The 57,671-nt window shown below is 39.8% G+C and carries 56 protein-coding genes, 2 tRNA genes and 2 pseudogenes (2 of these 60 cut by a window edge); 57 read left to right on the forward strand and 3 right to left on the reverse strand.

Translation table 11 applies throughout. The features are described from left to right. The 10 genes from DXB77_RS03325 to DXB77_RS13415 all read left to right on the forward strand — a co-directional run. Positions 1 to 401: the 3' end of a M50 family metallopeptidase gene (locus DXB77_RS03325; RefSeq protein WP_021943257.1), read on the forward strand. Its footprint begins 697 nt before the window's first position; 401 of the gene's 1,098 nt are visible here — the last part of the coding sequence; its start codon lies beyond the left edge, outside the window; it ends in the stop codon at positions 399 to 401. Between the two features lie 16 nt (positions 402 to 417). After that, a complete protein-coding gene (gene ispG, locus DXB77_RS03330) occupies positions 418 to 1,476 on the forward strand; it encodes a flavodoxin-dependent (E)-4-hydroxy-3-methylbut-2-enyl-diphosphate synthase (RefSeq protein WP_118614893.1) in 1,059 nt (352 codons plus the stop codon). A 3-nt stretch (positions 1,477 to 1,479) separates the two neighbouring features. Beyond that, on the forward strand, positions 1,480 to 6,024 hold the full coding sequence (locus tag DXB77_RS03335) for a PolC-type DNA polymerase III (RefSeq protein ID WP_117807702.1): 4,545 nt from the start codon (positions 1,480 to 1,482) through the stop codon (positions 6,022 to 6,024). A gap of 425 nt (positions 6,025 to 6,449) precedes the next feature. Continuing rightward, a tRNA-Glu gene (locus DXB77_RS03340) sits at positions 6,450 to 6,521 on the forward strand. 125 nt (positions 6,522 to 6,646) lie between these two features. Beyond that, positions 6,647 to 8,053: a cysteine--tRNA ligase gene (cysS, locus tag DXB77_RS03345; RefSeq protein ID WP_118662656.1), complete on the forward strand. Its 1,407-nt coding sequence runs from the start codon at positions 6,647 to 6,649 to the stop codon at positions 8,051 to 8,053. After that, positions 8,038 to 8,496 carry a ribonuclease III domain-containing protein gene (locus DXB77_RS03350; protein WP_008401608.1) on the forward strand — a complete coding sequence of 153 codons (459 nt, stop codon included), beginning with the start codon at positions 8,038 to 8,040 and terminating at the stop codon, positions 8,494 to 8,496. The genes cysS and DXB77_RS03350 overlap by 16 nt, the downstream gene beginning before the upstream one ends. Positions 8,497 to 8,511: 15 nt before the next feature. After that, a complete protein-coding gene (gene rlmB / locus DXB77_RS03355; protein WP_008401609.1) occupies positions 8,512 to 9,267 on the forward strand; it encodes a 23S rRNA (guanosine(2251)-2'-O)-methyltransferase RlmB in 756 nt (251 codons plus the stop codon). 15 nt (positions 9,268 to 9,282) lie between these two features. Continuing rightward, the gene (locus DXB77_RS03360; RefSeq protein ID WP_118662657.1) at positions 9,283 to 9,885 is read left to right on the forward strand and encodes a sigma-70 family RNA polymerase sigma factor; all 603 of its coding nucleotides are present in this window, start codon (positions 9,283 to 9,285) and stop codon (positions 9,883 to 9,885) included. A 25-nt stretch (positions 9,886 to 9,910) separates the two neighbouring features. Beyond that, complete coding sequence (locus DXB77_RS03365) at positions 9,911 to 11,209, forward strand: ComEC/Rec2 family competence protein (protein ID WP_118662658.1); 1,299 nt, start codon at positions 9,911 to 9,913, stop codon at positions 11,207 to 11,209. Positions 11,210 to 11,239: 30 nt separating this feature from the next. After that, positions 11,240 to 12,190 carry a cysteine-rich small domain-containing protein gene (locus tag DXB77_RS13415; RefSeq protein ID WP_117807697.1) on the forward strand — a complete coding sequence of 317 codons (951 nt, stop codon included), beginning with the start codon at positions 11,240 to 11,242 and terminating at the stop codon, positions 12,188 to 12,190. A 5-nt stretch (positions 12,191 to 12,195) separates the two neighbouring features. Here the strand turns inward: DXB77_RS13415 and DXB77_RS03375 are convergent. Continuing rightward, positions 12,196 to 12,268 (reverse strand) — tRNA-Thr (locus tag DXB77_RS03375). A gap of 171 nt (positions 12,269 to 12,439) precedes the next feature. Here DXB77_RS03375 and DXB77_RS03380 point away from each other — a divergent pair. Both DXB77_RS03380 and DXB77_RS03385 read left to right on the forward strand, forming a co-directional pair. Continuing rightward, positions 12,440 to 14,104, forward strand: a complete 1,665-nt coding sequence (locus DXB77_RS03380; RefSeq protein WP_243013777.1) for a glutamine--tRNA ligase/YqeY domain fusion protein — start codon at positions 12,440 to 12,442, stop codon at positions 14,102 to 14,104. A gap of 19 nt (positions 14,105 to 14,123) precedes the next feature. Continuing rightward, positions 14,124 to 14,738, forward strand: coding sequence for a hypothetical protein (locus DXB77_RS03385; protein WP_117822780.1), 615 nt, complete (start codon positions 14,124 to 14,126; stop codon positions 14,736 to 14,738). Between the two features lie 240 nt (positions 14,739 to 14,978). Here the strand turns inward: DXB77_RS03385 and DXB77_RS03390 are convergent, their stop codons facing one another. Continuing rightward, a complete protein-coding gene (locus DXB77_RS03390; RefSeq protein WP_118662659.1) occupies positions 14,979 to 15,698 on the reverse strand; it encodes a DUF6062 family protein in 720 nt (239 codons plus the stop codon). Between the two features lie 347 nt (positions 15,699 to 16,045). Here DXB77_RS03390 and DXB77_RS03395 point away from each other — a divergent pair, with 347 nt between their 5' ends. From DXB77_RS03395 to DXB77_RS03415, 5 genes are all read left to right on the forward strand, one after another. Beyond that, the gene (locus DXB77_RS03395; protein WP_021943267.1) at positions 16,046 to 16,333 is read left to right on the forward strand and encodes a co-chaperone GroES; all 288 of its coding nucleotides are present in this window, start codon (positions 16,046 to 16,048) and stop codon (positions 16,331 to 16,333) included. Positions 16,334 to 16,368: 35 nt separating this feature from the next. Then, positions 16,369 to 18,000 carry a chaperonin GroEL gene (groL, locus tag DXB77_RS03400; protein ID WP_117807695.1) on the forward strand — a complete coding sequence of 544 codons (1,632 nt, stop codon included), beginning with the start codon at positions 16,369 to 16,371 and terminating at the stop codon, positions 17,998 to 18,000. Between the two features lie 317 nt (positions 18,001 to 18,317). After that, positions 18,318 to 20,300: an InlB B-repeat-containing protein gene (locus DXB77_RS03405; protein ID WP_118662660.1), complete on the forward strand. Its 1,983-nt coding sequence runs from the start codon at positions 18,318 to 18,320 to the stop codon at positions 20,298 to 20,300. A 249-nt stretch (positions 20,301 to 20,549) separates the two neighbouring features. Beyond that, on the forward strand, positions 20,550 to 20,804 hold the full coding sequence (locus DXB77_RS03410) for a hypothetical protein (protein ID WP_117807693.1): 255 nt from the start codon (positions 20,550 to 20,552) through the stop codon (positions 20,802 to 20,804). A 40-nt stretch (positions 20,805 to 20,844) separates the two neighbouring features. Further along, positions 20,845 to 21,984: a leucine-rich repeat protein gene (locus DXB77_RS03415; RefSeq protein WP_118662661.1), complete on the forward strand. Its 1,140-nt coding sequence runs from the start codon at positions 20,845 to 20,847 to the stop codon at positions 21,982 to 21,984. A gap of 247 nt (positions 21,985 to 22,231) precedes the next feature. On the opposite strand, the gene DXB77_RS03420 is transcribed toward DXB77_RS03415, so the two are convergent. Continuing rightward, entirely contained in the window at positions 22,232 to 22,546 is a 315-nt protein-coding gene (locus DXB77_RS03420) for a hypothetical protein (protein WP_118614908.1), read from the reverse strand. A gap of 153 nt (positions 22,547 to 22,699) precedes the next feature. Here DXB77_RS03420 and DXB77_RS03425 point away from each other — a divergent pair, with 153 nt between their 5' ends. From DXB77_RS03425 to DXB77_RS03625, 40 genes and pseudogenes are all read left to right on the forward strand, one after another. Further along, the gene (locus tag DXB77_RS03425) at positions 22,700 to 22,885 is read left to right on the forward strand and encodes a hypothetical protein (protein ID WP_117807690.1); all 186 of its coding nucleotides are present in this window, start codon (positions 22,700 to 22,702) and stop codon (positions 22,883 to 22,885) included. Positions 22,886 to 23,071: 186 nt separating this feature from the next. Then, a complete protein-coding gene (locus DXB77_RS03430) occupies positions 23,072 to 23,431 on the forward strand; it encodes a hypothetical protein (RefSeq protein WP_243100136.1) in 360 nt (119 codons plus the stop codon). Positions 23,432 to 23,454: 23 nt separating this feature from the next. Further along, entirely contained in the window at positions 23,455 to 24,327 is an 873-nt protein-coding gene (locus DXB77_RS03435; RefSeq protein WP_118614911.1) for an acyl-CoA thioester hydrolase/BAAT C-terminal domain-containing protein, read from the forward strand. Positions 24,328 to 24,638: 311 nt separating this feature from the next. After that, on the forward strand, positions 24,639 to 25,640 hold the full coding sequence (locus tag DXB77_RS03440) for a calcium/sodium antiporter (RefSeq protein WP_008402794.1): 1,002 nt from the start codon (positions 24,639 to 24,641) through the stop codon (positions 25,638 to 25,640). A gap of 15 nt (positions 25,641 to 25,655) precedes the next feature. Then, complete coding sequence (locus tag DXB77_RS03445; RefSeq protein ID WP_117822766.1) at positions 25,656 to 26,348, forward strand: TMEM165/GDT1 family protein; 693 nt, start codon at positions 25,656 to 25,658, stop codon at positions 26,346 to 26,348. 197 nt (positions 26,349 to 26,545) lie between these two features. Beyond that, positions 26,546 to 27,865, forward strand: a complete 1,320-nt coding sequence (locus DXB77_RS03450; RefSeq protein ID WP_347559465.1) for an MATE family efflux transporter — start codon at positions 26,546 to 26,548, stop codon at positions 27,863 to 27,865. An 8-nt stretch (positions 27,866 to 27,873) separates the two neighbouring features. Then, positions 27,874 to 28,743, forward strand: coding sequence for an AraC family transcriptional regulator (locus tag DXB77_RS03455; RefSeq protein WP_118662663.1), 870 nt, complete (start codon positions 27,874 to 27,876; stop codon positions 28,741 to 28,743). Positions 28,744 to 28,749: 6 nt separating this feature from the next. Then, positions 28,750 to 30,150 carry an MATE family efflux transporter gene (locus tag DXB77_RS03460; RefSeq protein ID WP_347559471.1) on the forward strand — a complete coding sequence of 467 codons (1,401 nt, stop codon included), beginning with the start codon at positions 28,750 to 28,752 and terminating at the stop codon, positions 30,148 to 30,150. Between the two features lie 137 nt (positions 30,151 to 30,287). Continuing rightward, positions 30,288 to 30,758 (forward strand): GNAT family N-acetyltransferase, encoded by a 471-nt coding sequence (locus DXB77_RS03465; RefSeq protein WP_118662665.1) that lies wholly within the window; start codon positions 30,288 to 30,290, stop codon positions 30,756 to 30,758. 11 nt (positions 30,759 to 30,769) lie between these two features. After that, positions 30,770 to 30,892: pseudogene (locus DXB77_RS13420) on the forward strand (GNAT family N-acetyltransferase); the annotation flags it as partial. 59 nt (positions 30,893 to 30,951) lie between these two features. Next, positions 30,952 to 31,368 carry a GNAT family N-acetyltransferase gene (locus tag DXB77_RS03475; RefSeq protein ID WP_118662666.1) on the forward strand — a complete coding sequence of 139 codons (417 nt, stop codon included), beginning with the start codon at positions 30,952 to 30,954 and terminating at the stop codon, positions 31,366 to 31,368. A 100-nt stretch (positions 31,369 to 31,468) separates the two neighbouring features. Then, complete coding sequence (locus tag DXB77_RS03485; protein ID WP_118662667.1) at positions 31,469 to 31,891, forward strand: PPC domain-containing DNA-binding protein; 423 nt, start codon at positions 31,469 to 31,471, stop codon at positions 31,889 to 31,891. 69 nt (positions 31,892 to 31,960) lie between these two features. Further along, on the forward strand, positions 31,961 to 32,200 hold the full coding sequence (locus DXB77_RS03490) for a hypothetical protein (RefSeq protein ID WP_242996032.1): 240 nt from the start codon (positions 31,961 to 31,963) through the stop codon (positions 32,198 to 32,200). Between the two features lie 83 nt (positions 32,201 to 32,283). Beyond that, positions 32,284 to 33,081: a PfkB family carbohydrate kinase gene (locus DXB77_RS03495; protein ID WP_118662668.1), complete on the forward strand. Its 798-nt coding sequence runs from the start codon at positions 32,284 to 32,286 to the stop codon at positions 33,079 to 33,081. 18 nt (positions 33,082 to 33,099) lie between these two features. Continuing rightward, positions 33,100 to 33,351 (forward strand): annotated as a pseudogene (locus DXB77_RS03500) (GNAT family N-acetyltransferase); the annotation flags it as partial. A 56-nt stretch (positions 33,352 to 33,407) separates the two neighbouring features. Further along, positions 33,408 to 33,845 (forward strand): GNAT family N-acetyltransferase, encoded by a 438-nt coding sequence (locus DXB77_RS03505; protein WP_118662669.1) that lies wholly within the window; start codon positions 33,408 to 33,410, stop codon positions 33,843 to 33,845. A gap of 80 nt (positions 33,846 to 33,925) precedes the next feature. After that, a complete protein-coding gene (locus DXB77_RS03510; RefSeq protein ID WP_118662670.1) occupies positions 33,926 to 34,435 on the forward strand; it encodes a hypothetical protein in 510 nt (169 codons plus the stop codon). Positions 34,436 to 34,509: 74 nt separating this feature from the next. After that, a complete protein-coding gene (locus DXB77_RS03515; protein WP_118662671.1) occupies positions 34,510 to 35,268 on the forward strand; it encodes an EFR1 family ferrodoxin in 759 nt (252 codons plus the stop codon). 71 nt (positions 35,269 to 35,339) lie between these two features. Continuing rightward, on the forward strand, positions 35,340 to 35,966 hold the full coding sequence (locus tag DXB77_RS03520; protein WP_118662672.1) for an alpha/beta hydrolase: 627 nt from the start codon (positions 35,340 to 35,342) through the stop codon (positions 35,964 to 35,966). A gap of 22 nt (positions 35,967 to 35,988) precedes the next feature. Then, the gene (locus tag DXB77_RS03525) at positions 35,989 to 36,645 is read left to right on the forward strand and encodes a hypothetical protein (RefSeq protein ID WP_118662673.1); all 657 of its coding nucleotides are present in this window, start codon (positions 35,989 to 35,991) and stop codon (positions 36,643 to 36,645) included. A 22-nt stretch (positions 36,646 to 36,667) separates the two neighbouring features. Further along, positions 36,668 to 36,940, forward strand: coding sequence for a hypothetical protein (locus DXB77_RS13425; protein WP_347559466.1), 273 nt, complete (start codon positions 36,668 to 36,670; stop codon positions 36,938 to 36,940). Further along, positions 36,925 to 37,173, forward strand: a complete 249-nt coding sequence (locus tag DXB77_RS13430) for a GNAT family protein (RefSeq protein WP_347559467.1) — start codon at positions 36,925 to 36,927, stop codon at positions 37,171 to 37,173. The genes DXB77_RS13425 and DXB77_RS13430 overlap by 16 nt, the downstream gene beginning before the upstream one ends. A 192-nt stretch (positions 37,174 to 37,365) precedes the next feature. Further along, on the forward strand, positions 37,366 to 38,316 hold the full coding sequence (locus DXB77_RS03535; protein ID WP_118662674.1) for an alpha/beta hydrolase: 951 nt from the start codon (positions 37,366 to 37,368) through the stop codon (positions 38,314 to 38,316). A 117-nt stretch (positions 38,317 to 38,433) separates the two neighbouring features. Then, the gene (locus tag DXB77_RS03545; protein ID WP_118662676.1) at positions 38,434 to 38,844 is read left to right on the forward strand and encodes a peptide deformylase; all 411 of its coding nucleotides are present in this window, start codon (positions 38,434 to 38,436) and stop codon (positions 38,842 to 38,844) included. Between the two features lie 75 nt (positions 38,845 to 38,919). Further along, complete coding sequence (locus DXB77_RS03550) at positions 38,920 to 40,143, forward strand: ATP-binding protein (RefSeq protein ID WP_173783587.1); 1,224 nt, start codon at positions 38,920 to 38,922, stop codon at positions 40,141 to 40,143. Positions 40,144 to 40,287: 144 nt separating this feature from the next. Further along, positions 40,288 to 41,019 carry a hypothetical protein gene (locus DXB77_RS03555; protein WP_118662677.1) on the forward strand — a complete coding sequence of 244 codons (732 nt, stop codon included), beginning with the start codon at positions 40,288 to 40,290 and terminating at the stop codon, positions 41,017 to 41,019. A 180-nt stretch (positions 41,020 to 41,199) separates the two neighbouring features. Continuing rightward, a complete protein-coding gene (locus DXB77_RS03560; RefSeq protein WP_117807665.1) occupies positions 41,200 to 41,949 on the forward strand; it encodes a helix-turn-helix transcriptional regulator in 750 nt (249 codons plus the stop codon). A gap of 157 nt (positions 41,950 to 42,106) precedes the next feature. Beyond that, the gene (locus DXB77_RS03565) at positions 42,107 to 42,454 is read left to right on the forward strand and encodes a P-II family nitrogen regulator (RefSeq protein WP_008402823.1); all 348 of its coding nucleotides are present in this window, start codon (positions 42,107 to 42,109) and stop codon (positions 42,452 to 42,454) included. A 27-nt stretch (positions 42,455 to 42,481) separates the two neighbouring features. Then, a complete protein-coding gene (locus DXB77_RS03570; RefSeq protein WP_117784925.1) occupies positions 42,482 to 43,618 on the forward strand; it encodes an ABC transporter ATP-binding protein in 1,137 nt (378 codons plus the stop codon). 13 nt (positions 43,619 to 43,631) lie between these two features. Continuing rightward, complete coding sequence (locus DXB77_RS03575) at positions 43,632 to 44,498, forward strand: ABC transporter permease (protein ID WP_118662678.1); 867 nt, start codon at positions 43,632 to 43,634, stop codon at positions 44,496 to 44,498. Positions 44,499 to 44,501: 3 nt separating this feature from the next. Next, complete coding sequence (locus DXB77_RS03580; RefSeq protein WP_008402826.1) at positions 44,502 to 45,302, forward strand: ABC transporter permease; 801 nt, start codon at positions 44,502 to 44,504, stop codon at positions 45,300 to 45,302. Positions 45,303 to 45,376: 74 nt separating this feature from the next. After that, positions 45,377 to 46,441, forward strand: a complete 1,065-nt coding sequence (locus tag DXB77_RS03585; RefSeq protein ID WP_118662679.1) for a spermidine/putrescine ABC transporter substrate-binding protein — start codon at positions 45,377 to 45,379, stop codon at positions 46,439 to 46,441. A gap of 51 nt (positions 46,442 to 46,492) precedes the next feature. After that, positions 46,493 to 47,971: an aldehyde dehydrogenase family protein gene (locus tag DXB77_RS03590; protein ID WP_118662680.1), complete on the forward strand. Its 1,479-nt coding sequence runs from the start codon at positions 46,493 to 46,495 to the stop codon at positions 47,969 to 47,971. Positions 47,972 to 48,405: 434 nt separating this feature from the next. Next, the gene (locus tag DXB77_RS03595) at positions 48,406 to 49,758 is read left to right on the forward strand and encodes a putrescine aminotransferase (protein WP_008402829.1); all 1,353 of its coding nucleotides are present in this window, start codon (positions 48,406 to 48,408) and stop codon (positions 49,756 to 49,758) included. Positions 49,759 to 50,052: 294 nt separating this feature from the next. Continuing rightward, positions 50,053 to 50,616 carry a rhomboid family intramembrane serine protease gene (locus tag DXB77_RS03600; RefSeq protein WP_117807660.1) on the forward strand — a complete coding sequence of 188 codons (564 nt, stop codon included), beginning with the start codon at positions 50,053 to 50,055 and terminating at the stop codon, positions 50,614 to 50,616. A gap of 33 nt (positions 50,617 to 50,649) precedes the next feature. Continuing rightward, entirely contained in the window at positions 50,650 to 51,915 is a 1,266-nt protein-coding gene (locus DXB77_RS03605; protein WP_279220248.1) for a glycerate kinase, read from the forward strand. Between the two features lie 107 nt (positions 51,916 to 52,022). Next, positions 52,023 to 52,727 carry a response regulator transcription factor gene (locus tag DXB77_RS03610; RefSeq protein WP_117807659.1) on the forward strand — a complete coding sequence of 235 codons (705 nt, stop codon included), beginning with the start codon at positions 52,023 to 52,025 and terminating at the stop codon, positions 52,725 to 52,727. Continuing rightward, the gene (locus tag DXB77_RS03615; protein WP_182439427.1) at positions 52,705 to 54,264 is read left to right on the forward strand and encodes a HAMP domain-containing sensor histidine kinase; all 1,560 of its coding nucleotides are present in this window, start codon (positions 52,705 to 52,707) and stop codon (positions 54,262 to 54,264) included. Before DXB77_RS03610 ends, DXB77_RS03615 begins: the two co-directional genes overlap by 23 nt. A gap of 340 nt (positions 54,265 to 54,604) precedes the next feature. Beyond that, positions 54,605 to 55,021: a cytidine deaminase gene (locus tag DXB77_RS03620; protein ID WP_118662682.1), complete on the forward strand. Its 417-nt coding sequence runs from the start codon at positions 54,605 to 54,607 to the stop codon at positions 55,019 to 55,021. Between the two features lie 13 nt (positions 55,022 to 55,034). Beyond that, positions 55,035 to 57,671 carry the 5' portion of an insulinase family protein gene (locus tag DXB77_RS03625; RefSeq protein ID WP_118662683.1) on the forward strand. Its footprint extends 294 nt past the window's final position, so the window shows 2,637 of its 2,931 coding nt (coding positions 1–2,637); it begins with the start codon at positions 55,035 to 55,037; the stop codon falls past the right edge of the window.

The following is a 57,671-nucleotide window of genomic DNA, read 5'->3' on the forward strand; positions in this document are numbered from 1 at the left end:
ATTCTGCTTATGAGACCAGATACTGGGTAAAAGCAACCTTCTTAAGCCTGAAGCTGATCGTTACCCGTCAGGTAAGTTCGGATGAAGTATCCGGTCCGGTCGGAGTAGCGAAGAACATGAACGATACCTTCAATGAGGCAGCAAAGAGCAGTGTGCTTGATCTGTTCTTAAACTGGATGAATTATATCGTACTGCTGTCGGCAAACCTTGGCGTTATGAACCTGCTGCCGATACCGGGCTTGGATGGAGGACGATTTATCTTCCTGTTAATTGAAGCAGTAACGAGAAAGAAGGTTCCGAAGGATAAGGAGAATATCGTGACGCTGATCGGATTTGTTCTGGTTATGCTGTTGATGGTTGTGATATTATTTAACGATATCAAGAATGTATTCTTTCATTAGATGAACAGGAGTTAATATGTACAGAGATCATACAAAAGTTATAAAGATAGGAGACCGGGTGATCGGTGGTGGAAATCCGATCCTGATCCAGTCGATGACAAATACAAAAACCAGTGATATAGATGCTACAGTTGCACAGATCTTAAAACTTGAAAAGGCAGGCTGTGACATCATCAGAAGCACCGTAAATGATGATGCGGCAGCGGCGGCAATCCCTGCGATCAAGAAACAGATCCATATTCCGCTGGTTGCAGACATTCATTTTGATTACCGTCTGGCGATCGCAGCGGCTGAGGCGGGAGCAGATAAGATCCGTATCAATCCGGGTAATATCGGTGGTAAGGATAAGCTGGCACAGGTAGTAGCGGTATGTAAGGAACGAAATATACCGATCCGTGTTGGTGTAAACGGCGGTTCCCTTGAAAAAGAATTAGTTGAAAAATACCATGGCGTGACAGCAGAAGGAATCGTTGAGAGTGCGTTGGATAAGGTTCATATGATCGAAGACTGCGGATATGACAATATGGTCATCAGCATTAAATCTTCCGATGTTATGATGTGTGTAAAAGCACATGAGCTGATTGCAGATCAGACGAATTATCCGCTGCATGTGGGTATCACGGAATCCGGTACGGTTATGAGCGGTAATATCAAATCCTCTGTAGGACTTGGTATTATCCTGCATGAGGGAATCGGAGATACGATCCGTGTATCTTTAACAGGGGATCCGGTCAATGAGATCATGACAGCAAAGATGATCTTAAAGACGCTTGGACTCCGTACAGGAGGAATTGAACTTGTGTCTTGTCCAACATGTGGAAGAACGGAGATTGATCTGATCGGACTGGCAGAACAGGTAGAAAAACTGGTTGCCGATTATGATCATCTGAATATCAAGGTTGCTGTTATGGGCTGTGTTGTAAACGGACCGGGCGAAGCCAAGGAAGCAGATCTTGGAATTGCGGGCGGAAAAGGCTGCGGTATCCTGATCAAAAAAGGCCAGATTATAAAGAAGATCGACGAGAAAGATATATTATCAACATTAAAGTACGAGTTAGATAACTGGAGTGAATAGAACGTGCCGGTAGAAGCAAAATTATTTTTTGAAGTATTTCCTGAACTGAATATGGATAAAGAGCTGTCTTCCCTGTTTGAGGATACGATGATCGAAAAGGTGGTAATGAAGCAGGCAGAACGCCAGCTTATTATCAGCCTGCTGTCGAAGCACCTGATCAGCCGTCCGAAGATTGTACAGGTGGAAGATATCATTTGCGGACATTTATTTCGTGGACGTGGTTATAAGGTCATCATTGATGACCGTTATGAGCTGTCTTCCCAGTACAATACCAGAACCTTAACAGAGGTATATAAGGACAGTATCTTGTATGATGTCGAGAAGATCAGTCATGTTGGATATCGTTTATTAAAGCGGGCAGAATGGTATTATGCAGATGATATTATCACGCTTGCGATGGAAGACAGTAAGCTTTCAAAGAGCCATTCGATCGGGATCAAAAAATATCTGGAGGAGACCTATAAGAAACGGTTCGGTATGGATATCAAGGTCGGTTTTGATTATACGGAATCTGATAAAGAGATGCTCCGCCGTGCAAATGAACAGAAGATGAAGCTTGAGATTGAGGCAATCTTAAGTAATGTACATGAGGATGCGGATCTGACCTTGGATGGTAAATCAGTAGATAAAAAGAAGCTGGTCGGAGAAGGCAAGAAGGATGTTCCGGCTGAAAAGAAAGCACCTGCACAGGACGAAAAGCCGAAGGAGACATTTGCCGCCAGAAGGAAGAAATATACCTCGAATGATCCGGATGTATTCTATGGCAGAGACTGCGAAGGGGAACTGGTAAAGATTTCTACATTAGTAGATGGTATCGGCGAAGTCTGTATTCATGGCCAGTTGATCAAGATGGAAGAAAAGGTTCTCCGAAACGGTAAGACTTTATTCATCTGCAATATTACGGATTTTGAAGATACGATCGCATTTAAGATATTTGCATCAGAGGATGATGCGCCGGTTTATAAGGATGAGTTAAAAGAAGGAAGCTTCTATCGGTTAAAGGGTGTGCCGTTATACGATACTTTTTCCAAGGAGTTAAATATTGCATCTGTGCGTGGTATCAAGCATATACCGGATTTCCGTGTGCCAAGAGTTGACACATCGCTTGAAAAACGTGTGGAATTACATATGCATACGGTTATGAGCGAGATGGACAGTGTTGTTGATATCGAGAAGATCGTGAAACGTGCAAATGACTGGGGACACCCGGCGATTGCAATCACGGATCACGGCGTTGCACAGGCATTCCCGATCGCAGCACATGCAAAGGGTATGAAGGATGGCTTTAAACTGATCTTTGGCTGTGAGGGATATTTTGTCGATGACCTGAAGAATCTGGTTATCAATCCCAAAGGACAGGATCTGAATACAGAATATATCGTATTTGATATCGAGACGACCGGTCTTAGTCAGAAGAAGAATAAGATCATAGAGATCGGAGCTGTAAAGGTAAAAGATGGAGAGGAGATCGATCGTTTCTCGGAATTTATTAATCCGGAAGAACCGATCCCTTATAGTATAGAGCAGTTGACTTCCATTACAGATGAGATGGTTATGCATGCACCGACCGTCGACGTGATCCTGCCGAAGTTTTTGGAATTCTGTGGTGATGATATCGTTGTTGCACATAATGCAGCATTTGATACCGGATTCATCAAGAAAAATGCCAAAGATCTTGGAATAAAATTCGATAATACGATCATGGATACCATGACACTCAGCCATGTGTTATTGCCGGAGCTTGGTAAGTTTACACTGGATCGTGTCTGTAAGGCGTTAAATGTAAAAAATGAACACCATCACCGTGCTGTTGATGATGCAAATGCAACCGCAAAAATTTTCGTAAAATTATATGAGATGTTAGTGGAACGTGGCGTAAAGACGGTGGAGGATGTAAATGAATTAGGTTCTGCATCGGATGATACGATCAAAAAAGGCAGAACATATCATGGCATCATTCTGGCAAAAAATGAGATCGGCCGTGTGAATCTGTATCGTCTGATTTCTGAAGCACATGTCAGATACTTCAACCGCAGACCGCGTATGCCTATGAGCATGATCAATAAATACAGAGAAGGACTGATCTTAGGTTCTGCCTGTGAAGCAGGTGAGCTGTTCCGTGCGGTCGTAGATGATGCACCGGATGAAGAAATAGCAAGACTTGTTAATTTCTTTGATTATCTGGAGATACAGCCGATCGGAAATAACGAGTTTATGACCAGAAAGAAGGAGAATCCTTGTACGATCGAGGACCTTCAGAATTATAATAAGCGTATCGTGGAGCTTGGACGATTATTTAATAAGCCGGTTGTTGCAACCTGTGATGTCCATTTCCTTGATCCGGAAGACAGTATCTATCGTGCGATCATCATGAAAAGTAAAGGTTTTGAGGATGCAGTTAATCAGCCTCCGCTTTATTTCAGAACGACGGAAGAAATGTTAGCGGAATTCGAATATCTGGGAAGTGAGAAAGCCAGAGAGGTTGTTATCACAAATACAAATCTGATCGCGGATATGGTGGAATATATGGACCCGGTTCGACCGGATAAAGCACCGCCTATCATCGAGAATTCAGATGAGACACTTACGAATATCTGTTATGAAAAGGCTCATAAGATCTATGGACCGGATCTGCCGGAGGTCGTTGTAGAACGACTGGAACGTGAGTTACATTCCATTATATCAAATGGATTTGCCGTTATGTATATCATTGCACAGAAGCTTGTGTGGGATTCCAACGATCATGGCTATCTGGTTGGTTCCAGAGGATCTGTAGGTTCTTCCTTCGTAGCAACGATGGCAGGTATCACAGAGGTAAATCCGTTGTCGGCACATTATATTTGTCCGGAGTGTCATTTTGTTGATTTTGATTCCGAGCTTGTAAAATCATATTCCGGTATGTCGGGATGTGATATGCCGGATCGTGACTGCCCTCGATGCGGTCATCCACTGATCAAAGAGGGACACGATATCCCATTTGAAACCTTCCTTGGATTCAAAGGAGATAAGGAGCCGGATATCGATCTGAACTTCTCCGGTGAATATCAGTCATGTGCACATGCTTACACAGAAGTATTATTCGGTAAGGGTAAGGCATTCCGTGCAGGAACTGTAACAACGGTAGCAGATAAGACAGCGTATGGTTATGTATATAATTACTTCAAAGATCTTGCAAAGGATGAAGCGAGAGCAGAGGCTACGGCAATGGGAGATCTGACCCAGAAGGAGATCGAGAAATATGTCGATGAAAAGGCTATCGTCACGAAACGAAGCTGTGAGATGGAACGTCTGGCAATCGGCTGTACCGGCGTTAAGCGTTCGACCGGACAGCATCCGGGTGGTATGATCGTTCTTCCAAGGCATGAGGAGATCTATTCCTTCACACCGATCCAGAAGCCGGCAAATGATATGACGACGGATGTCGTAACATCTCATTTCGAGTACCATTCGATCGATCATAACCTGTTGAAGCTTGATATTCTCGGTCATGATGATCCTACGATGATCCGAAGACTGGAGGATCTGACCGGTCTTGATGCAACCACGATCCGGTTAGATGATCCTGATGTTATGGCGTTGTTCCATGGAACAGAAAGTCTTCATATTACACCAGAGGATATCAATGGCATTCCGCTTGGCAGTCTGGGTGTGCCGGAGTTCGGTACGGATTTCGCCATGCAGATGTTAATTGATGCAAATCCACAGAACTTCTCGGATCTGGTGCGAATCGCAGGTCTGGCGCATGGTACGGATGTATGGCTTGGAAATGCACAGGAGCTGATCAAATCCGGTCAGTGTACGATCTCGACCGCAATCTGTTGTCGAGATGATATCATGGTATATCTGATCCATATGGGCCTGGAATCCGGTACAGCGTTCCAGATCATGGAGAATGTCCGAAAAGGTAACGTAGCTAAAGGCAAATGTGCAAAATGGGAAGAATGGAAAGAGGATATGAAGGCACATGGTGTACCGGACTGGTATATCTGGTCGTGCCAGAAGATCAAGTACATGTTCCCGAAAGCCCATGCGGCGGCTTACGTTATGATGGCGTGGAGAATTGCATATTTTAAGGTGAATTATCCGCTTCAGTATTATGCAGCGTTCTTCAGTATCCGTGCATCAGCCTTCAGTTATGAGATGATGTGCTTTGGAAAAGAAAAGGTACTGTATCATATCAATATGATACAGAGTATTGATAAGAATAAACGAACCGCAAAGGATGAAGATAAGTTAAAGGATCTGAAGCTGGTTCTTGAGATGTATGCGAGAGGTTTTGAGTTCATGCCGATCGATATCTATGTGGCGGATGATATCCGTTTTCAGGTAATAGACGGTAAGATCATGCCGTCACTGGCTTCCATTGAAGGAATGGGAGAGAAGGCTGCAAAGCAGTTGAAGGATGCAGCCGGCAAAGGCAAATTTATCTCAAAGGAAGATCTGCAGGCTCATTCTAAGATTGGAAAGAGTGCGATCGACAAGCTGTCAGAGCTTGGCATCTTAGACGGTATGCCGGATACCAACCAGCTTACCTTTGACTTTGTATAAACGGACGAAACAATACCTTTATTCTGTAAGCCCTGACACTGTATCCCTTTCATTACGCAAAACACTTGCGTTCTGTTTTTCACGTAGCGGTACTAAGCTCACTGCTTACAGCAGTTTGCCAAGTACCGACGTGAAAAAAGGTTTGCTGCATGAAAGAATACAGAATCAGGACTTGGCAGATAAAAGGTATTGTTTCTGTCTATGATAAAATTAATGCAAAAATATGCTAAGGTGTATTTAGGTATAAGGAAGATCTATGCAACAGCCCTGTATCCCTTTCATTACCAAAACACTTGCGTATTTGATTGACAATGCCCTTATTACAAGCTAAAATATGGTCAGTACAAAAAAATGTAAATTTACTGAAAAAAAAGCTTGCATTTTATCGTAGCTTCTGGTATATTAAACAAGTCGCTAAGATATATGGTTCATTGGTCAAGCGGTTAAGACGTCGCCCTCTCACGGCGAAAACAGGGGTTCGATTCCCCTATGAACTGCTATTTGATAACCTGGAAGTTTTTTCCAGGTTTTTTCTTTTTTATGCGTAATCTATAGTGCATGATAAAACCGCTTCGAATGAAAGACAGGCGAAAATAAAAACTATATTTATTGGAGGATTCCCATGAAGATTTTTAATACTCTTACAAGAACAAAAGAAGAATTTGTACCGATCAATGAAGGTAAAGTAGGAATCTATGTCTGCGGACCTACCGTATATGATTATATCCACATCGGAAACGCAAGACCAATGATCGTATTTGACACATTGAGACGGTATCTCACATATAAGGGATACGATGTAAATTACGTATCCAATTTTACAGATGTTGATGATAAGATCATCAAACGTGCAAATGAAGAAGGTGTTGATTCCAAGGTGATCTCTGAGCGCTTCATTGCAGAGACAAAGAAGGATATGGCAGCGATGAATGTACAGGAAGCTACGACACATCCAAAGGCTACCGAAGAGATCCCGGATATGATCGAGATGATCAAGACACTGATTGAAAAAGGACATGCATATGAAGTAAATGGCACGGTATATTTCCGTACCAGAAGCTTTGCAGATTATGGTAAATTATCTCATAAGAATATTGATGATCTGGAATCCGGACACAGAGCAGAGAATCATCAGCTTAAGGTTTCCGGTCAGGATGAGAAGGAAGATCCGTTGGATTTCGTTCTCTGGAAGCCAAAGAAAGAGGGAGAACCGTTCTGGGAGTCACCATGGGGTGAAGGAAGACCGGGCTGGCATCTGGAATGTTCTGTTATGTCTAAGAAATATATCGGTGATATCATTGATATCCATGCAGGTGGTGAGGATCTGATCTTCCCACACCACGAAAATGAGATTGCACAGAGTGAAGCAGCAAATGATAAGGAATTTGCAAGATACTGGATGCATAACGGTTTCTTAAAGATCAACAACGAGAAGATGTCCAAGTCACTTGGCAACTTCTTTACAGTAAGAGAGATCGCAGACAAATATCCACTTCAGGTTATCCGTTTCTTTATGCTGTCTGCTCACTACAGAAGTCCATTGAACTTCTCGGCTGATCTGGTAGAGGCATCCAAGAATGGTCTGGAACGTATCCTGACTGCTGTTGACAAGTTAAAGTCACTTGCACCGGCAGATGTGGAGGGTTCCGATGTTTCTGTCGAGGCAGAATTAGATAGATATACGAAACGATTTGAAGCAGCTATGGACGATGATCTGAATACAGCAGATGCGATCTCAGTTATCTTTGAATTAGTAAAATATACAAATATCAATATTTCAAATGATACACCAAAGAAAACAGTAGATCTGGCAATCCGGACGATTGAGAAGCTGTGTGATATTCTTGGTATCATTACAGAGCGGGAAGAAGAACTGTTAGATTCTGATATCGAGGCTTTGATCAATGAACGTCAGGAAGCAAGAAAAGCAAAGAATTTTGCAAGAGCAGATGAGATCCGTAACATGCTCAGTGATAAGGGCATTATTCTTGAGGATACAAGAGAAGGAGTAAAATGGAAAAGAGCTTAGATCAGTATTTTACTGCGATATTAGGTGTAGAAGATTCCAATCCGGCAGAATATTCCGGGCTGGCGCTTGCTTATATAGGGGACAGTGTATTTGACCTTTTAGTAAAGACCGTTCTGGTATCAAAGGATAACAAACAGGCATTCAAATATCATAAAGAAGCTATTCATATAGTAAATGCAGAGTCACAGGCAGGTTATATCGATCTGTTGGAAGAGAAACTGACCGAGCAGGAAATGGCGATATATAAGCGTGGAAGGAATACAAAGACACATTCCAAGGCAAAGAATGCGTCGGTAGGACAGTACAGGAAAGCTACCGGTTTTGAAGCGCTGATCGGCTATCTTTATCTGAATAAAGAATATGACCGTTTATTTGAGTTAACAAGAGACTGCCTGGAATCAAAACAATTGATTGAGCATTTACAATCTGATGATGTGGATTAGAAATGGAGCATAAGCATGGAAGAAAACAGAAATGAAAAGTTTGAGATAGAGGGTAGAAATGCAGTTATGGAAGCATTTCGTTCCGGTAAAACAGTTGACAAGTTATATCTGCAGGATGGCTGTCATGATGGCAGTATCAATTCAATCGTGCGTGAAGCAAAGAAGCAGGAGACGATTATTAATTATGTTTCGAAAGAGAAGCTGAACCAGATGTCTTCGACCGGGAAACATCAGGGTGTGATCGCTCATGTGGCGGCCTATGAATATTCAGCGATCGATGAGATCTTTGCAAAGGCTGAGGAAAAAGGACAGCCGCCATTTATCTTTATTTTGGATGAGATTGAAGATCCTCATAATCTTGGCGCAATCGTTCGTACAGCGAATCTGTGCGGTGCACATGGCGTTATTATTCCGAAACGAAGAGCAGTCGGAATCACAGCAACAGTTGTTAAGGCTTCTGCCGGTGCAATCGCATATACACCGGTGGTTAAGGTAACAAATCTGGCGAAGACGATTGATGAATTGAAAAAACGTGGTATGTGGTTTGCCTGTGCCGATATGGATGGAGAACTGATGTACCGCTGCAATCTGACCGGACCGATGGGACTTGTGATCGGAAATGAGGGTACAGGTGTCAGTCGTCTGGTAAAAGAAAAATGTGATTATGTTGTATCTATACCGATGAGTGGTGATATCGATTCATTAAATGCTTCGGTTGCGGCCGGAGTATTGGGATATGAGGTTGTCCGTCAGAGGATGGGTGTAAAATAGGGGAGTACCAACGCCGTGTGTGTGCATGAAACAAATACCGATGAAGAAAATATCCGGTTGATCCGAGAAGAAAATGATAATGCCGCTTTTGAGTATCTGATCAAAAAGTACATGGGGATTGTAAAGAAAGAGAGTCGTGCCCTGTATATTATCGGTGCAGAAAATGAGGACATCATTCAGGAAGGAATGATAGGGCTCATTAAAGCTATCCGAAGCTTTGACGGAAGCAAAGGGGCATCTTTTTCTACATTTGCAAATCTGTGTATCAAGCGACAGTTGATCACTGCGGTGAAGCTGTCGAACAGGAAGAAGCATTCTCCGCTTAATTATTATGTATCATTTTATACGGAAAATGACGATGATGTTGCGCTTGTGGATGAGCTGCAGGCAGATCAGGCATTTGAACCGGAGAATCAGATGCTTGGGCAGCTGGAATCCCAGAAGCTTGCGGAGACGATTGATAAAAAACTCAGCAAATTTGAAAGGCAGGTGTTAGAAGGATATCTTGCTGGAAAAAGCTATGATGAGCTAGCGGAAGCATTTGGAAAGCCGTATAAATCTATCGATAATGCGATCCAACGAATTCGAAAGAAATTACGGGATATAGAACAGGATTAAAGATATAATTCTGGGGGAGTAGCTTATGATAAATTCTATAAATAAAAAGAATGGCCTGAGGAAAGTGATGATCATTGTCGGCATGTGCTTTGTCCTTGGGCTTTTTTCAGGATGTCTGGATTTATCGGATGAAACGAACGAAAATCAGACAGGAAATACAACAGAGAATATAACAGAGAATATAACAGAGAATATAACAGAATCGATTGACAGTACGGAAGCTACGTCAGATGAGCAGATAACTTCGGAAGCGAATATCGGGGGTACAACAGACAATCTTGCCGGACTTACAGTTACTTTCTTAGATGTCGGTCAGGGGAATGCGGTGTTATTTTCCTGTGATGACCATTACATGATGATGGATGGAGGTCCGTCGTCAGCGTCTTCATTTGTCGTGGCATACCTGAAAAAACAGAATATAGAGTCACTTGATTACGTGATCGCGAGCCATTATGATTCCGACCATATAAATGGTCTGGTGGGTGTGTTGAATGTATTTGACACAGAGACTTTTATTGGCCCGGATTATGTTGCAGATACAAAGATCTATGATTCGTTGATTGATAAGCTTGCGGCGCAGAACCTGACTATTACATTTCCAAAGACAGGGGATTCTTATACCTTTGGTGATGCGGTATTTACAATAGTAGCACCGATTACTTATAGTGATGATAATGAAAATGATAATTCTGTCGGAATTCGTATGACATATGGGGATACTTCATTCCTGATCTATGGGGATGGAGAGGAAGCCGGTGAGCAGGCAATGATCGCATCCGGAGAAGAACTTTCCAGTGACGTTCTGATGGTCAGTCATCACGGCAGCAGAAATGCCACAACAAAAGAGATGTTAGAGGCTGTTAAGCCCGGTTATGCGGTAATCAGCGTTGGGGCAGATAATTCATATGGACATCCGGCCGAAGAAGTGCTTGATCGTTTGGCAAATGCAGGATGCACGGTGTATCGTACGGATCTGAATGGTACGATTCAGGCGTACAGTGATGGAAAAACAATTACTTTTATACCGGAACGGCAATCAGATATGTCAGGGGTGGGAGAAAATCAGAATCTGTCGGATGATACAACGAAGACAGATAATGTAACAAGAGAGAGTACGACAGAGAAAGTTCAGGCGGAAATAGAAGCAGGATCAGAAAAGGCAGCAGAGCATACTTATATTATTAATACAAATACAGGAAAGTTTCATGAGCTGTCCTGCCGTTCAGTAAAGCGCATGAATGACAGCAATAAGAAAGAATATATCGGAAGCCGGGATGATCTGATCACGCAGGGGTATGAGCCATGTAAGATCTGTAATCCATAGGGTATGTTAAGAATGGGAGGATAAACGGATATGAAAAACAATTACAAATTTTTTCAGAATCGGGATTGTGAATTTTTCCCATGCCATAAAATAGAAAATGAAGATTCCTTTAATTGTCTGTTCTGTTATTGCCCCTTGTATCTGAAGGAAAACTGCCTTGGAAGTCCTGATTATATCTTAAATGGGAAAGGACAGAAAATCCGGGATTGCAGTAACTGTACGATCGTACATCGCCCGGAGATGTATGAAACAGTGATTGCACAGTTTCAAAAGCAGGACTGTGTGGTATTCGTCAGTATTTGGGATCTGAAGGATGAAATCATGGCGCGGATCGCAGAGATTGCTTCATGGGAACAGATGGAGCCGGAGAGCAGAAAAGAGCATAAGGATGAAGCCGAGAAAACGGTTATGCGTTTTTTATCCAGATACAATAATCGAAACCGGTATCTGGTACCTGTACTTTTGCAACCATTTTCCAGAGACTGTATTAAGTCTGATGGATTTATGCTCGGCAAAAAGAATATTTCATGCCGGATACTGGAACGAATAGATCCGTCAAAGATTACACAGGGATATCTGTATGCATTTCATGCCCCGGAGATCCAAATCGAGGAGATGGATTCATTACTTGGAACTTATTATCTGGAAACCTTTCAGATTGCATGTATGGATATTGTAAGAAAATGGATAAGAAAATACCTGGAACGAAAGCACAGTGTAGAGTTGGTGCATTACTGTAGTCCTTCTTTTGGACCCGGTTATTATGGAATGCCATTGGAAGCTGCCGGAATTCTTTGCAGCCTGATGGATACGGAACAGGTTGGAATCAGTTGGCATAAAGAACGAATGGAGCCGATGATGAGTCTGGCAGGAATTTATCTGATCAGTGAAGAACCACTGATACAGAACTGGAATGATTGTGAGAACTGTATCGGACAGTCCGTTGGATGTGAATACTGTATAAATAAATCCGGACATTAAAAAAGAGCTACTAACGGGAGTCGGACCCGTGACCTCCACATTACCAATGTGGCGCTCTACCACCTGAGCTATAGTAGCAACAACATTAGTTAATATATAGTAAAATGATGTATTTGTCAATAAGAGATTTACTGAAAGTTATTGAAAATTACTGAGTTTTGCTGAGTTTTAGAATTTGCAGTTGAGGCTTTATGTAAAATGTGATAGACTTAAAAAAGTCATGCTAATTATATGAAGGAGGCATTAATGATGGCAGAAGAATCAATCGGGAAAAATTTTATTGAACAGATTATTGATAAAGATATAGCGGAGGGCAAGGTAACGAAGGTGGTCACAAGATTTCCTCCGGAACCGAATGGATATTTGCATATAGGACATGCCAAATCCATATTATTGAACTATGGTCTTGCACAGGAATATGGCGGACAGTTTAATCTGAGATTTGACGATACGAATCCAACAAAGGAAAAGACGGAATTTGTAGAATCCATATTAGATGATGTAAGATGGCTGGGTGCCGATTTCGGAGACAGAGTATTCTTTGCATCCAATTATTTTGACCAGATGTATGAAGCAGCAGTCAAATTGATCAAGAAAGGCAAGGCATTTGTATGTGATCTGACGGCAGATGAGATCCGTGAATACAGAGGAACGCTGACAGAGCCGGGTAAAAACAGCCCATACAGAGACAGAAGTATTGAAGAAAATCTTGCATTATTTGAAGCAATGAAGAACGGAGAGTTCCCGGATGGAAGCAAGGTGCTTCGCGCAAAGATCGATATGGCATCACCGAATATTAATATGCGCGATCCTGTTATCTATCGTGTTGCCCGTATGACACATCATAATACAGGGGATAAATGGTGTATTTATCCAATGTATGATTTCGCTCATCCGATTGAGGATGCGATTGAAGGTGTAACGCATTCTATCTGTACACTGGAATTTGAGGATCACAGACCTTTATATGACTGGGTAGTACGGGAACTGGAATATGAGAACCCACCAAAGCAGATCGAATTTGCAAAGTTATATCTGACAAATGTAGTTACAGGTAAGAGATATATTAAGAAGCTGGTAGAGGATGGTATCGTAGATGGCTGGGATGATCCAAGACTTGTATCGATCGCAGCACTCAGAAGACGAGGATTTACTGCTTCTTCTATTAAGAAGTTTATGGAGTTGGTTGGTATCTCAAAGAGCCAGAGCTCTGTTGATTATGCGATGCTTGAGTATTGTCTGCGTGATGATCTGAAGCTTACAGCAAACCGTTATATGGCAGTCCTGAATCCAATCAAGCTGGTGATCGATAATTATCCGGAGAATCAGGTAGAATATCTGCCGGTTGAGAATAATCAGGAAAATGAGGAAGCAGGCTCCAGAGAAGTTGCATTCAGCAAATATCTCTATATTGAAAGAGATGATTTCATGGAAGAACCGCCTAAGAAATATTTCCGTCTGTTCCCTGGCAATGAGGTACGTCTGAAGAATGCATATTTTGTAACCTGTACAGGATATGAGAAGGATGAAGATGGAAATGTAACAGTTGTTCACTGTACTTATGATCCTGCGACCAAGAGTGGTTCAGGATTCGAAGGAAGAAAGGTAAAAGGAACGATACACTGGGTATCAGCAGAAAGCGCAATTGATGCTGAAGTTCGTTTATATGAGAATATCGTGGATGAAGAAAAAGGTAAGCTGAATGAGGATGGTACTTTGAATCTGAATCCGAATTCATTGACCGTATTACAGGGATGTAAGCTCGAGAAAGCATTTGAAGATGCAAAACCCGGTGAAGCATTCCAGTTCCTTCGTAATGGATTCTTCTGTGTAGATTCCAAAGACTCTACTAAGGAGCATCCTGTATATAACCGTATTGTTTCATTAAAGAGTTCCTATAAGCCGGGAAAATAAAATTTAGCCTATTAAAAGTATGAAAAATGATATATCAGAATTAGAAAACAGAAAATTATATATCCTGATCTCCAAGACACACACAGTTCCTGCAAGAATCATCAAATTCTGGACAAAAGAGCCATATGCACATGCATCCATTGCATTGGATCTGGAGCTTCGGGAGATGTACAGCTTCGCCAGAAAGGGAATCTATAATCCATTCAACTGTGGATTCATTATAGAAGATATTGATACCGGAATATTTGGCAGAGATGTTGAAACAAGCTGTGTTGTTCTGGAACTGACCGTGACAGATAAGCAGTACAGACATGTACTGCAGGAGCTTGCGGCATTTAAAGCAAATGCTGATCGCTATCGGTATAATTTTTGGGGACTTTATGGTGTTGTACGAAATAAGGCGATTGAGAGGAAATATAATTATTTCTGTTCCCAGTTCGTGGCAAGTGTGTTAGAACGTTCTGGTATACATATTCTCGATAAACAACCGGGGCTTGTAAGGCCGGATGATTTTCGGAAGAGCAGTAATGTTAAGGTGATTTACAAAGGCCTGCTCAGAAGATATCGTGAATACCTGTGGACACATGATCTGGCACAGGCATTTGGCGGTCATGTAACCAAACAGGCAATGTAAAAAGGTGACAATATTGCTGTGAATTTTATACTATATAAAAAATACTGTGTACATTACACTCACTATTATGAAGCAAACCTGCCCGAACGCCAGTCCTTAGTGAGCCGTATAATACGGCGAACTTAGTACTGCTGCGTTGAGGGTAGAGCGAAAGCGTTTTGCGGAATAATATGTGAAGTGCAATGTACACAGTATTTTTGTGTGTATCCTATGTTTATCGGGCAGGAATATTGTTGCTTTTTATTCTACAAATGTATGATTAGCCTTGATTATGCCGCGAGGTAAGGCATCCTTTGAGTTCTTCCATGGTTCATTCTTGAATCGATAGTCGAATTTATCGATGAACCATCCGATATCTCCGTTGACACGTTCCATGTTTTCAAAATATAAGTGATTCAAAGCTTCTATGAATTCTTCACATTGGTTTTTGGACAGCTTTGTGACAGAGGTATCGTAGAGGATACCGTAGTGATAAGTACAGAAGCCCTTGCTGCTTTTGAAGGTATCCTTGAATTCAGGATCTTTTTTCCACATATGAAAGATCGTATCGACATAGCGGTCAAAGGTACGATTCATACGGTCACAGATAAAGCAGGAGCTTTCCAGTTCTTTGATATATGCACCGACACCGGAAAGATTTGACTGCTTGGAAAAAAGTCCCGGTTTTGCAGGAGTTCCTTTTTCTGATAAAGCTTTCAGATCCCGGATCGTTTTATCAGTGTGTGTCTTTAACATCAGGGCAAGTCCCAGACGATTCTTTTCTTTATATAACATGCCGATGTGATGGGAGCAGAAGCCCATTTTATCTGTCATAGCACGATTATCGTCTTCCATATAGCTTGGTCCCATCGTATATTCGATGGCATGTTCCTCCAACGTTTTCTGCATCTGACAGAGAGGACATTCACAGTCTGCATGAAAGGCATCGTTGACAGGTATTGTGTATAATTGTTCAGCCATAGTATTCTCCATTTCTATATATCATTTGGATAGCAGCCTTTGAACAGGCGTTATCCTGTATCATGTCAGAAATCATCGGTTTGATTCCTGTATTAGAAGCATATCATGCAACACCTGAATTTACAAATCAAAATCGCCGGTTTTCGTTCTGAATTCAGGGTATATTTCATATAATGTAAGAGACCTTGTCCATTTAATATATTTTTTATCATTTTAGGGGTTGATTTTTTCCATAAAATGAATACAATAATAATTGTGTTAGCACTCAAGAGATGTGAGTGCTAGAAACTGCCGGAGCACATAAGGCAGATAAGAACGGATTTAATATGTTAGGAGGAATATATATTATGAAATTAGTACCATTAGGAGACAGAGTTGTATTAAAACAGTCCGTAGCAGAAGAGACAACAAAATCAGGTATCGTATTACCAGGGCAGGCAAAAGAGAAGCCACAGTATGCAGATGTTGTAGAAGTTGGTCCCGGAGCTGTTGTCGATGGCGTTAAGGTTCCTATGGAAGTAAAGGCAGGAGACAGAGTTATTTATTCTAAATACGCAGGAACAGAAGTTAAGCTCGGTGATGATGAATATATCATCGTAAAACAGAGTGACATTCTTGCAGTTGTAAGTGAATAATCAGATAGCAGAAAAACAGTTGGAGGTAGAAAGAAATGGCAAAGGAAATTAAATACGGAGCAGAAGCCAGAAAGGCTCTTGAAGCAGGCGTAAATCAGTTAGCAGATACAGTAAGAGTAACACTTGGACCAAAAGGAAGAAATGTAGTTCTTGCAAAGTCATATGGTTCACCACTTATCACAAATGATGGTGTTACAATTGCAAAGGATATAGAGCTGGAAGATGCATTTGAGAACATGGGTGCTCAGATCGTTAAAGAAGTAGCAACAAAGACAAATGATGTTGCAGGTGATGGTACTACAACAGCTACTGTTCTTGCTCAGGCAATGATCAATGAAGGTATGAAAAACCTTGCAGCAGGCGCAAATCCAATCATCCTCAGAAAGGGTATGAAGAAGGCTTGTGATAAGGCTGTAGAAGCAATCTCAGAGATGAGCCAGACAATCAACGGCAAAGAGCAGATCGCAAGAGTTGCATCTATTTCAGCCGGTGATGATGAAGTAGGTCAGATGGTTGCAGATGCTATGGAAAAGGTATCAAATGATGGTGTTATCACGATTGAAGAGTCCAAGTCCATGAAGACAGAGCTTGACCTCGTAGAAGGTATGCAGTTCGACAGAGGATATATTTCAGCTTACATGTCAACTGATATGGAGAAGATGGTTGCAGAGCTTGATAATCCATACATCCTGATCACAGATAAGAAGATTTCAAATATCCAGGATATCCTTCCGGTACTTGAGCAGATCGTACAGGGTGGTCAGAAGCTTTTGATCATTGCTGAAGATGTAGAAGGCGAAGCACTTACAACATTAATCGTAAATAAGTTAAGAGGTACATTCCAGGTTGTAGCTGTTAAGGCTCCTGGTTATGGTGACAGAAGAAAAGAAATGTTACAGGATATTGCTATCCTTACAAATGGTAAAGTTATCTCAGAAGAACTTGGTTATGACTTAAAGGATACGACATTAGATGACCTTGGTCGTGCTAAGAGCGTAAAGGTAACAAAAGAGAATACGGTTATCGTAGATGGTTTCGGAACAAAGGAAGATATTCAGGGCAGAGTAAATGTTATCAAGGCTCAGCTTGAAGAGACAACATCTGAATTCGATAAAGAGAAGCTTCAGGAAAGACTTGCAAAGCTTGCAGGTGGTGTAGCAGTTATCCGTGTTGGTGCAGCTACTGAGACAGAGATGAAGGAAGCTAAGCTCCGTATGGAAGATGCATTAAATGCTACCAGAGCTGCTGTTGAAGAAGGCATCATCGCAGGTGGTGGATCAGCATATATTCATGCAGCTAAGAAGGTTGCAGAACTGGTTGCAGAACTTGAAGGCGATGAGAAGACAGGTGCTAAGGTAGTTCTTAAGGCTATGGAAGCTCCGTTATTCCACATTTCAGCAAATGCCGGTCTGGAAGGCTCTGTTATCATCAATAAGATCAAAGAATCACAGCCGGGTATCGGTTTTGATGCATACAATGAGAAGTATGTAGATATGATCGAAGCAGGTATCATCGATCCTGTTAAGGTTACAAGAAGTGCTTTACAGAACGCAACATCCGTAGCATCTACATTACTGACAACAGAATCTGTTGTAGCTGATATTAAGGAAGATGCTCCAGCTATGCCGGCAGGTGCAGGTATGGGCGGCGGAATGGGTATGATGTAAAAATAAAATATCATTCATAAAGTTCAAATAGAGAATAAAAAGGAAGATAGTATTGTTTATTATCGTGTAAGATACATGATAGTGGCATGCTATCTTTCTTTTTTTTTGCATACGCATAGACTGTATTTTCAAACCCAGTAAAACATTTAATGCCGTTTTTCAGACATTTCGTGCACAGAATCCGGTATGGGGAAATGATTATGGTACAATACCAGAAAATAACTTATTTGGAACAACATAATGAGACATGCAGATATAATCATACTATATGTTGTATTATGTGTTGTATTCAGATGAATGAAAGGGGATAAGAAAATATGGTAAGACGACTAAAAGAAAACAAAGTTACAGGCATCCTGACGGCCTTGCTGGTTGGCATTGTTATGTTTGTAGGCATGGGAACAATGAAAGTAAATGCAGCAGAATACAGGTCAGGAACGATTGACCCTACGACTCTACAGGTAGGGGATACGGTTTATGTAGGAGTTGAGTTATCTTCAGACAAACAGATAGTAGTTTGCAAGCAATGTCATATGATCTGGATAACATACGGTGGTTCTTCGCAATATGGGATTGGAGACAGAATCAATTCTATTGTAAAGAGATCAGATGCACACAAAGATCATGCCGGTTATGTTGGATATAGTGAGTTTAGTTTTTACTTCACAGGAGAATATTTACCTAGTAATACGCCATATACAGTTATGGGAAATTCAAATCTTGGATATACGATTAAATATAATACAAATGGTGGTAGTGCAATAGCGGATGCTGTTAAACAGACACATATACCGAGTACATTTCCAACAACGACCAAAGCTGGATATGATTTTATTGGCTGGTATACAGATGAAAATCTTACACAGCCGGTATCGCGAGAACTTTCAATATTTGAAGATATAACGTTGTATGCAAAGTGGTCGAAATCGAGTGTACACCAGCATACATTTTCTAATAGTTGGAGTAGTAATGCATATGGTCATTGGCATGCGGCAACCTGTGAACATAGTGATTTGAAGGAAGATTTCCAGGAACATTCTTATGGAACTGCAGGTGAAGCCAGATATACATGTTCAATCTGTAAGTATGTAGATGCAGACAAGAAAGCTGCGGCAGATATCGTAGATGCATCAAAGGTAGTATTAAAAGCAGATGAAGTGCAGGTTGGAGACAAGATTTATTTTGGTAATCAGTTATCGCCTAATAAATGGATCACTGTATGTAGGAAATGTCATATGATCTGGATCACATCTGCTGACTCTGATCCGGATAATATAGATGTAGGAATCAGTGATGGAGATCAGAAGTGTTATGAGGTTAAGCAGACGGATGAGCATAAAAACCATAAAGATGATGTTGGATATGCAGATTTTAATTGGTATACAACAAATTCAAACAGTCCATTAGAGAGAAATGTTCCATATACAGTTATCGAGAATGATAACCTTGGATATAAGATCACATATAACACAAATGGCGGAAGTGAAGTAACTGAAGCTGTACACCAGAAGAAGCTCCCGGATGTGCTTCCAACAACAAGTAAAGCTGAATATGAATTTGCAGGCTGGTACACAGACGAGGCACTCACAAAGGCGGCTGTGCCGGGTAAAGCATTAACAGGAAATACAATTCTTTATGCTAAGTGGATGGTGAAGCAGTCCACACCATCAGATCCGGAGCCGACAAAACCGGTGGTAAAAGCAAAACGGACAAAAGCAAATGATCAGGCATTAAGCTCCAAGTTCAGTATCACTACAGGAAAGTCGATTAAAGTAACATGGGGCAAGGTTGCAAAAGCAGATGGATATGATGTATATATGGCATATTGCAAGAAGGGAAAATACACCATTGTTAAGTCTGTAAAATCTGCAAAGACCTTATCTGTGACGATCAATAAGCTGAATAAGAAGGCTGTAAATCAGAAAGATAATGTAAAATGTTATGTAGTTGCATATAAGAAGGTTGCCGGCAAGAAAGTGACCATCGGAAAATCCATTACAGGTCATGCGGTTGGCAAGAAAAATACGACTGTAACAGATGCCAAGAAGATTCAGACAAAGAAATCCGCTTACAGCCTGAAAAAGGGAAAAACAGCTAAGATAAAAGCAACTATTGTTAAAAAGAATAATAAACTTCCACTCTTTGGTCATACAGCAAAATTCAGATATGACACATCAAACAAAAAGGTAGCAACTGTATCCAAAGATGGCAAGATCACAGCAAAAGGAAAAGGCACCTGTTATGTATATATCTATGCAGTAAATGGATGCGCTAAGAAAGTAAAGGTAACAGTTAAATAAAAGTAAATAGAAAGAAGTTGTAAATTCGGCAGTGGCTTGGATGGACAGTAGTCTGAGACCACTGTCGTTTTCTGTAGTAGACAACGACATAACAGTGACAACCTGCGTGAAATTATGCCGTTTTTAACAGGATTTCTTCAGTGATTTAGCCTGTATGGGTTGACACTGTTTAAACAAGAATGCTATAAAGAGAAAAAGGTGGGTAATTTCATAATTCAAATCTAAAAATCAAATATGGGGAGGTAATCTATGAAATTAAAAAAGAAAGTGTTTGGAATGTTGGCAGCAGTACTGCTGATGGTGACGGCTGTATTTATTGGAACGCAGGGTATGGGTCTGGTACATGCGGAGACTTTAAAGGTATCCATAAACGGAACCGAACTGCAGGATGGTAAATATTATGAATTTGGAGGAAGCAGAGGAAGCGGAACGATGAGTGAGTGTGCCCCGGATTCGCTTCCTGAGGTATATATCTATTATGATGCCGGCGTTATAGAAGTATAGTGGAGAGATCGCTCAAAGTGCAGAACTTCGTTATCGCAGAATGACTGATACAGAGGTATCTGTTACACTGAATCCGACAACATATACCTATGACAAAAAAGCAAAGGAGCCGGAGGTATTTGTGACCTATGCCGGACAGACACTGGCAAAAGATAAAGATTATACGGTTGCTTATGTAGATAACATAAATGCCGGAAATGCAGTTGTTACGATTACAGGTATGGGCATATATCATGATGAGACACAGGTACAGTTTAAAATCGAGAAAGCAGCCAAAGCAGCGCCAGCAAGGCTGACTGCCATAAATGTAAGTAAGGCAGGGGCAAAGGACGGAGCAATCGATAAGCTGACGACAGCAATGGAATACAGTACAGATGAGGTCCATTGGGGCAGTGTAACATCAGGCACAATGGTGAGTGGGCTTGCAGCAGGTAATTATTATGTACGATATGCAGAGACAGAGAACTATCTGGCATCTCCGACAATAAAGGTAGTGATCGCTGTTCCAGCGAGCTCCTATAAGCTGACAAATGCAAAGACAGCTGTTACTTTGGATACAACAAAATATGCTTATAACGGAAAGGCGAAGAAGCCTTTGGTAAAATCTGTAACTTTTGCTGGAAAGAAATTGAAGGCAGGAACTGATTATACAGTTACCTATAAGAAGAATAAGAATATTGGAAAAGCATCCGTGATCATCAAGGGAAAAGGCAAATATACCGGAGGCATAACTAAGAACTTTATAATATATGCAAAGAAAGAAACAACAGTAACATCTGGTGCATATAAGTATAAGTTTACCAGTGGTTCTGAAGTTGCCTTTGCAGGTATAAAGAGTACAAAGACCACAAAAGTAGTGATTCCAAAGACTGTGAAGCTTGGTGGAAAGACCTTTAAGGTAACTTCAATCGCAAAGAAAGCGCTGTACAATAAGACTAAAGTAAAGAGCGTAACGATGGGAGGAAATGTAAAGACGATCGGAGCATCTGCATTCCAGAAATGTAAGAAGTTATCTACGATAACTGTAAAGACAACAAAATTAAAGAGTGTCGGCAAGAATGCATATAAGGGAATAAAAGCAAATGCAAAGATCAAAGTGCCATCTAAGAAATTAAAAGCATATAAGAAGATCCTTAAAAATAAAGGACAGGGAAACAAGGTTAAAATTGTAAAGAAATAAAAACGGGAGCTTTTAAATGGAATATAAAGTGCGTAGGTTATAAGCAACAATTTACACACTTTATATTCCACTTTTTTACGGATTCGCCATTTCGGGTGAGCGGAAGCCTGGATACAGTAGTGTTAAACCAGCTCTGCTCACCGATCACATCTACAGGCATATAACCCTGTCCGGTTACGATCTTGAGCCGTGCTTCCTGTATTGTATCGGCAAAGAGAAATTCTCCATGCAGTCCGATGATTGTTTCCTAGTATTCCTGTTCTTCCTTTTGACTGGTCTGATTCATGACGAGGATGCATGGAGTTTTTTTCAGATCGATGATTTCCAGGCCATGCAATTTGCTGAGTGGATTTTTCGTGGATATTTCAATGTAGAGTGTGCTCTCAGCAAGAACCATATTGTTATATGCATCGGAGAATGCACGGCGCCGGTCATTTAAAGAAAGATCGATTACGCCATTTTCCATAGCGTGATATAATTCTTCATGACTTCCGACAGAGATCTGAACATCAACAGCCGGGATATTTTTCTGAAAATAAAGAAATTGCTTTAGATAATTCATTTCCGTTATATCCCTTATAATAGCCGATTCTTAATAGTTTATTGTCGTTAGCAGCAATACGTTTTGTTTCTCTGAGCATCTGGGCTATGTCACTGGTAATGACAAGACTTTTTTCGATAGAAATGTTCCCCGGCAGGTGTGAGAGAAAAGGTAATGGCACTTATGACACATGAGGGCAGCGGACTTGGGAACAGTGAACGTGATCTCAGAAAGATCTGTCAAGGTGCAGAGATCATAAAGCCAATGGAGATCAAATTTGACTCACAAGGCGGTCCGGTACTGCAAACAGCAGAGAACAAAATTAATGATTGGATCGCAGAGGTGAAAAGAAGCCTATAGAGAGAGTTAATATTTATTTTCCACTTTTATGAGCAGTGTGCTATAATGACATGGATTAGAAATGACTAACTTGATGTTTTCAATTTTTATGTTCTGGCGAAATTGTGCGCCATATGAATGTGAAAAATACAAAGTCGTCAGCTTCCATGGATCGTGACACGTTTTATTGCATTGAAAGATTATCTTATGATGATGATCGGAAGAGCAGGCGGAGTGGGTTTATTGAAAAAGGCATTTGCAACAGATGATTATACGAAGGAAGATCTGCAGTACGTGCCAGATGTTTTAAAGCATTGCAGCAGAAAGACATTATGGCGGACATTTGATTCCTGCAATAATTATAAAGTTCCCGAACTAGTTCCTCAAATAGATACGAAGCTTCACTACTGGTACACAAAGGATGAGGAAAAAAAGAGAAAAAAGGATATTGAATATGTGAAACGTCAATTTCCACAGACAGAATTTGAAGTACTGCCTAAATTAGGCCATGCAGGACTGGTTCTGCTGAAACCGGAATTGTTTGAGATAATGATACAGGTGCTTTAATAAAGGAGAGGAGTTAGACAGCTATGAAAAAACAGAGATATACATATCTGAACGATGGATTTGAGGGAGTTTTATATGAGGTAGAAAATAAGGATGACAGGCTACTGATCGTTATTCAGGGACTTAAGGGATTGGAACTGCCTGAGAAGTACGCGGAGTTATTTTCAGGGAAAGGGTATTCAGTTCTTGCCATGACTTATTATGGCGCACCCGGACAGCCGGATCAGATGCGGGCAATTCCTTTGGAGATGTTTCAGACTGCGGTTGACCGTATGAAAGAGTATGGAGATGGCAGATTTAGGCATTTTGGTATGTATGGTAATTCCAAAGGCGCAGGAATGGCGTTGCTTGCTGCATCAGTTGTTCCGGATATCAGTCTTGTTATAGCTGCATCTTCCTTTGGACATATTATGCAGGGCAGTGGTAAGGCAGATGCAGATCCATGTAAGGCTATGGTTTCATATCGTGGAAATGATTTCCCTTATGTTTCAAATAAGCATATGTTCTCCAACTTCCTGAAAAAATGTATAAAGGAACATCATGTGCGGCTGTTGTACTTTTTTGAGGAATGGGAGAAAGAGGGAACGATTGAGAATGAGATACCGGTAGAAAAGATCTGTGGAGATATTCTTTTTCTTACCTCTACACATGATGAATCTGTTCCGGCAAAGCATGATGCAGAATTATTGACAGCACGGTTAAAGCGGGAGAACTTCAGCTACGGCTTCAAACACATCAATTCAGAGACTGGCAGTCATAATCTCGGATATTTTCCGGTAAATAATGGTGCGCTCCCAAGAGAGAAGAAATATCCACAGGAATGTCAGAAAGCAAGAGAAGATACACTTGAAATCATTTTAAAGACATTAAATGCGTGGAGCGTAGCTGATTTGTAAAGAAAAAATATTTCTAGAATAAGATGTTGACACACATGGTTACATTTGATAATATTTATCGAGTAACTTAATATTCCATGAGGGAGTAGTTAGCGCGAAAGTGTGATTTGTCAACATTCTGATTATAATAAGAGAGTATAATCTGGCAAATCTTAAATAATGAGACTCATGTATATCGATTAACAGCTTGTGTAATATACACCGGCGGATAATTGATATACATGAGTCTTTTTTAATCTGTCGGACATACTTTATAGTAGCAGACAGTTCGGCTGACGGCACTGGTATGGATAGAGAAAAAGGAGAATAACATGGAAAAATTCATTAACAACGCCCCGTTTGCTCTTGTAATTGTAATTCTTGTGATCGGTTTTGTACTGCTGATCAAAGGCGCGGATTTTTTTGTAGAGGGAAGCTCGAGTGTAGCAAAGAGACTGCATGTTCCATCTATAATTATTGGACTTACAATTGTTGCGATGGGAACATCACTTCCGGAGACAGCGGTCAGTGTATCAGCATCAATAGCAGGTAATAATGAACTTGCAGTTAGTAATGTAGTTGGTTCTAATATTTTTAATCTGATGGTTGTTATCGGAGTATGTGCAATATTAGCCACAGTAAATGTTGCAGGAGAAACGATAAAGAGAGATATTCCGCTTTCGCTTATATGTGCCGGACTCTTAATGCTTTTAGGAATAATCGGCCTTGGAGACAAAACAGGCATGACGTTGGGACATATGGATGGTGCTATATTTATTGGTTTATTTGCAGGATACATTTTTTACATGATCAGGATTGCATTAAAGGCCAACAAAGAAGGAAAGAAAGTTGAGATTGAAGGTGGCTCGGATGAGGAAATTAAGCTTGTATCCGTTCCGGTCAGTATTCTGTTTATCGTTGGTGGAGCAATAGCGATTGCAGTCGGAGGGGATGTGACCGTTGATGCGGCATCAAGAATTGCAAGTGATCTCGGAATGAGTCAGACACTGATCGGACTTACAATCGTTTCGATAGGCACGTCACTCCCGGAGCTTGTGACCTCAATTGTTGCAGCCAGAAAGAATGAAGTTGATATGGCGCTTGGTAACGCGATCGGTTCAAATATATTTAACATACTTATGGTACTTGGTATTGCATCAGTGATCAGTCCGATCAGTATAATCAGAGAGAATATTATTGATCTGTGTGTACTGGTTGCATTTACTGTGTGTGTATGGATATTCGCAGGGACAAAGAAGAAAATCGGAAGAATCGAAGGTTTGTGTATGGTTGCGCTCTATGCAGTATATGCAGTTTATATTGTTATAAGATAAATGTGGGTATAACAAATGATATTATTTTTAAAGGTATTTTTTACGGAATTCATAGCGGAGATGGGAGACAAGACACAGCTTATGTTGATTGCTCTTACGTCTAAGTACAAATTAAAAGATATCATAATAGGAACTGCTGCCGCAATTCTTGTACTGAATGGTCTGGCGGTTCTTGCAGGTGGACTTGTCAGCGAATTTGTTCCGGAATGGCTCATTAAGAATATTGCAGCACTTGCATTTCTTTACTTCGCAGCATCAACGATTTCCGATGGCGACGAAGAGGAAGAAGAAAACGGAAGATCAAAGATCAAGTTTGCGCCATTGGCTGTTTTCTGTACTTTTTTTGTAGCTGAGCTTGGAGATAAGACTCAGCTTACCGCTATAACATTTGGCGCGAATGAAGGTATGGGGGCAGCACTTATTGTATGGATCGGTTGTTCCCTCGGACTATTTGCAGCGGACATTCTTGGTATGCTGGTCGGTTATCTCTTAAAGAGCAAAACTCCGGATGGACTACTTAATACACTGGCATTTGTGATATTCTCGACATTTGGTGTGTATACACTTTATCAGGGACTTAAGCTTATCTCTTCGAGCGTCTGCCGGATTCCGGTATTGCTGATACTTATAGCTGTAGTCGTTATATTTGCAGGCTTATGCGCATTCCTTTTCGTAAGGCAAAAAAAGAAAAAAGAGGAAAAAATATAGGAAACGAATAGAATACAAATCTCGTTTCGTTAAAATAAATAGTCTTAATGTCAACGATAAGATTAACAATTCTGATAGATTATTGCGTGAAATAGTAGAAATAGTGCCATTTTTGTTTGATATTATACAAGAAACACATAAAGATATATCGTATTATTGATAATATATGTTATATTTGTATGTAAGGAGAAAACATGATGGTTGAAAGGAAAACATTATCGCAATTATCTGTGCCAATATGCCTGGAAACTTTATTCTATATGCTTTCAGGGATGGTTGATACACTTATGTTATCATCTGTAAGTGATCAGGCTGTGGGAGCAGTGGGAACAGCAAATACTTATATAGGTGTTTTCATTGTCATGTTTGGAGTGATATCATCGGGTATGATAGCTGTTATGTCACAAAATATCGGAGCGGGAAGACCCGGGATAGCATATCAGGCCAGACAGCTTGGACTTATGTTTAATGCGTTCATTGGTATCCTGATGTCTGTTGTTCTTGCAATTTTTTCCGGCAGAATACTTAAAATAGTAAGTATTGCTCCTGCTTTGTTTGAACCGGCTGAAACATACCTCAAAATTGTTGGTGGAACATGTTTTTTAAATGCGCTTATTCCTATTTTTTCCAGCTATTTGAGAGTATTTGGATATACAAAGCATTCCCTGATAGGAACTATTGTTGGAAATGTTCTTAATATAATACTAAATTCGGTATTCTTATTTGTATTTAACTGGGGAGTAATGGGAGTTGCCGTTGCCACGGTTATTTCAAGGGTTGTAAATCTTGTTATTGTAGCGGTGATGGGCGCTGTACTTATAAAAGCAAAACAAAGTCCTGATCGTATTTTGCCGCGAAAGATACTTGCGCAGATTGTTAAAATAGGTTTTCCTTCTGCATTTGAAACAGCACTTTATAATATAGCAATGACATTTATAGTGCGTTTTATGAATCAGATGGATGCGAACGGAATGAATGTCACAGCTCGTTCGTATGCTATGCAGATAGCAAATTTCTCATATTGTGCAGGAGCTGCACTGGCACAGGCTAATGCTATTATGACAGGCTGGAGAATCGGAGCAAAGGAGTTTGAAGAATGTGACAGGGGTATAAAAAAAGCAGAGATATATGGCCTTGTAATAGCAACATGCTTCTCTGTGACATTTGCACTGTCCGGACACATTATAGTGCATATATTTACGGATGATGCACAGATGATAAGTCTTGTGGTAAAATTGTTAATAATAGATATATTCCTTGAACTTGGAAGGGTGACAAATCTTGTGTATAGTCAGGCGTTAAAAACCAGTGGAGATGCAGTTTTTCCGGTTATAATGGGTGCAATTTTCATGTATCTGTTTGCGGTTGGCGGTACATATTTTCTTGGAATACATATGGGCTTTCTGGCGGTAGGAGCATATATTGCCATGGCAGGTGATGAATGTGCGAGAGCTGTTGGAATGGTGCTTCGATGGAAAAGCGGAAAATGGAAAAGTAAGAGTCTTATAGAATTATAGGAGCGATTATGTATTTTGAATTAAAGGAAAATAAACCACATGGTACAAAGGATGATCCGTTCAGTACATATCACATAGAGAATGCGGATCAGTCCTTTCAGATACCGGTACATTGGCATGATGAATTCGAAATTATATATGTAAAAAGTGGCTTTTTGACTGTAAATATATCAGGAGAGAACTATATCGGGAAACCCGGGGATGCCTTCGTTGTATCACCGGGCAATCTGCATTTTATGGGTTCAAAGACCGGTACTGTAGATTATTTTACTTTTCTTTTCCCATTGAAATATATATCTTTTTATACAGATGATATACTAGATGATAGATTACTTGAACCATTAGACAGTGGTCGTCTGATGATAAGTCCCAGTGTAAAAGATACGATAAAAGAATTGTGTGAGCAGTTAATTGAGATATATGAAGCCAAAAAGAGTGAAAGAGAGTTGAACATAACGACGCAGATAAAGACCAAAATAATTCTTTTACAATTTATTCTTGAAATGTGGGAAAAGGGATTTATAGTAGAAAATAACACAAGTGGTAGAAATATTGTAGAAAAAGAAATGGTCTCGTATATACAGCAGAATTTTACAGGAAAAATATCATTAAGGGAATTTGGGGAGCAATTTCATCTTTCTGAAAAATATATATCCAGATATTTTAAGGAGCATTTTCATATTACACTTTCACAATATGTGGTGTATTTACGGTTAGAGTATGCAAAACAGCTGTTGCAAGACACCGATATTTCTGTTACAGAGGCAGCAATGCGGAGCGGTTATCAAAATATAAGCTATTTTATCAGAAGTTTTAAAAAAACATACGGAGTTTCTCCGTTAAAATACAGAAAAAAGCAAGTTGACTGTATGCAATAACATTGTATTGGCCGCGTTAGCTCTGATTTTGTAACGTTTTACGTTTTATGGAGGAAAATGATAATGTCAAAAGATGAATATTTAATTACAGATGCCCCTATTAAAGCACTGACTGTATTTGCAATGCCTATGATTCTGGGCAGCTTCTTTCAACAGGTATACAATATGGCAGATTCAATCATTGTTGGTCAGTATGTCGGTGCTCCTGCACTTGCGGCAGTTGGCGCCTGTGCCGCACTGACAAATGTTTTTATCTGTATAGCACTCGGTGCCGGGGTAGGGGCGGGGGTGCTCGTAAGTCGCTATTTTGGTGCCCAAGATTATAGCAAAATGAAAACTATTGTATCAACATCCTTGATCAGCTTTTTGATTTTAAGCGTACTTTTGGGTATCTTCGGTTTTTGTTTTTCTCGCTTTATGATGACTGCATTACAAACACCTGCTGATATACTGGAGGAAGCAGTGTTGTATCTTCGCGTTTATTTTGTGGGATTTCCGTTTTTGTTTATGTATAACATTCTTTCAACGATGTTTAACTCAATCGGTGAATCGAAGATTCCGTTAGGCCTTTTGATAGTTTCTTCTATTTTGAATATTTTTATGGACATTTGGCTGGTGACCGGTCTTGGTCTGGGTGTGTTCGGGGCCGCTCTCGCAACTCTTATTGCACAGGGAATTTCCGCCGTGTTCTCGCTTTTGATTTTCTTTAGCCGGATGCGTCGATATAAAAGTCCCTTTAACTGGTTTGACAGGCAGGAACTATCTTCTATGCTTCAAATTGCCGTTCCGTCTGTTCTGCAGCAGTCTACAGTGTCAATTGGTATGATGATCGTACAGGCTGTTGTAAATCCATTCGGCACGCAGGCGCTTGCAGGTTATGCAGCAACGATGAGAGTAGAGAATGTTTTTTCATTGATATTCGTATCCATTGGTAATGCAGTTTCACCATATGTTTCCCAGAACTATGGTGCAAAGAAAATTGAACGTATCAAAAAAGGATATCATGCTGCGTTGGTGTTGGATGTATGTTTTGCAGTGCTTGCTTTTGTAGTCATTGAAACACTGCACACACAAATTTCTTCGCTATTTCTTGGTAAAGATGGAACTGCTTTGGCGTATCAGGTGTCTGGTGATTATATGAGATGGCTTGGTTATTTTTTCATTTTTATGGGTATTAAGATGGCAACTGACGGAGTCCTTCGCGGACTTGGAATTATGCGTCCGTTTCTCATTGCAAATATGGTAAACCTTGCGATACGCTTGTCGGTTGCATTGATTTTTGCACCCCGTTTCGGTATTGCGTTTGTCTGGCTTGCTGTACCGGCCGGCTGGCTTGCAAACTTTCTGATTTCGTATGTGGCACTTAGAAAAAGCTGGAGAATTCAACTAAAATTATACAGCAATTAATAAAGGAAAGAAGTTGGAATGATATAAAAGAATTTGAGTGATTAAAATCAATTTACACGTTTGTAAGAGATGAAATTTTAAAATGTTTATAAATAATCGGTAGATGCTGTTGGATAGATTGTTAAGGGAGGTAGGAAATGAACAAGATTATATACAGAAAGACTACAAAAGCTGATATGAAAATTCTGATGAAGCTGAGACTTGAAATGTTTAGAGAAGTGAATGGCTTGTCCGGTGAGTATGAATATGACGAGAATTTTATCTTTGAGAGCAGAAGATATTTTGAGTCAGGGGAACAGACTACGGTTATTGCGTCTGATGGAGAAACTCTTGTAGGCTGTGCAAGCTTATCCTATACATGGATTATGCCAACCTTTTCGCATCCAACAGGTAATCGGGCGCATTTAATGAATGTCTATACTCGTGCAGATTATAGAAGAAGAGGAATTTCTAAGAAAATGGTTGAGATTTTGATTGATGAGGCAAAAGAAAATGGTGTGACAGAAATAAGCCTGGATGCAACAGAGATGGGAAGACCGTTGTATGAATCGTTAGGGTTTAAAGCATCTGATTCGTGTATGGTGATGGATTTGGAGGGGGGATATTGATGAAGATCATAGAGTGTGGTTTTATCCGTTCACATAGCGTACCACATTTTTTTACAGATAATTACGACCATCCAATATATGAAGATGGAGTACAATTGGTGGATATGATATATTTGCGAAGTGGGAAAAATTAAGATAATTCCCTAGTTGTGAATAACAATAGTTAAAGAACAGTATTGGAGGAAAATATCTTATGTTAAATTTAATAGTGAAATATAATGAATTAACAGCAGAACAATTTATTGAATTGTGGGAAACGGTATGGGGAGGTGGACCGTCGCTTGAACAGACAAGGTTAGCAATGAAACATACTTTATTCAGAGTTTCTGTATGGGATGGAGATTTCATTGTTGCTATGGCAAGAATGAATGGTGATATGGGACTTAATTACTATATTAAGGATGTTGTTGTCAGACCTGAATATCAGGGAAAAGGTATCGGAAAGATGTTAATAAAAGAATTAAGAAGATTCATAAATGACAATGGAGTTAAAGGTACAGACATTTTTGTGGAATTATGTGCAGTCCCTGATAAGATTCCATTTTATGAAAAGTTTGGATTTGAGGCAAATGAGGCACAAAGATTGAAAATTTATCATCATGTAGAGTAAAGATAAATATGAAAAGAATAATGCATTTAGGAGCATTTGATGATGAACCTGCAATTGTTGTACTTATGGATACATATTTGAAGTAGAATGGAGAAATAAAATGGAATACAAAAAATTTGACAATATAATAATAGCAAGGATTGACAAAGGGGAGGAGATATTAGAACAACTGAAAGCAATTGCCATAAATGAGAATATAAAACTTGCCAGTATTAATGCGATTGGAGCTGTCAATGATTTCACGGTCGGAGTATATAAGACGGATGAGAAGAAATATTGCTCAAACAGCTTTAAAGGATATTATGAAATCACATCGCTGACAGGTACAATCAGTACAATGAATGGCGAATATTATGCACATCTTCATATGAGTGCCGGAAATGAGAAAGGCGCAGTGTTTGGAGGACATTTGAACAGGGCTGTTGTCAGTGCAATCTGTGAGCTGGTAATTACGATAATTGATGGAAAAGTTGACAGGGTTTATGATGAAGAAACAGGACTTAATGTATTTAAGTTTGATTGAGCGCATTGAACATGTGTGATAAATTATCATTTCAGTAATAAACCATGGAGTAGTGATAAGGAGATAAAAATGAAAAACAAATCGGTGAATGCGTTCTATACGGCTGAGATTTTAGCACTTGTAGTTGCTTTGATTTTCTTTGCGGCCGGTATGCCGAAGAATGATAATTCTATGTCGGTCTTATCACAGTTTGAACTGGTAATGACGATCATAAGCGGTGCATTTTTATTATTACATGCAGTTTCAGCATGGTTGCTCAGTAAGAAAAATCCATATAGGGGGAAGCTTTTCTGGTTTTTTAAATTTTGACCAACCCTGCCGGAAGTCATTTTATATTATGACAGAATTAAGTTGATAAAACAGAAAAATTAGAAATTTTAGAGGTATAAAGAATGATAAATTTAGTAGCACTTCCGTGTTTATGTGTAGATGTTTTTGATGGAACTGATGAACTATATGCTGGCGGTGAAGCCCTTAATTTTGCAGTCCATGCATCAAAATTTGAGGAGTTCAATGTTTCAATATTGGGTGCGGTTGGACAGGATTCTTACGCAAAATTTATTATGGATTCTATTTCTGATAAGAGAATAGATGTAAGCCACGTAAGAGTAGAAAAGGATAAAGTAACAGCGAATAATCGTACATATCTTACAGCCGGCGGTGACAGATATTACAAAGATGATTCATGGACGGGTGATATTGTTGATAAAATGATATTGAACTATGATGAATTGGAGTTTATTAAAAAATCAGATGTTGTATTTGTACATTTTTGGGCAGGCTGTTTTGGACAAATTATAGATTTAAAAAAGAATAACAATTTCAGATTGGCAGTGGATTTTGTAGAATATCGTAATTTTAAAGAAATGGAAAAATATGCACCATATATAGATTATTTCATGATTAGTGGAGAGAAATCAATTCTCCCAATATTTGAAGCGTTTTCAGAGAAGTATAAAGGGCTATTTAATGTGTCTTTAGCTGATAAGGGAAGTGTTACATATCATAATGGTGAAAAGTATTTTGTTCAAGCTAATAAAGTTAAAGAAGTAATTGATACTACAGGTTGTGGAGATAGTTACCATGCAGGCTTTGTATGTTCACATTTGATAAATGGGAATATTTATGAGGCTATGAGAGTTGGGACAGAATTAGCAACAGAGACGCTGTCTCATTATGGTGGATTTTAAGAGGAAGAGAGTTTTTTGGGGATGTCATTTGTGGAGAAGCCTCCCTATTTTGGATGCCCAAGTGGAAAGATAGGATTGTTGTCCAGTATGTTTACTGATCCGGAATATAGAAGAAGAGGTATTGCAAAGGAGTTGCTATCCCGCGTTATAGATGACGCCAGGGAATATGGCTGTGGAACAATACAGATTACGGCGTCTGATATGGGAGTTAAATTATATACGGATTTTGGATTTGTACATAATGGTAACTTCATGCAATATAAACTTTAACGGCTATAGTATTTCTGATTGAAATGGGCAGAAAACAGAGAGGTTGGGATAAAATTATGGTTAGGGAAATAAATAAGACAGAACTTAATGAATTATTAGAGTTATATTTGTATCTTCATGAAGATTCGATTCCGGAAATGACAGAAAGCTTGAAAGAGACTTGGAATATTATTATGAATGACATGAATCATCATATAATAGTTTGTGAGGTAGATGATAAAATTGTGTCTTCTTGTGTTTGTGTAATTATTCCAAATCTTACAAGAGGGGTAAGACCATATGCGTTTATTGAAAATGTTGTGACACATTCAGATTATAGAGGACACGGCTATGCTACGAAATGCTTGGAATATGCAAAGTACATAGCGGAGCAGAATAACTGCTATAAAATGATGCTTCTGACAGGATCAAAAAAGGAAAGTATATTAAGATTTTATGAGAATGCAGGATATAATAGTTCTGATAAAACTGCTTTTATTCAGTGGCTTGAATAACAATAGTTAAAGAACACTATGAGATAGTTGGAACAATTTTGCGTGAGAAATATTTCCAGAAAGAGATATTAAGGTGAATTATGGGATTATTTGATAAATTAAAAAGAGGAAAAAACAATTTGACGATTGGTGCGATCATAGGCAAAGAGTATGAGCAGCAGTATTTTGATGAGTGTAAATATATTTGGAAAAATTATGTTCCGCAAGCTGGACAAGCACATAATCTGCAGGGAGAATTATTAAGAGAAATAGAAAAGATTCGATGTGAAGCCCAGGACAATGGAAATATTAACTGGGATGATGACTATTCCTATTTTTGTGATTTTATCAGTGGAAAATTAACGGAACAACCTATTTTTTCAGAAGTCGAGAAACAAGAAATTAATTTAATAATGGCTTACATAAAAGAATGTGGAACATACGCCCAAAAATTCTACAGCAGAAAAATATCAGAGAACAATGTGGATATGGAGAAGATTGCATATGTGAATGATAATTTGTACGATAGGATCTGCGATAAAATAGGACGCCTACATAAAGAAAATGGGGAGCCGATGCCATACGAGAAAAATGACGATATTGTGAGATGATTTCAATAAGAGTGTTGGAGAAAAAGCTTTTATGAAAAGCTTGGCTTTGAGGCAAATACGGAGGTAATGTTATTATGATCTTGTGCTTTTCCGGAACTGGTAATAGTCGTTATATAGCAAAGAAAATTGCAGATGAATTGCAGGACGAGATTGTAGATATGAATGCAAAAATCAAGGCAACAGATTATTCGCCAATGAAAACAGGCAGAAATATAATCGTAGTGGTTCCAACTTATGCGTGGCGTATTCCACAAATTGTATCGGAGTGGCTTTGTAAAACGAAACTGCTTTCTGCAGAACGCATTTGGTTCGTGATGGACTGTGGAGGCGAGATTGGGAATGCAGCGAAATATAATCAGCGCCTTGCGGAGCAAAAACATTTATGGTATATGGGTACAGCTCAGGTTATTATGCCGGAAAATTATATTGCTATGTTTGGTGCACCGAAAGCAGAAGAAGCAAGAAAGATTGTTAGAAATGCGGAACCTGCTATTATGGATATAATTGCGCACATTAAGGCAGAGCAGCCGTTCGCTGTACCAAGAAACAATCTTTATGACCGGTTAATGAGTGGTCCGGTAAATCCGATTTTTTATCATTTCTTTGTGAAATCTGATGCATTTCGTACGGATGCTACCTGTGTCGGTTGTGGTCAATGTGTTAAGAACTGTCCATTGAACAACATTACGCTTAAGGACAGAAAGCCTGTATGGGGAAAGCAATGCACTCATTGTATGGCTTGTATTTGTTATTGCCCTACAGAAGCTATTGAGTATGGAAAAAAGAGTGTTGGAAAGCCGCGTTATCATTTCGAACAATTAGAGAGCAGATGATTTATAAATCTCTGTACGGAAATTAGAAATTGATAATTTGAAAAATTTCCAGTTTGAAGGAGCGACAGTATATGAAGTATTTATACTTGCATGGATTAGGACAAAAACCAGACAGTTGGAACAGAGTAATAAAGGAAACGAAAGTGTCGGAAAGTAGTGTCAATTTGAGTTTGGCAGGGATGCTAAAGGGAAAAGCTGTTACATATAAGGAATTATATTCAGCATTCTCATCAGAATGTGACAAGGTGAACGATGAAATTGTCTTATGTGGGCTTTCTCTAGGCGCTGTTTTGGCACTTAATTATGCGATAGACCACCCAGATAAAGTAAAGGCGCTCGTATTAATTGCAGCACAATATAAAATGCCAAAAAACTTATTGAAAGTTCAGAATATATTGTTTCATCTTATGCCGAATTCGGCATTCAGTAAAATGGGTTTCAAAAAAGCGGATGTTATCAGCCTGTGCGGGACGATGGCTGAATTGGATTTCAGTGACTCACTGCATAAGGTGTCTTGCCCAGTATTGCTCATTTGTGGAGAGAAGGACACTGCAAACAAAAAAACTTCAAAAGAACTTTGCCAATATTTGAACAACGCCTGTTTCCATGAACTTGTGAAAACAGGTCATGAAGCAAACATAGAAGCTCCGGAAGAGTTGGCAATCGTGTTGCAGAAATTTTATGAAAATATCAGATGAATTTTGATTTGCGAGGGTAATTATGATAAAAATTTTGAATGATATAAAGAATGCAGAAAATTCAATATCTAATAATAGAAAACTTATAAATACCATGGCTATATTGTTCCTTGGAATAGCTTTGGGATTTTTTTCAAAATATCTGGATTTTCGTCAAGCTGAACTTCCAGGTGTGCTTATGGCAATAAATGGAGTATTAGATATTAGTAATTTCCTTGGGCGTTTTGCAATCTGGGTATTGATTGCACTGTGTATTTCTATTTATAGCAATTCTGCAATAAGAGCAAGCATTAATGTTTTTGTATTCTTTGTTGGTATGGTTGCAACTTACTATTTGTATTCAAACTATATTGCAGGATTTTTTCCAAGAAGTTATGCAATGATTTGGGTTGGATTTACAGCTGTTTCTCCATTATTGGCTTTTGTCTGCTGGTATGCAAAGGAAAAAAGCAAACTGGCATTTATACTGTCGGCTCTGATTTTGGCAGTATTGTTCAATATGTGCTTTGTATATGGATTCGGATATTTTAGTGCATGGTCTGTTTTGGAAGTGATAGTCTTTATTATTGGATTTATTGTTTTGAAGAGAGACACATTGAGGAGTTCTGCGATAATGGGAACAGTTAGTATAGTTCTTGCATTCCTGTTTAATATTATTATTCCATTCCAGTTTGGATAAATAAGAGTTTGAGGAGAGAAATATGAATCTGACTATAAGAAAATGGAGAATTGATGATAAATTCAATCTTGCAATAAACTTAAATGATCTAAGAATTTTGAATAACCTTAGGGATGGCTTGCCTTATCCGTACACGGAAAATGATGCAGAAGATTTTATACGGGCGATGTTATCAGCGAATAAAGACAATACATTTGCATTTGCGATAACACTTGATGATAAAGTGATTGGAAGCATGGAGTATTTCGACAGGATAATATCCATTGCAAAACCGCTGAAATGGGTTATTACATAGGAGAACCCTACTGGGGAAATGGATATATGACAAATGCAATCAAACAGGTTTGTGAATATGTGTTTGAGAAAAAGGATATTATTCGTATTTTTGCTGAACCATTTGCTCACAATATAGCTTCATGTAGAGCATTGGAAAAGGCAGGATTTCAATACGAAGGAACATTAAAGAGTAATGCTGTGAAATGTGGCAGTATCATTGATATGAAAATGTATGCACTTGTCAGAGAGTAATTCAACTTCCAGTTGTACGCCCAGCCGATGGTGTGGCACTGCGGAGTCAGAGAACCAATTATGTTTTACATTGTGAATATTTAAGCTGGTATGCAAAAGGGTAGGAAGCGTTGCAGTCTTTATGTCAATTGGTTATTCCATATTGGGGATAGAGGCAGGAAGTATCAGGCACTTGATTAAGGGAGATACAGTATGAAAAAGATATTAAGAAATATTCTAAGAGTAATATTGATTGTAATCACGGTTATTGCATTATTCGTGATAATATCATTGGTTCGCCATAAAGTATGCAGTTCAAGAGAAAAGGATTTATTAACTCCGTTAGGTGAACTGGTAGAAGTCAACGGGCACAAGATGAGCGTATATACAGAGGGGGATGGTTATAAAACGCTTGTGTTCATGTCCGGAAGTGGAACCTGCTCGCCAATATTGGATTTTAAGTCTTTGTATTCGCTGCTTAGCAATGATTATAAAATCGTTGTAGTGGAAAAATTCGGTTATGGCTTTAGTGATGTTGTAGACGAAAACAGGGATATCGATACGATGTTAAGCGAAACAAGGATGGCACTTGATAAAGCCGGAATAAAAGGCCCATATGTGCTTTGCCCCCATTCGATGTCCGGACTTGAGGCTTTATACTGGGTACAGAAGTATCCGGAAGAAGTTGAGGCTATTGTTGGTTTGGATATGGCAGTACCAGACTATTATGATGAAATGAACATTAATATTCCTATTATGAAATTAGGGCAGTATGGTGCGGCACTTGGAATCACCAGATGGATACCGAGCCTTGCCGAGAGCGATGCAATCAAAGCCGGAACATTGTCTGAAAAGGAAAAAGAGATTTACAGAGCAGTATTTTATCAAAAAACTGCAACTGTAACGATGATCGATGAAGTAAAAGCTGTAAAACAGAATGCCAATATTGTAAAAGAAAACGGAATTCCGCAGGTGCCGATGTTATTGTTTATTTCTGACGGCTCCGGTGGAACCGGTTTTACAAAAGAAAAGTGGAGAAGTATTCCCGAAAATTATATTTCAGATTGTGACAATGCAAGCTATATTGAATTAGATTGTCCGCATTATGTCCACGACTACAAATATGATGAGATAAGTAAAGAAATCAGGAAGTTTATTCAGTGAATGGAACAGGTGGTACATATGACTGTGTTGCTTTAATGGCATATTATGTCATTTGCAAATCAGTGACAAATCTTGACGAGATAGAAGAGATAAATGAGAACTTATGGAGGATGGAAAATGGTAAAACCTATTGTAAAAGATATTCTTTTTCTGGGACAGAAATCCGTTCCGGCAACACAGCTTGATATGAATGTGGTAAATGATCTTCGGGATACATTAGCTGCAAATCGTGAGCGTTGTGTCGGAATGGCAGCAAATATGATCGGGTATAAGAAAAATATGATCATTGTAAGTGCCGGACCTGTAGATATGATTATGATCAATCCGGTGATCTGTTCTAAGATCGGACGTTATGAAACAGAAGAAGGTTGTCTGTCATTAGAGGGAAAACGAAAAACAACGCGGTATAAGAAGATAGAGGTAGAGTTTCAGGATGCTGGTTTTGTAAAAAGAAAGATGGCATTTGAGGGATTTGTGGCACAGATTATTCAGCATGAGGTGGATCACTGTAATGGGGTAGTGATTTAATATATGTGCCACAAATCTTGAAAATTTTCAAATTTGTGGCATAATAATAGTGATCTTTTTTAGGAGTAAATGTGTATGTATATTAAACGTGAAAGATATTTACAAAAAATTCGTCCATATTATAATGTTGATCTGATAAAAGTTTTAACTGGTGTAAGACGTTGTGGAAAATCTATTCTGCTTGAACAGATTGAAGAAGAGTTTGTTTCAAATGGTTTTGATAAGACACATATTATAAGGATTAATTTTGAAGATTTACAGTTTGAAAAAATTCGTACAGCTGAAAAGCTGAATAGTTATATAACAAAACAAATCAAAGATATGGATAAATATCTGATATTTCTTGATGAAATTCAGCATGTGAGAAGTTTTGAAAAAGTATTGGCTTCTCTGAGAGCTACAATTAATTGTGATATTTTCATTACAGGCAGTAATTCCAAACTGTTGTCAGGCAAGATGGCAACACTTTTGGTGGGGCGATGTATTGAATTTAGGATAATGCCGTTTTCTTTTGCTGAAAGTTATGAATATATTAAAGTAATAGGAAAAAATCAGCCCCCTGATGAATTTATTATTGATTATATCAATTGGGGTGGATTTCCATTGAGATTTTCATTTTCCAAAGAAAGCGATATTAAAAGATATTTGGAACAAACATATTTGGGCATCCTTGATAGAGATATAATAACTGATAAATCAAAAATAAATAGACAGAATTTTGAAAAGATAGCAGGGTATATTATGGCAAATGCTGGAAAAGAATTTTCCAGTAAAAATATACAAAGCTATTTCGAGAATCAAAATGAAGAAGGTCTCGACCGTAAAACAATATACAGATATCTTGACAAGATGGACAAAGCATGCCTCATAGATCGGGTGAAAAGATTCAATATTGTTGGAAAGCAAGCAATGTCATATATTGAAAAACAGTATGCTGTTGATACGGGCTTTCGTATGATAAATACGAATTTGGTAAATTTTGAAGATACATTTTTCTTAGAAAATATCATTTATAATGAACTGGTTTCAAGGGATTATGAGGTGTTTACAGGAAAAACATATAAGGGTGAAATAGATTTTGTTGCAATTTATGGTCGTAAAAAATGTTTTATACAAGTAGCATATTATCTTGGAAGCAGGGAAACGATTGAACGGGAGTTTGGAGCATTTAAGCCTATAAGCGATGCGTCACCTAAATATGTATTTTCATTAGATAGATTCGATTATTCCAGAGATGGTATTTCACATATAAATATTGTTGATTTTCTATTAGGAAAAGTAAATATTAATTTAAGTTAGTGCCACAAATCAATAAAAAAATTTAAATTGTGGCACTAAAATAAAAAGCTATTATCAATTATTGTCAAAGTAATTTTTGCCTTTTACTTGACATAAGTAGAGGTGGATCACTGTAATGGGGTAGTGATATAACAGGAGATAAACATGGAAAAAGAATCAGGCAAATGGATCATGTATGGTGTAGCCTGGGATGATCCGGAATGTATTCACACAGTAGATGAGGCAATAGAGTATATAAATGAGATTGGCTTCCTACCGCTTTTTAGAAATGATATACCGGGATTTTCGCTGGAAGAACGAACCGTGCCGGAGTACTGGTGGTGTGAGGATGTTGACAGAGATCCATGGATGTGGCGGGCGGTTATCGCAAGAAGACATGACATCGTATATGGCAAGTTTTTTAATAAAAAGGCAGGTTTTATATCGAGAAAATGGCTTCCTGTATTTGCCAATTACAGACGGGATGGATATGATTTTGATGCGCTGTATGAAGATGGAAAAGCTCCGAATAAGAATAAAAAGATCATGGATCATTTCATGGAAGAACATGTGGATGCAGAACTGTATTCCAACGAACTGAAGAAAATGGAAGGATATGGAAAAGGCGGCGAAAAGGGATTTGATGGAGCTGTCACAAATCTTATGATGCAGATGTACCTTTGTAATTGCGACTTCAGAAAACGTGTAAATAAAAAAGGGCTAGAGTATGGCTGGGATGTAGCGGTTTACTCGTCCTTGGAACATATCTATGGGTATGATTATGTAACATCCTGTTACAAGGATGATCCGCAGGAGTCCTGGAATATGATCATCCGGCATATGCATGATATTTATCCGATCGCAACAGATATGCAGATAAAAAAGCTTTTGAAATAGATTCAAGGTTAATAATCTGATGATATTTCAGTAAATAGCCTGATGAATTTTCTTGCTTGACAAATCATCTTTTTGTGCTATACTTCATACCAACAGAATAGTAAAAAATAAGTACGCAAGGGTGTGTTACATCGGTTGCGTACTTTTTTTGTTTTATGAAATACAAGGGAGGTGAAACTGGTGAAGACCCTTGAAACAAATGACTGGCTGGTCATGAACAGTATCATATACAAGATCTACACAATCGGTGATTTTGATGCCATGCGGACACAGTTTCTGGAACAGATCAAGACCGTCATTGATTTTGACAGTGCAGATTTTTATCTGGCATCATCAAATGAGAAAGAAAATCTGGAACGTCCGGTATTCCTCAACTGTGATGAAGACTTGTCAGATATTTATGAGAATATGGATTACAGCCGTGGTATTATGTTCAGTGGCAGGAGTATGGTATACCGGGAAACTGATATCATATCGGATGAAAAAAGAGTTCAAACTGAATATTATCAAAGAGTATATAAGCCAAATAACTGGCATTACGCGTTACAAATGATATTTGGACGGAACAAACATTTTCTGGGCGTGGTGACATTATATAGGACGATTGGTAAAGAGGACTTTACATATGAAGATGTATTCCTGATGGATATGCTTAAGGATCATATGGCATACCGGTTGTCACAGGACAGAAATAATCAGATGACCAGCCAGGAGAAGCTGACGCTGACACAGGCAGTAAAGACCTATGATCTGACGAAGCGCGAGCAGACCATATTGCAGCTTTTGCTGCAGGGAATGGAGAATACGGAGATCTGTGACCGTTTATCCATAACGGTAAATACACTAAAGAAGCATATTTTAAATATTTACAGGAAACTGGGAATCCGAAACCGTGTTCAGATGTTTAAACTGATTAAAGAAAAAGAGTAGTTAATACCATAAAAGTAGTAAAAAAATGGTAATCCTGTTCTATTGAAGAATTAATTTGAAAGTAGTATATTTTCGTTAACAAGCAAAGGAGCTGTTCAGAGATGAACGGCTCTTTTTTGTTATATTAGTTGTATGTTGCAGATTGGAGGAAGAAAGAATGAAAGAAATCATATTAATAATCAGACCAGAAAAGCTGGAAGTATTAAAAAGCATATTGGATGAGAAGAATTGTGGTGGTATGACGATCTCAACCGTTATGGGATGCGGAACACAGAAAGGAACTGTTGAGGGCGTAAATGAGATTAAAGGCTTTAAAACTACGATCAATCTTCTTCCAAAAGTAAGAGTTGAAGTAGTAGTTGAAGATTCCAAGGTAGAACAGATTATTCTGGATGTCAGAGAAAAGGTAGCTACCGGACATGTCGGAGATGGTAAGATCTTCATTCGAAATATCGAAGAGGCTATACGAATCCGTACCGGTGAACGAGGAGAAAAAGCATTATAGAGAAATTTGAAAAAGAGGTGATATGATTTGGCAAATGTTATAGTTGATATCAAAGACGTAAATAAAATATACGGAACAAATCATGTTGTAAAAGATCTGAATCTGCAGGTAGAGGAAGGCGAGTTCCTGACATTGCTTGGATCATCCGGATGCGGCAAGACGACAACGCTTCGTATGATTGCAGGATTTGAAGAACCGACGACAGGCTCCATTCAGGTAGAAGGTGAGCCGATTGAAGATAAAGAGCCATTTGAGAGAAATGTAAACACTGTCTTTCAGAGTTACGCTTTATTTCCACATAAGACCATATATGACAACGTAGCATATGGTCTTAAGATGAAAAAGGTTCCAAAGAAAGAGATCAAAGAACGGGTAACGGAGATGTTAGAGATGGTTCAGTTATCCGGATTTGAGAAACGGTATCCAAGTCAGTTGTCCGGTGGACAGAAGCAGCGAGTTGCGATTGCAAGAGCGTTGATCAATCGTCCGAAGGTTCTGCTGTTGGATGAGCCGCTTGGTGCATTGGATCTGAAGCTTAGAAAACAGATGCAGCTGGAACTGAAACGGCTGCAGAAGAAATTACATATCACATTTATCTATGTTACACATGATCAGGAAGAAGCGCTTACGATGAGCGACAGGATAGCTATTATGCATGATGGTGTCATGGATCAGATCGGATCACCGACAGACATCTATGAAAGACCGGCAACCAAGTTCGTAGCAACCTTCATCGGAGAGACAAACGTATTTGACGGAACGATCAAATCGATCGTAAACGGAAAAGCGGTTATAGGGATTGAAAATGGAGATGTAACAACCTCCGGTTCCGTGACCGAGACAGAGGAAAAGAACACCGGATTTTCAGTTGGTGAATTTGTAACTGTTTCTGTTCGACCGGAAAAGCTTCATTTTTCGGCAGAACCGGTAGAGGGCTTCAGCGTACCGGCACTGGTCAAGGATTATATCTATGTTGGTTCAGTCGTCAAATGTCTGGCGGTTCTTCCAAATGGAAATGAAGTAAAGATGGAACGTCTGGCAGGCGAAGAACTTCCAAAATCCGGTGACAAAGTATTTATCTGCTGGAATCCGGAGGATGCGGTATTGATCCACAGTCTGGATAACAGCTTCTATCAGAGTATGGAAAATATAACACTGGCATAAGGAGGTGTTTGATATGAATAAAAAGAGATTCAGAGAAAAGACACTTCCGGCAACGATCATGGTAGGGCCGGTGACCTTATGGCTGATCCTGTTGGTAGCAGTTCCACTCATCTATATACTGGTCATGAGTTTTTGCAGTATTGATCAGTATTACAATGTAACATTTCAGTTCACATTCGATAATTACAAACATCTGGCGGACAGTTCTTATATTAAGATCTATGTTCAGTCACTTGTGATCGCATTACTTACAACCGTGATCTGTATCGTGCTTGCATATCCGTTTACCTATATTATTGCAAGGACAAAGAGCAGATCAAAGAATCTGTTATATATGCTGGTTATCATTCCGTTCTGGACGAATTCACTGATTCGTATCTATGGATGGAAAACATTCCTTGGTTCATCCGGCTGGTTGAATACCGTGCTTATGAAGCTGCATCTGATATCAGAGCCATTGAACCTCTTATATAATCAGGGAACTACCGTATTTGGTATGGTGTACTGCTTGTTCCCATTTATGGTACTTCCGCTTTATACCGCGATCGGCAAGCTGGATCATACTTTACTGGAGGCTTCCTCTGATCTTGGAGCTAAGGGCTGGCGGACTTTCTTTGAAGTGATCCTGCCGTTGACAGCCAGCGGAATTTTCTCCGGCTGTATCATGGTATTTATCCCATGTCTTGGATATTTCTTTGTATCGAATATCTTAGGTGGTGGAAATGCAGATGTTATTGGTAACCTGATCGAGCGCCAGTTCAAGAGTGGAAATAACTGGCCTCTTGGTGCAGCCTTATCCATCATATTAATTGTTGTCACATTGATCCTCGTCAAACTGTACCAGAAGACAGGCGGCGATATGGATAGTCTGGGGGTGTAAACGATGAGCAGAAAAGCAAAAGTAAGAACAAAGAGTATTCTTTCAAAGATCTTTTGTTCTCTGATTTATATTGTATTGTTTATGCCGATTGCAGTTGTTGTAGTGAATTCCTTTAATGCAACGACATCAAAACCATATCTGACCTGGAAGGGGTTTACATTTGACTGGTATGTGAAATTGTTTGAAAATCAGTCGCTTCTTACATCCTTTGGCAATACGATGATCATAGCATTGGTCACAACTGTACTTTCAACGATTATAGGTACGCTTGGTGCGATCGGAATGTACAAATATAAATTCAAAGGAAAAGGGATCATAGACGGACTTTTATATATCCCGGTCGTTATTCCTGAGATTGTAATGGGTATATCCTTACTTACTGTATTCGCAAAGGTCTCGATCCCAAGAGGTATGCTTACATTGATCATTGCACATATTACCTTCTGTGTGCCATATGTTATCTTCAATGTCAGGGCAAGATTATCCGGCTATGATATTTCGATCGAAGAAGCAAGTATGGATCTGGGAGCTAACCGCATCCGTACATTCTGGGAGATCACACTTCCGGTTTTAAGACCCGGCATTACAGCCGGTGCATTACTGGCATTTACGTTATCGATTGATGACGTTATCATAAGCTACTTTGTAAATGGTAATACGATGACTTATCCGTTACAGGTTATGGCAAGTATTAAGAGTGGAGTAGCACCTGATGTAAATGCGTTATCAGCACTGATCTTAGCAGGCACGATCATTTTTGTTGTCCTGACTCAGGGCAATCTGTTTAAGAAGAAAAAACAGTAGCTGTATAGAATGAAACAGTAAACAATTTATAGAAGTAACCGAACAAGGTTCAAGAGTAGAAGGGAGACATAATTATGAAGAAAAACAGAAAAAGAGCAGTAAGTATTGCATTATCACTTGTTCTTGCAATGACAGCAGTAAATATCACAGGCTGTGGTAAGAAAGCAGACAGTACAAACGGAGAGTTAAACCTGTTCATCTGGACAGAGTATGTACCGGATGAAGTAATTAAGGATTTTGAAAAAGAATATGGAATTAAAGTAAATGTATCAACATTCTCATCCAATGAGGATATGCTTGCAAAGGTAAAATCAGAGGATGAAGGAACTTATGATATCGTACAGCCGAGTGACTATATGGTAGAATCCATGATCGCTCAGGGAATGCTTGAGAAGTTGGATCAGGATGCACTTACCAATCTGTCAAATATTGGTAGTCAGTATCTGGATCCTACATATGATCCGGGCAATGTCTACTCCGTTCCTTATCAGGGTGGTGTGGCAGCGATCGCAGTCAACACCGACAAGGTATCAACAGATATTAAGGGATACGCAGATCTCTTTGATCCTTCATTAAAAGGACAGATCGTAGCACTGGATGACTATAGAGCAGTTATCGGTATGACGGAGAGAAGCATGGGACTCAGCATGAATGAAACAGATACAGCAAAGCTTGCCGAGGTTGAAACGAAGCTTCTGACATTAAAGGATAATATCGCAGTATATGACAGTGACAGTCCAAAGTCATCTCTGATCAGCGGAGATTGTAATGTTGGTTACTGCTGGGCTGCTGAAGTAGCGCTTGCTATGGATGAGAACCCATCGATCAAGATTGTATTCCCTGAAGAGGGCGCATATAAATTCATTGATAACTGGGCAATCGCAAAGGGTGCCAAGAACTATGATAATGCAATGAAATTCATCAACTATATGTGTGATCCGGATGTTGCTACAAAGGTTATGGCGGAATACCCATATCTGAATGCGAATGCAACTGCAGTGGAGGCAAATGAAGATTACAGGAACAATGAAGCAAAGAATATACCGGCTGAGGTATTTGAAAAAGGTGAATTTGTTGGAAATCTTGATACAGATACATTGACTGTTTACAACGATATGTGGAACAAATTAAAGCAGTAATACAAAACGGCAAAAGACAGACAAAAAAGTTGATCAGGAGGAGTAAGATATATGGAACCAAAAAAGATGTATATTGATGGTGAGTGGGTAACAGGAAGTATGGAAAAGCCGTTTGACGTTATCAATCCGGCGACCGGAGAAGTGCTCGCGCAGGTCTATGAAAGCAGTGTAGAAGATGCCAGACGTGCGATCGCTGCGGCAAAGAAATCATTTTACCAGACAAGAGAGTGGCGTGATATGGATTCCCAGACCAGAAGTGATATGATTCTAAAGATCGCAGATCTGATCGACAAATATGCCGATGAACTGGCAATGCTGGATACTCTGGATAATGGTAAGCCGCTTCGTGAAGCAGAAGGAGATATCAGTGATGGTATTCATTGCTTCCGTTATTACGCAGGTCTTTGCAAGACTCCGCATGGTGGTGTATATGAGGTAAATGATGGATTTGGCAAGATGCATTCATATGAGACCAGAGAGCCGGTCGGTGTCTGTGCGCAGATCACTCCATGGAATTATCCGTTTTTGATGTCTGTCTGGAAGCTGGCTCCTGCACTTGCAGCAGGAAACAGTATCGTGTTTAAACCAAGTCCAAAGGCTCCGCTTTCAACAATCCGGTTATTCGAGATCTTTGAAGAAGCAGGACTTCCGAAGGGCTGCGTCAATCTGTTACAGGGTGATGCTGAGGTCGGAACGGAAATGGGCGAGAATACCGATGTTGATATGATCACATTTACAGGAAGTACCAGAGTCGGTCAGAGCCTGATGAAAGCAGCCGCTACAAATGTGAAGAAGATCGGACTGGAGCTTGGTGGTAAATCACCAAATGTCATTTTCGCAGATGCAGATCTGGATGGCGCTGTAGAGTGGGCAATGATCGGTATTTTCTTCAATCAGGGCGAGGTATGCGCCGCAGGATCCAGAATCATCATAGAAGAAAGCATCCATGATGAATTTGTTGCCAGATTAAAGAAAAAGGCGGAAGCCATGACGATCGGCAATCCGGTGAACAATCCGGATATCGGACCAGTCATTACGGAAAAGGATATGGAGAAAGTTCTGTCTTACATAAAGAGTGGTATCGAGGAAGGCGCAACACTTGTAACAGGTGGTGAGCGCTATACAGAAGGAGAATGTGCAAAGGGCTACTTTGTACGTCCAACGATCTTTGATAATTGTACTTCGGATATGAAGATCGTCCGTGAGGAGATCTTTGGTCCGGTTGTCAGCATCCAGACCTTTAAGACAGAGGAAGAAGCGATTGCGATGACCAATGATACCGTATATGGTCTTGCCGGAGCTGTATTTACTTCCGATATAACCAGAGCACATCGTGTGATCAGTGAGCTTCGCGCAGGTATCACATGGATCAACTGCTACAACCCAACCTTTAATGAAGCACCTTGGGGCGGCTATAAGATGAGCGGTATCGGCAGAGAGCTTGGCGTTCATGGTATCGAGGAATATCAGGAGGTTAAGCAGATCAATATCAATCTGAACCCGGGTATTGTAGGCTGGTATGAACACTAGATAAAACAGACCGTTCACTTTCTGAAAAATGAAGGTGGGCGGTTTTTTATTGCTTTTTAATGCGTTTCAAATACCGACTGATTTGGCGAATAACAGAAATAGGGTAGAAAATGATACTTCGATAGAGGTATGACGATGGAATTACAAGTCGGTTATATAAGTTGAATATACTTATATTTAATTACATATAACAGATAAATGGTAGATAAATGGTATAAATTAGTAATTGAAAAAGAGCATGAGATACGATAATATACAGACATAGAAGCAAAGGAGCTTGTGAACAGGTCACAGGCTCCTTTTTTCAGTTTAATGGCCGTATAATTTATACTTCAATCAATGATTGTAAATGTTCATGGAAAGGTTGTGTTAGGTAACATACAGGATCAGACAGACACATTATAACACGAATATATTTTAAGGAGGATTTTAATATGAGTTATGAACAGGTAAGTAAGGATTTGGAGAAGGTAATTGGTTATATCCATTCAGATGAATTAACAGATGATGAAAAGAAATTAATGACAGAACAGACATTAGATTATTTTGATAATTATGTAAGCCCGGGCTGGTTAAAATACAGAAAGTCAGTATCTACCAACTCAGCAGTGCTTGAGTGGAAAGATCATGACGGTGTATGTGATGGCTTATATGGTGAAGAATTCATTGACTGTCTTGGTGGTTTCGGTATTTATACATGTGGTCATAGAAATCCGGAGATCCTTGATACCGTAAAGGCACAGCTTGATCATCAGGCGCTTCATTCACAGGAGCTGTTGGATCCGCTTCGTGGATATCTTGCAAAGGCAGTTGCAGATATCACACCGGGTGATCTTCAGTATTGTTTCTTTACAAATGGTGGTGCAGAGGCAGTCGAAATGGCATTGAAGCTTGCCAGAATCGCAACAGGCGGAAGATGGTATATCTCAACCGTTGGTGCATTCCATGGTAAATCAATGGGTGCAATCTCAATGGGTGGTAAGAATACATACAGAGTTCCATATACACCTATGGTACAGCAGGTACAGCATGTAGAATATGGTAATGCAGAGGATGCAAGAAAGGCAATCCGTAACCTGATCGCTGTTGGTGAAAAGGTTGCAGCTATGATCGTTGAACCAATTCAGGGCGAGGCTGGTGTTATCGTTCCACCGGAAGGATATCTGACAGAGTTAAGACAGATCTGTGATGAGTATGGTGTAGCGTTGATCTTTGATGAGATCCAGACAGGTATGGGTCGTACCGGTACAATGTGGAGATGCGAAGCAGAAGGCGTAACACCGGATATCATGACATTCGGTAAAGCATTTGGTGGTGGTATTATGCCAATCACAGGTATTATCTGTAAGCCATCCATGTGGGTACAGCAGTTGATCGACAACCCATGGTTACTTGGTTCTCCTACATTTGGTGGTAACCCTGTATGTTGTTCGGCAGCGATCGCAACGATCAAATACATGATTGATAATGATATTCCAGGACAGTGTGCAAGCAAAGGTAAGATCTTAAAGGCAGGACTTGAAAGTCTGAAGGCAAAATATCCTGAGATCATCGATGATGTCAGAGGCGTAGGTCTGATGCTTGCTGTTGAGTTTGTTACATCTGATATCGGTTACAGCATCGCAAAGGGCTTGTTCTCAAGAGGTGTTATGACAGCCGGAACACTTGTAAACTCCAAGTGTATCCGTTTCGAGCCGACAGCGGTTATTACAGAGGAACAGATCGCAGCCGTTATCGAGCGTATGGATGCGGCACTTGCTGATACGAAGAAAGAATATAATCTGTAAATTCATCGGTATATCATGATGGAAAATCATCTGACCATAGTATAGGCAATGATTTTTCGGATGCATAGAATGTGCGAAGTACATATAAGACTACCGTTTATTCGGATACAGATTTGATCGTCAGTTGAAACTGCTATGATCAGACTGCCGGATGGACGGTAGTTTTGTTTTATAGAAATATTTATTCTGTAAAGCAATTTTGTTCTGGGGTAAAAGAGTCGAAGCGGCTCTTTGTATTTATACATAAATAGGGTATAATAAAGCTATTCATTCTATATGGGGAGGTATATACAGATGAGAAAATTAAAGATCACATTTAACGCGCCGGTGACGCTGGGCTTTGTATTTATTTGTTTTGTTGTAACGCTGCTTGGGGTACTGACCGGTGGCGGAAGTACCCGGTTATTATTTATGACATATCATTCATCGCTTACAAATCCACTCACATATCTGCGATTCTTTACACATGTATTCGGGCATGCAGGATGGAGTCATTTTATCGGAAATGCCTCCTATCTGTTATTGCTTGGACCGATGTTAGAAGAAAAATATGGTTCGAAAGAAATGTTGGAAGTGATCGGTGTAACAGCACTTGCGACCGGTATTGTGAATTACATCTTTTTCTGGAATGTAGCACTTTGTGGAGCGAGTGGTGTCGTATTTGCATTTATCGTGCTGGCGTCCTTTACCGGATTTCGAGCAGGCGAAATTCCGTTATCCTTTATTCTGGTTGCGATCATCTTTATCGGACAGCAGGTATATGAAGGTATCGCAGTACAGGACAATATCTCGAATATGGCACATATCGTTGGCGGTATTGTGGGTGCAGTTGTCGGATATAATCTGAACCGGAAATAAACGGTGTGATATTTGCAAGGGAGGACTTCTCAAATGAATCGAGCATGTGAAATACATGACACTATATTGCAGGATGATCTGAAATTGAGAGAAAGACCGCTTAAGGTTCTGGCGGCTGTTGATTCTTTTAAGGGCAGTATGACATCTGTTCAGGCAGGCATGGCGGTTAAAAAAGGTCTGGAGAAAAATTATAAGAATTGTGAGATCGAAGTGGTTCCGGTTGCAGATGGCGGAGAGGGAACCATGGATGCGATCGCCTATGGAAAATCGAACATGAAACGTCATACAGTTAATGTAACAGGACCGCTTGGACAGGTCGTAAAGGCTTCTTATATCAGTTATGATGAAGCAGGAGAAAAAGTGGCATTGATCGAGATGGCAGAGGCAGCAGGACTTCCGCTTGTATCGGAGTCAGCCAGAAATCCGATGCATACAACTACATATGGAGTAGGCGAGATGATAAAGGATGCCATGCTGCATGGATGCCGGAGCTTTATTATAGGGATTGGCGGAAGCGCAACAAATGATGCCGGGATTGGAATGCTGCAGGCACTTGGGTGTCATTTCCTTGATGAATATGGGAATGAAGTTTGCTATGGAGCAGAAGGACTTTCCAAAGTATGCGGGATTCACATAGAAGATATGTTACCGGAGCTTTCAGTATGTTTATTTCAGATTGCCTGTGACGTTACAAATCCGCTGGTTGGAGAGAATGGATGCAGCCATATCTTTGCACCGCAAAAGGGAGCAGATGCTCAGATGGTAGAGAACATGGAGAAATCCATGGTGCGTTATGCAGATCTGGTGGAACAGCAGAACTGGTCAGGCTGTAAGCAGGATAAAGTACAAATGAATACAGACCCGGAGAAGTGTCAGATGGACAGCATAATAAATCGTATGACACCGGGAGCAGGTGCAGCAGGCGGTCTTGGATATGCATTTCTAATGTTCCTGCATGCAAGATTACGACCGGGAATTGATATAGTATTTGATGAGATCCATTTAAAAGAAAGAATAAAAAATGTCGATCTGGTTATTACCGGAGAGGGCAGGATGGATGCGCAGACGTTAATGGGAAAAACTCCGGCAGGCGTAGCAAAACTTGCAAAAGCACAGAAGAAAAAAGTGGTTGCATTTGCAGGTTGCTTCGGGGAAGGCATCGAACAATGTATGGAGAGCGGCTTGTTTGATGCATGTTATTCCATAACCGACGGACTTTCCGAAGAGGAACGAGGGAAAGCCATGCAGACAGAATGTGCCATGCAGAATATGGAACGAGCTGTGGAGGAGAAACTATAGCAAATAAGAAAGCCTGAATAGAGCAGTAAACTCTATTTAGGCTTTTTATGTAAGAACATTTAAAAGTCATATGACACTGTTAAGATAGGCGCAAGGAGGTAAGAAATATGACATATCAGATACTGATGATTGAAGATGATGAACAGATCTGCGAAGTAGTGAAAGATTATTTTACCAGAGAAAGCGAAAATGAGATTGTAGTACGGACGGCACAGAACGGACAGGATGGGCTGGATTTATTTGAGACGGAACGGGTGGATCTTGTATTGTTAGACATCATGCTTCCGGGAATGGATGGCTTTGCGATCTGCCGGGAGATGCGCAGGACGAGCATGGTTCCGATCCTGTTTTTAACAGCCAGAAGTTCCGAACGGGATATCCTGCTTGGCTATGATCTCGGCTGTGACGATTATATCATCAAACCATTTTCTCTTGTGACCTTATATGCGAAATGCAAGGCACTGATCAGACGGTCAAAGGATCTCAGCAGAACCGGAGAGCTGGTCTGTGGCAGGATACATATGAAGCCATCGGAGTATAGGGTCCTTGTGGATTCTCAGGAAATAGAACTTGCGCCAAAAGAGTTTGCATTGTTGCGGATGTTGCTTGAGAACAAAAATAAGACTGTGGCAAGAGAACGGCTGCTGATCGGTGTATGGGGTTATGATTATGAAGGCAGTGATCGTTGTGTGGATAATCACATTCGAAAGATTCGAAAACATCTTGGAAGTGCAGGAAAGCAGATTAAAACAGTGATAGGAAATGGATATCAGATACGGGGTGACGACGATGAAAAAGAACAAAAAGAATGATAAAAAAAGAAATGCATTATTGTCGGAGCGGCAGAAAAGAAAAAGACAAAAGATAAAAAGAAAATGGATATGGATTTCATCTGGCATTATAGCAGTCAGCATAATATTGTATCTGCTGGTGATCGGTTATTACAGAAATCAGGTCAATCTGGAATTAAAAGAATATTTTCAGGTATCAACAAATAGTGTCAGTGCAAGTTTGGCTGAATGTCAGGAAGATATTGCAGGTATGACAGATATAGAGGAAGCCCGTAATAGAATACAGGAGATCTTTGCGGAGGAAAATACACCATATTTTTTGACAGCAGTTTACAGGCGGCATTTGAAAAGCTCAGATGCAGTAGACAATATAGAAGAAAAAGACGGTGTAAATGCTGCAGATGAAAATCAAGAAACAGAAACTACGAAGCATACAGACGAAAATGATACAGAAAAATTAGAACAACAGGTACAGGATATAGAGGATGATATGGAGCAGATGCAGTCCGAAGTACAGATGTATTCACCGATTATGCCTTCTTTCCGGCAGGTGGTTCAAAATGCTGATGCAGGGGAATTTGCATGGAGTCTTCATGGCAGAGTAGATGATGCCAATCAGTATAGTAAGACGAGCAGGTATTTGCTGGCTAAGATGGAGACTTATGGAGCACATCCCGCAGATATAACAGAGAGTATAAGTGGTTGTTTGGGTGGAAACTATTATTTTAAAAGTCAGTATGTTGTTTTTGACAATGATATATATTATATCGTATCCGCTATGTATGCAGATCCATTTGGCTGGCATACAGAAGGCATCTGGTTATTTTATGGAGGGCTTGCAGTTGTATTTCTCATTATAATTGCAACGATCTTGACTGCGTTTATATCCTGTAGACGGACATTTTCACAGATGGAAGATGCAGAGAGAAAAGAAACGGTTATTACAGCACTTGCACATGATGTAAAAAGTCCATTGATGGCAATTTCCGGGTATGCAGAGAATCTGAAACAGTTAAACCAGACAGGAGAGTGCCGGCATTACATAGATGTTATTTTGGAAAATACATCTTACATGAATGAACTTTTATGTCAGTTAAGCGAGTATATCAAGCTTGGTAAAATGGAAGCGTTACAGACAGAGTCTGTAAGCATCGAACAGATATGGGAGCCGTTACAGGAACGGTATCAGAATCTTCTGGATGAAAAAGGTCTGGAGGTAAGAATGTCAGGAAACTGTACGGTAAAAGGTGATCCGCTGATGCTTTCCCATATGTTAGAGAATCTGTTTGTAAATGCAATTAAGTATTCACTGAAAGGAAGTGTGATCCGGCTGGTATTAAAGGAAGATCATCTGATCCTTAGCAATCCGATGGAACAGTCGATTACAACCGATCCGGAGGAGTTATGGAAGCCATTTGTAAAGGGAGACGAAGCAAGAACCGGCAGAAGCGGAAGCGGAATCGGATTGAGCATCGTGCAGGAGATCATGCAGATATTTGGCTACCACGGAAGTTTAAAAACAGAAGACGGTGAATTTGAAATAATGATTTATTTTTAAATAGAGAGTAGAAATTTTAAATAGTAGATTGACAGTGGTCTTACTATTATGTAACAAGCCTATCCACTCTGTGTAACTTCGAACTAACCTCGATTAAGTCGAGCTAAGGTCTCAGTTACGAATGTCGGTACTTGGGCAGCGTATTTTGCTGCCTTATGTACCGCTACATGAGGATAGAATGAGAATGTCTTGTGTAATAATAGGTAAGACCACTGTCAATCTGTTTTGTATAGTTTGCAGTTAGAATACGCCAGAATCGCATTGCAAACACATGGGAAATAGGCTATATTTATGGGTGGTACTGTTAGTTCCATGTAACAGGAAGTAAGAGGAAATTTGTATGAATGAAAACGAGATTTCAGAGATGATCGAGCTTGCGATGCAGGCAAGAACAAAGGCATATGCGCCATATTCGAATTTTCAGGTGGGAGCCTGTATAAAGATGGAGAAAGGAAGTTATTATACAGGATGCAATATAGAAAATGCTTCCTATGGGGCAACAAACTGTGCGGAACGGACGGCTGTTTTTAAGGCCGTCAGTGAAGGATGCAGAAAACTGTCTGCAATCGTGATCGTTGGCGGACTAAAGAACGGAGAATGTGACTATACTTATCCATGTGGGATATGCAGACAGGTCATTGCCGAATTTGCCGAGCATGACTGCGTGATCGTTGTAGCAAAGAATAAACAGGAATATCGGATGTATTCGGTAGAAGAGCTGCTTCCGGAGACATTTCATTTGAATAAAGAAAAATAAAGGAGACATCAGATTGAGAGACTTAAAAGAATTAACAGGGTATGACATTATAACAGAAGAAAAGATCCCTGAAGTAAATGGAACAGGTTATATCTTAAGCCACAAGAAGACAAAGGCCAGAGTGCTTGTAATTGCAAATGATGATGAGAACAAGGTGTTTAATATCGGATTCCGGACACCGCCGTATGATGATTCCGGTATTCCGCATATTCTGGAACATTCGGTATTATGCGGTTCCAGAAAATATCCGGTAAAAGATCCGTTTGTAGAACTGGCAAAGGGTTCATTAAATACGTTTTTAAATGCAATGACATATTCTGATAAGACGGTATATCCGGTCGCAAGCTGTAACGAAAAGGATTTTGAAAATCTTATGGATGTCTATCTGGATGCGGTATTCTATCCGAATATTTATGAACATGCAGAGATCATGCGTCAGGAAGGCTGGCATTATGAACTTGAAACGGTAGAAGGAGAGCTGATCTATAATGGTGTTGTGTTTAATGAGATGAAGGGTGCATTTTCATCTCCGGAACAGCAGATGTATTCAAAGATTGAAAAACTTCTTCTTGCTGACACACCATACAAGAATGAATCCGGTGGTGATCCTGCAGCGATTCCAACATTAAGTCAGGAACGTTTTCTTGATTTTCACAGAAAGTATTATCATCCGTCAAACAGTTATATTTATCTGTATGGTGATCTTGATATGTATAAGGAATTGGACTATATCGATAAGGAGTATCTCTCGAGCTTTGATTATAGAGAGATTGATTCTACGATCGCTGTGCAGACAGCCTATGAACAGATGAAGGATGAGAGCTGCTTTTATTCAATCGCAGAAAATGAGAGCGAAGAAAATCAGACATTTTTAACCTATAATATGGTAGTTGGCAGCAGCCTTGATAAGAAGCAGTCCGTTGCCATGAATATACTGGAATACGCAATTATGGACGCTCCGGGCGCACCTTTGAAGAAAGCATTAGTAGATGCAGGGATCGGAGAGGATGTCTTTGCTTCCTTTGATGATGGGATCCGGCAGACAATCTTTTCAATCGTAGCAAGAAATGCAAATATGTCCGATAAGGAACGTTTTGTGTCAGTGATCAGGGATACACTGACTGATCTTTCCGGGCATGGAGAAGAAGGAAAGGCGATCGATCGGACTTCGATCGAGGCTGCGATCAATAATTTTGAGTTCAAACATAAGGAAGCAAACTTCGGCAGATTTCCGAAGGGGCTTATGATGGGTCTGGATGCATTTAATACATGGCTGTATGATGATGCATCTGCACTTGAAATGTTTAAGTTAAATGAAGTATATGATGAATTGAAAGAAAGTCTGAAAACCGGATATTTTGAAGAACTGATCTGGGAAAAGCTGGTTCAGAATACCTTTGGTATGATTTTTGTTATGAAGCCGAAGAAGGGGCTTGATAAGGAGAATGATGCAGCAGAGAAGCAGAAGCTTGCGGACTATAAGGCCTCTCTTACGGAAAATGAGCTTGAACAGGTTGTATCAGATACAAAGGAATTAAAATTATATCAGGAGACACCATCTCCGGCAAAGGATATGGAGAAGGTTCCGTTGCTTAATATTTCTGATATCAGAAAAGAGATCCATCCGTTAAAGAACCGTGAGGACAGCATTTATGGTATGCCATTAATAAGTCATGATATCTTTACTAACGGAATCGGTTATCTGGAGTTTATATTTGATATCAATGATCTGGATGCAGAGTTTGTTCCATATGCAGAGCTGCTCACTAACATTTTCAAATATGTGGATACAGAGCATTACACATATGGTGAACTGTCCAATCAGATCAATTTCCATACCGGTGGTATCGGATTTTCTACAGGAGCCATGTATAAGGATGGCGGGAAGGATCATCTTTCATTCTTCTCCGTTAAGACAAAGGCCATGTATGACAAGCTTGGAGAAGGTCTGAAGCTGATCGAGGAGATCCTGTTCACATCGAAGCTTTCGGATAAGAAGAGATTGAAAGAGATTATATCGGAAGAAAAGGCCGGACTTAAGACTGATCTGATATCTTCAGGGCATATCACATCTGCAACACGCGCGATGTCGTATGTCTCAGATGTGATGGCATTTAAGGATATGACAGAGGGAATCGGATATTATGATTTCTTACAGGAGCTGGATCAGGATTTTGAGCAGAATGCAGATGCGATCATTGAGAAGCTGCAGACAACGCTTGCCGAGATCCTCAGAAAAGGAGCGGTAACAATCTCTTATACAGGTGACAATGATATCAAGGAATTATTGGGCGCAGATATTGAAGCGTTTGCAAGAAAGTTGTCGACCAGACCTGCTTTTGCAGAAAAACGTGTGATGAAAAAAGCTGTTAAGAACGAAGCCTTTAAGACAGCAAGCCAGGTACAGTATGCGGCTCTCGCAGGAAATTATAAAGAAAAAGGATTTGAATATACCGGAGCACTGGAAGTCCTACAGGTGATCTTCTCCTATGGATATCTCTGGGAGAATATCCGTGTAAAGGGTGGGGCATATGGAGCTATGTGTTCATTTGCCAGATCAGGAATGGGGTATTTTACATCCTACAGAGATCCGAACCTGATGGAGACATATGATATCTATAAGAAGGCAGCAGACTATGTGGCAGGCTTT

This window comes from Clostridium sp. OM05-9 (assembly GCF_003481465.1).
Classification (GTDB): Bacteria; Bacillota; Clostridia; order Lachnospirales; family Lachnospiraceae; genus Coprococcus; species Coprococcus ammoniilyticus.

What these genes read in the sequence shown, in the direction of transcription:
- DXB77_RS03595 (WP_008402829.1), top strand. Translation starts at nt 48,406, where the DNA reads ATGAGTTATGAACAGGTAAGTAAGGATTTGGAGAAGGTAATTGGTTAT.
- DXB77_RS03385 (WP_117822780.1), top strand. Translation starts at nt 14,124, where the DNA reads ATGAAAAATGATATATCAGAATTAGAAAACAGAAAATTATATATCCTG.
- DXB77_RS03455 (WP_118662663.1), top strand. Translation starts at nt 27,874, where the DNA reads ATGTATTTTGAATTAAAGGAAAATAAACCACATGGTACAAAGGATGAT.
- DXB77_RS03620 (WP_118662682.1), top strand. Translation starts at nt 54,605, where the DNA reads ATGAATGAAAACGAGATTTCAGAGATGATCGAGCTTGCGATGCAGGCA.
- DXB77_RS03465 (WP_118662665.1), top strand. Translation starts at nt 30,288, where the DNA reads ATGAACAAGATTATATACAGAAAGACTACAAAAGCTGATATGAAAATT.
- groL (WP_117807695.1), top strand. Translation starts at nt 16,369, where the DNA reads ATGGCAAAGGAAATTAAATACGGAGCAGAAGCCAGAAAGGCTCTTGAA.
- DXB77_RS03515 (WP_118662671.1), top strand. Translation starts at nt 34,510, where the DNA reads ATGATCTTGTGCTTTTCCGGAACTGGTAATAGTCGTTATATAGCAAAG.
- DXB77_RS03405 (WP_118662660.1), top strand. Translation starts at nt 18,318, where the DNA reads ATGGTAAGACGACTAAAAGAAAACAAAGTTACAGGCATCCTGACGGCC.
- DXB77_RS03395 (WP_021943267.1), top strand. Translation starts at nt 16,046, where the DNA reads ATGAAATTAGTACCATTAGGAGACAGAGTTGTATTAAAACAGTCCGTA.
- DXB77_RS03475 (WP_118662666.1), top strand. Translation starts at nt 30,952, where the DNA reads ATGTTAAATTTAATAGTGAAATATAATGAATTAACAGCAGAACAATTT.
- DXB77_RS03495 (WP_118662668.1), top strand. Translation starts at nt 32,284, where the DNA reads ATGATAAATTTAGTAGCACTTCCGTGTTTATGTGTAGATGTTTTTGAT.
- DXB77_RS03525 (WP_118662673.1), top strand. Translation starts at nt 35,989, where the DNA reads ATGATAAAAATTTTGAATGATATAAAGAATGCAGAAAATTCAATATCT.
- DXB77_RS03350 (WP_008401608.1), top strand. Translation starts at nt 8,038, where the DNA reads ATGGAAAAGAGCTTAGATCAGTATTTTACTGCGATATTAGGTGTAGAA.
- DXB77_RS03545 (WP_118662676.1), top strand. Translation starts at nt 38,434, where the DNA reads ATGGTAAAACCTATTGTAAAAGATATTCTTTTTCTGGGACAGAAATCC.
- DXB77_RS03610 (WP_117807659.1), top strand. Translation starts at nt 52,023, where the DNA reads ATGACATATCAGATACTGATGATTGAAGATGATGAACAGATCTGCGAA.
- DXB77_RS03425 (WP_117807690.1), top strand. Translation starts at nt 22,700, where the DNA reads ATGGCACTTATGACACATGAGGGCAGCGGACTTGGGAACAGTGAACGT.
- DXB77_RS03380 (WP_243013777.1), top strand. Translation starts at nt 12,440, where the DNA reads ATGGCAGAAGAATCAATCGGGAAAAATTTTATTGAACAGATTATTGAT.
- DXB77_RS03505 (WP_118662669.1), top strand. Translation starts at nt 33,408, where the DNA reads ATGGTTAGGGAAATAAATAAGACAGAACTTAATGAATTATTAGAGTTA.
- DXB77_RS03585 (WP_118662679.1), top strand. Translation starts at nt 45,377, where the DNA reads ATGAAGAAAAACAGAAAAAGAGCAGTAAGTATTGCATTATCACTTGTT.
- DXB77_RS03415 (WP_118662661.1), top strand. Translation starts at nt 20,845, where the DNA reads ATGACTGATACAGAGGTATCTGTTACACTGAATCCGACAACATATACC.
- DXB77_RS03430 (WP_243100136.1), top strand. Translation starts at nt 23,072, where the DNA reads ATGATGATGATCGGAAGAGCAGGCGGAGTGGGTTTATTGAAAAAGGCA.
- DXB77_RS03390 (WP_118662659.1), bottom strand. Translation starts at nt 15,698, where the DNA reads ATGGCTGAACAATTATACACAATACCTGTCAACGATGCCTTTCATGCA.
- DXB77_RS03485 (WP_118662667.1), top strand. Translation starts at nt 31,469, where the DNA reads ATGGAATACAAAAAATTTGACAATATAATAATAGCAAGGATTGACAAA.
- DXB77_RS13430 (WP_347559467.1), top strand. Translation starts at nt 36,925, where the DNA reads ATGGGTTATTACATAGGAGAACCCTACTGGGGAAATGGATATATGACA.
- DXB77_RS13425 (WP_347559466.1), top strand. Translation starts at nt 36,668, where the DNA reads ATGAATCTGACTATAAGAAAATGGAGAATTGATGATAAATTCAATCTT.
- DXB77_RS03590 (WP_118662680.1), top strand. Translation starts at nt 46,493, where the DNA reads ATGGAACCAAAAAAGATGTATATTGATGGTGAGTGGGTAACAGGAAGT.
- DXB77_RS03490 (WP_242996032.1), top strand. Translation starts at nt 31,961, where the DNA reads ATGAAAAACAAATCGGTGAATGCGTTCTATACGGCTGAGATTTTAGCA.
- DXB77_RS03450 (WP_347559465.1), top strand. Translation starts at nt 26,546, where the DNA reads ATGGTTGAAAGGAAAACATTATCGCAATTATCTGTGCCAATATGCCTG.
- DXB77_RS03615 (WP_182439427.1), top strand. Translation starts at nt 52,705, where the DNA reads ATGAAAAAGAACAAAAAGAATGATAAAAAAAGAAATGCATTATTGTCG.
- DXB77_RS03575 (WP_118662678.1), top strand. Translation starts at nt 43,632, where the DNA reads ATGAATAAAAAGAGATTCAGAGAAAAGACACTTCCGGCAACGATCATG.
- DXB77_RS03600 (WP_117807660.1), top strand. Translation starts at nt 50,053, where the DNA reads ATGAGAAAATTAAAGATCACATTTAACGCGCCGGTGACGCTGGGCTTT.
- DXB77_RS03605 (WP_279220248.1), top strand. Translation starts at nt 50,650, where the DNA reads ATGAATCGAGCATGTGAAATACATGACACTATATTGCAGGATGATCTG.
- DXB77_RS03435 (WP_118614911.1), top strand. Translation starts at nt 23,455, where the DNA reads ATGAAAAAACAGAGATATACATATCTGAACGATGGATTTGAGGGAGTT.
- DXB77_RS03520 (WP_118662672.1), top strand. Translation starts at nt 35,340, where the DNA reads ATGAAGTATTTATACTTGCATGGATTAGGACAAAAACCAGACAGTTGG.
- DXB77_RS03550 (WP_173783587.1), top strand. Translation starts at nt 38,920, where the DNA reads ATGTATATTAAACGTGAAAGATATTTACAAAAAATTCGTCCATATTAT.
- DXB77_RS03410 (WP_117807693.1), top strand. Translation starts at nt 20,550, where the DNA reads ATGAAATTAAAAAAGAAAGTGTTTGGAATGTTGGCAGCAGTACTGCTG.
- cysS (WP_118662656.1), top strand. Translation starts at nt 6,647, where the DNA reads ATGAAGATTTTTAATACTCTTACAAGAACAAAAGAAGAATTTGTACCG.
- DXB77_RS03555 (WP_118662677.1), top strand. Translation starts at nt 40,288, where the DNA reads ATGGAAAAAGAATCAGGCAAATGGATCATGTATGGTGTAGCCTGGGAT.
- DXB77_RS03580 (WP_008402826.1), top strand. Translation starts at nt 44,502, where the DNA reads ATGAGCAGAAAAGCAAAAGTAAGAACAAAGAGTATTCTTTCAAAGATC.
- DXB77_RS03565 (WP_008402823.1), top strand. Translation starts at nt 42,107, where the DNA reads ATGAAAGAAATCATATTAATAATCAGACCAGAAAAGCTGGAAGTATTA.
- DXB77_RS03535 (WP_118662674.1), top strand. Translation starts at nt 37,366, where the DNA reads ATGAAAAAGATATTAAGAAATATTCTAAGAGTAATATTGATTGTAATC.
- ispG (WP_118614893.1), top strand. Translation starts at nt 418, where the DNA reads ATGTACAGAGATCATACAAAAGTTATAAAGATAGGAGACCGGGTGATC.
- rlmB (WP_008401609.1), top strand. Translation starts at nt 8,512, where the DNA reads ATGGAAGAAAACAGAAATGAAAAGTTTGAGATAGAGGGTAGAAATGCA.
- DXB77_RS03365 (WP_118662658.1), top strand. Translation starts at nt 9,911, where the DNA reads ATGATAAATTCTATAAATAAAAAGAATGGCCTGAGGAAAGTGATGATC.
- DXB77_RS03440 (WP_008402794.1), top strand. Translation starts at nt 24,639, where the DNA reads ATGGAAAAATTCATTAACAACGCCCCGTTTGCTCTTGTAATTGTAATT.
- DXB77_RS03445 (WP_117822766.1), top strand. Translation starts at nt 25,656, where the DNA reads ATGATATTATTTTTAAAGGTATTTTTTACGGAATTCATAGCGGAGATG.
- DXB77_RS03420 (WP_118614908.1), bottom strand. Translation starts at nt 22,546, where the DNA reads ATGAATTATCTAAAGCAATTTCTTTATTTTCAGAAAAATATCCCGGCT.
- DXB77_RS03510 (WP_118662670.1), top strand. Translation starts at nt 33,926, where the DNA reads ATGGGATTATTTGATAAATTAAAAAGAGGAAAAAACAATTTGACGATT.
- DXB77_RS13415 (WP_117807697.1), top strand. Translation starts at nt 11,240, where the DNA reads ATGAAAAACAATTACAAATTTTTTCAGAATCGGGATTGTGAATTTTTC.